The sequence below is a fragment of the Klebsiella sp. JN_Kp126 genome, from assembly GCF_033843325.1.
Taxonomy (GTDB): Bacteria; Pseudomonadota; Gammaproteobacteria; order Enterobacterales; family Enterobacteriaceae; genus Klebsiella; species Klebsiella michiganensis.
In genome coordinates, this window is record NZ_JAWXQV010000084.1 from 1 (window position 1) to 57,671 (window position 57,671).

General features: G+C 51.4%; 58 protein-coding genes and 4 pseudogenes (1 of these 62 running past the window's edge). 28 read left to right on the forward strand and 34 right to left on the reverse strand.

The annotated features are described in order from the left end of the window. Positions 1–125: 125 nt before the first annotated feature. The 12 genes from SIK97_RS20485 to pcoA all read right to left on the reverse strand — a co-directional run bounded on the left by SIK97_RS20485 (position 126) and on the right by pcoA (position 9,064). On the reverse strand, positions 126–608 hold the full coding sequence (locus tag SIK97_RS20485; RefSeq protein ID WP_004098919.1) for a GNAT family N-acetyltransferase: 483 nt from the start codon (positions 606–608) through the stop codon (positions 126–128). Continuing rightward, positions 596–862: a DUF1778 domain-containing protein gene (locus SIK97_RS20490; protein WP_004098921.1), complete on the reverse strand. Its 267-nt coding sequence runs from the start codon at positions 860–862 to the stop codon at positions 596–598. Before SIK97_RS20490 ends, SIK97_RS20485 begins: the two co-directional genes overlap by 13 nt. A gap of 175 nt (positions 863–1,037) precedes the next feature. After that, positions 1,038–1,292 carry a hypothetical protein gene (locus SIK97_RS20495; protein WP_004118702.1) on the reverse strand — a complete coding sequence of 85 codons (255 nt, stop codon included), beginning with the start codon at positions 1,290–1,292 and terminating at the stop codon, positions 1,038–1,040. A gap of 75 nt (positions 1,293–1,367) precedes the next feature. Beyond that, positions 1,368–1,625: a hypothetical protein gene (locus tag SIK97_RS20500; protein ID WP_004098928.1), complete on the reverse strand. Its 258-nt coding sequence runs from the start codon at positions 1,623–1,625 to the stop codon at positions 1,368–1,370. A gap of 48 nt (positions 1,626–1,673) precedes the next feature. Then, positions 1,674–1,877 (reverse strand): HHA domain-containing protein, encoded by a 204-nt coding sequence (locus SIK97_RS20505; protein WP_004098931.1) that lies wholly within the window; start codon positions 1,875–1,877, stop codon positions 1,674–1,676. Positions 1,878–2,214: 337 nt separating this feature from the next. Beyond that, positions 2,215–2,649, reverse strand: coding sequence for a hypothetical protein (locus SIK97_RS20510; RefSeq protein WP_004098933.1), 435 nt, complete (start codon positions 2,647–2,649; stop codon positions 2,215–2,217). A 215-nt stretch (positions 2,650–2,864) separates the two neighbouring features. Beyond that, positions 2,865–4,265, reverse strand: a complete 1,401-nt coding sequence (gene pcoS, locus SIK97_RS20515; RefSeq protein ID WP_004098935.1) for a copper resistance membrane spanning protein PcoS — start codon at positions 4,263–4,265, stop codon at positions 2,865–2,867. Continuing rightward, complete coding sequence (gene pcoR / locus SIK97_RS20520; RefSeq protein ID WP_004098938.1) at positions 4,262–4,942, reverse strand: copper response regulator transcription factor PcoR; 681 nt, start codon at positions 4,940–4,942, stop codon at positions 4,262–4,264. The genes pcoS and pcoR overlap by 4 nt, the downstream gene beginning before the upstream one ends. A 54-nt stretch (positions 4,943–4,996) precedes the next feature. Further along, positions 4,997–5,875: a copper resistance inner membrane protein PcoD gene (gene pcoD, locus SIK97_RS20525; RefSeq protein ID WP_306440360.1), complete on the reverse strand. Its 879-nt coding sequence runs from the start codon at positions 5,873–5,875 to the stop codon at positions 4,997–4,999. A 55-nt stretch (positions 5,876–5,930) separates the two neighbouring features. After that, on the reverse strand, positions 5,931–6,311 hold the full coding sequence (pcoC, locus tag SIK97_RS20530) for a copper resistance system metallochaperone PcoC (RefSeq protein ID WP_000025662.1): 381 nt from the start codon (positions 6,309–6,311) through the stop codon (positions 5,931–5,933). 39 nt (positions 6,312–6,350) lie between these two features. Then, positions 6,351–7,241, reverse strand: a complete 891-nt coding sequence (gene pcoB, locus SIK97_RS20535) for a copper resistance outer membrane transporter PcoB (RefSeq protein WP_001378118.1) — start codon at positions 7,239–7,241, stop codon at positions 6,351–6,353. Positions 7,242–7,246: 5 nt separating this feature from the next. Further along, positions 7,247–9,064, reverse strand: coding sequence for a multicopper oxidase PcoA (gene pcoA / locus SIK97_RS20540; RefSeq protein WP_000925242.1), 1,818 nt, complete (start codon positions 9,062–9,064; stop codon positions 7,247–7,249). A gap of 233 nt (positions 9,065–9,297) precedes the next feature. Here pcoA and SIK97_RS20545 point away from each other — a divergent pair, with 233 nt between their 5' ends. Both SIK97_RS20545 and SIK97_RS20550 read left to right on the forward strand, forming a co-directional pair. Then, on the forward strand, positions 9,298–9,747 hold the full coding sequence (locus tag SIK97_RS20545) for a copper resistance protein (protein ID WP_001023257.1): 450 nt from the start codon (positions 9,298–9,300) through the stop codon (positions 9,745–9,747). Between the two features lie 288 nt (positions 9,748–10,035). Next, on the forward strand, positions 10,036–10,773 hold the full coding sequence (locus tag SIK97_RS20550; RefSeq protein WP_004118669.1) for a peptidoglycan DD-metalloendopeptidase family protein: 738 nt from the start codon (positions 10,036–10,038) through the stop codon (positions 10,771–10,773). 33 nt (positions 10,774–10,806) lie between these two features. Here SIK97_RS20550 and SIK97_RS20555 read toward each other — a convergent pair whose 3' ends face one another. From SIK97_RS20555 to silC, 7 genes are all read right to left on the reverse strand, one after another. Next, entirely contained in the window at positions 10,807–11,004 is a 198-nt protein-coding gene (locus SIK97_RS20555) for a DUF2933 domain-containing protein (protein ID WP_000843497.1), read from the reverse strand. 40 nt (positions 11,005–11,044) lie between these two features. After that, on the reverse strand, positions 11,045–13,492 hold the full coding sequence (gene silP / locus SIK97_RS20560; RefSeq protein ID WP_004098955.1) for an Ag(+)-translocating P-type ATPase SilP: 2,448 nt from the start codon (positions 13,490–13,492) through the stop codon (positions 11,045–11,047). Between the two features lie 126 nt (positions 13,493–13,618). Next, positions 13,619–14,059, reverse strand: a complete 441-nt coding sequence (locus SIK97_RS20565; RefSeq protein WP_000758228.1) for a DUF411 domain-containing protein — start codon at positions 14,057–14,059, stop codon at positions 13,619–13,621. Positions 14,060–14,145: 86 nt separating this feature from the next. Beyond that, positions 14,146–17,292, reverse strand: a complete 3,147-nt coding sequence (gene silA, locus SIK97_RS20570; RefSeq protein ID WP_004098958.1) for a Cu(+)/Ag(+) efflux RND transporter permease subunit SilA — start codon at positions 17,290–17,292, stop codon at positions 14,146–14,148. A 10-nt stretch (positions 17,293–17,302) separates the two neighbouring features. Then, the gene (gene silB, locus SIK97_RS20575) at positions 17,303–18,595 is read right to left on the reverse strand and encodes a Cu(+)/Ag(+) efflux RND transporter periplasmic adaptor subunit SilB (RefSeq protein WP_004098959.1); all 1,293 of its coding nucleotides are present in this window, start codon (positions 18,593–18,595) and stop codon (positions 17,303–17,305) included. Positions 18,596–18,708: 113 nt separating this feature from the next. Next, positions 18,709–19,062, reverse strand: a complete 354-nt coding sequence (gene cusF, locus SIK97_RS20580; protein WP_057173947.1) for a cation efflux system protein CusF — start codon at positions 19,060–19,062, stop codon at positions 18,709–18,711. A 28-nt stretch (positions 19,063–19,090) separates the two neighbouring features. Continuing rightward, positions 19,091–20,476: a Cu(+)/Ag(+) efflux RND transporter outer membrane channel SilC gene (gene silC / locus SIK97_RS20585; RefSeq protein ID WP_023292107.1), complete on the reverse strand. Its 1,386-nt coding sequence runs from the start codon at positions 20,474–20,476 to the stop codon at positions 19,091–19,093. A 189-nt stretch (positions 20,477–20,665) separates the two neighbouring features. Here silC and silR point away from each other — a divergent pair, with 189 nt between their 5' ends. The 4 genes from silR (at position 20,666) to SIK97_RS20605 (ending at position 23,990) form a co-directional block, all read left to right on the forward strand. After that, positions 20,666–21,346 (forward strand): copper/silver response regulator transcription factor SilR, encoded by a 681-nt coding sequence (gene silR, locus SIK97_RS20590; protein ID WP_000697969.1) that lies wholly within the window; start codon positions 20,666–20,668, stop codon positions 21,344–21,346. Next, the gene (gene silS, locus SIK97_RS20595; RefSeq protein WP_000555737.1) at positions 21,339–22,814 is read left to right on the forward strand and encodes a copper/silver sensor histidine kinase SilS; all 1,476 of its coding nucleotides are present in this window, start codon (positions 21,339–21,341) and stop codon (positions 22,812–22,814) included. Before silR ends, silS begins: the two co-directional genes overlap by 8 nt. A 250-nt stretch (positions 22,815–23,064) precedes the next feature. Further along, on the forward strand, positions 23,065–23,496 hold the full coding sequence (silE, locus tag SIK97_RS20600; protein ID WP_000790483.1) for a silver-binding protein SilE: 432 nt from the start codon (positions 23,065–23,067) through the stop codon (positions 23,494–23,496). Positions 23,497–23,639: 143 nt separating this feature from the next. Then, positions 23,640–23,990 carry a DUF305 domain-containing protein gene (locus SIK97_RS20605; RefSeq protein ID WP_057173948.1) on the forward strand — a complete coding sequence of 117 codons (351 nt, stop codon included), beginning with the start codon at positions 23,640–23,642 and terminating at the stop codon, positions 23,988–23,990. 387 nt (positions 23,991–24,377) lie between these two features. On the opposite strand, the gene SIK97_RS20610 is transcribed toward SIK97_RS20605, so the two are convergent. After that, a complete protein-coding gene (locus SIK97_RS20610; RefSeq protein ID WP_004098969.1) occupies positions 24,378–25,286 on the reverse strand; it encodes an HNH endonuclease in 909 nt (302 codons plus the stop codon). Positions 25,287–25,922: 636 nt separating this feature from the next. Here SIK97_RS20610 and SIK97_RS20615 point away from each other — a divergent pair. From SIK97_RS20615 to SIK97_RS20635, 5 genes are all read left to right on the forward strand, one after another. Continuing rightward, positions 25,923–26,897, forward strand: a complete 975-nt coding sequence (locus tag SIK97_RS20615; RefSeq protein WP_004098971.1) for a sensor domain-containing diguanylate cyclase — start codon at positions 25,923–25,925, stop codon at positions 26,895–26,897. Positions 26,898–27,487: 590 nt separating this feature from the next. Beyond that, positions 27,488–28,408, forward strand: coding sequence for a FitA-like ribbon-helix-helix domain-containing protein (locus tag SIK97_RS20620; protein ID WP_004206601.1), 921 nt, complete (start codon positions 27,488–27,490; stop codon positions 28,406–28,408). Continuing rightward, positions 28,405–29,214 (forward strand): hypothetical protein, encoded by an 810-nt coding sequence (locus tag SIK97_RS20625; RefSeq protein WP_004206600.1) that lies wholly within the window; start codon positions 28,405–28,407, stop codon positions 29,212–29,214. Before SIK97_RS20620 ends, SIK97_RS20625 begins: the two co-directional genes overlap by 4 nt. Next, positions 29,207–29,740 carry a hypothetical protein gene (locus SIK97_RS20630; RefSeq protein ID WP_057173949.1) on the forward strand — a complete coding sequence of 178 codons (534 nt, stop codon included), beginning with the start codon at positions 29,207–29,209 and terminating at the stop codon, positions 29,738–29,740. Before SIK97_RS20625 ends, SIK97_RS20630 begins: the two co-directional genes overlap by 8 nt. Before the next feature lie 220 nt (positions 29,741–29,960). Continuing rightward, positions 29,961–30,761, forward strand: a complete 801-nt coding sequence (locus tag SIK97_RS20635; RefSeq protein ID WP_049594000.1) for a site-specific integrase — start codon at positions 29,961–29,963, stop codon at positions 30,759–30,761. Positions 30,762–30,765: 4 nt separating this feature from the next. Here SIK97_RS20635 and SIK97_RS20640 read toward each other — a convergent pair whose 3' ends face one another. Then, positions 30,766–31,128, reverse strand: a complete 363-nt coding sequence (locus SIK97_RS20640; RefSeq protein WP_155961277.1) for a hypothetical protein — start codon at positions 31,126–31,128, stop codon at positions 30,766–30,768. Between the two features lie 93 nt (positions 31,129–31,221). Between SIK97_RS20640 and SIK97_RS20645 the strand changes: the two genes are divergently transcribed. Beyond that, entirely contained in the window at positions 31,222–31,356 is a 135-nt protein-coding gene (locus SIK97_RS20645) for a hypothetical protein (protein WP_260454499.1), read from the forward strand. A 71-nt stretch (positions 31,357–31,427) separates the two neighbouring features. Further along, positions 31,428–31,544, forward strand: a pseudogene (locus SIK97_RS20650) (transcriptional regulator); the annotation flags it as partial. A 67-nt stretch (positions 31,545–31,611) separates the two neighbouring features. Here the strand turns inward: SIK97_RS20650 and SIK97_RS20655 are convergent. From SIK97_RS20655 to SIK97_RS20675, 5 genes are read right to left on the reverse strand one after another with little or no spacing between them, the layout of a single operon-like run. Then, the gene (locus SIK97_RS20655) at positions 31,612–32,577 is read right to left on the reverse strand and encodes a DMT family transporter (RefSeq protein WP_004206596.1); all 966 of its coding nucleotides are present in this window, start codon (positions 32,575–32,577) and stop codon (positions 31,612–31,614) included. Further along, positions 32,574–33,392 (reverse strand): amino acid ABC transporter ATP-binding protein, encoded by an 819-nt coding sequence (locus SIK97_RS20660; RefSeq protein ID WP_004206594.1) that lies wholly within the window; start codon positions 33,390–33,392, stop codon positions 32,574–32,576. The genes SIK97_RS20655 and SIK97_RS20660 overlap by 4 nt, the downstream gene beginning before the upstream one ends. 4 nt (positions 33,393–33,396) lie before the next feature. Then, the gene (locus SIK97_RS20665; protein WP_004206593.1) at positions 33,397–34,059 is read right to left on the reverse strand and encodes an amino acid ABC transporter permease; all 663 of its coding nucleotides are present in this window, start codon (positions 34,057–34,059) and stop codon (positions 33,397–33,399) included. Continuing rightward, entirely contained in the window at positions 34,056–34,727 is a 672-nt protein-coding gene (locus tag SIK97_RS20670; protein ID WP_004206592.1) for an amino acid ABC transporter permease, read from the reverse strand. Before SIK97_RS20670 ends, SIK97_RS20665 begins: the two co-directional genes overlap by 4 nt. Before the next feature lie 23 nt (positions 34,728–34,750). After that, positions 34,751–35,599, reverse strand: a complete 849-nt coding sequence (locus tag SIK97_RS20675) for a transporter substrate-binding domain-containing protein (protein ID WP_004206591.1) — start codon at positions 35,597–35,599, stop codon at positions 34,751–34,753. Positions 35,600–35,754: 155 nt separating this feature from the next. On the opposite strand from SIK97_RS20675, the gene SIK97_RS20680 reads away from it, so the two are divergent. The 11 genes and pseudogenes from SIK97_RS20680 to SIK97_RS20740 all read left to right on the forward strand — a co-directional run. Continuing rightward, complete coding sequence (locus SIK97_RS20680) at positions 35,755–36,708, forward strand: LysR substrate-binding domain-containing protein (protein ID WP_004206590.1); 954 nt, start codon at positions 35,755–35,757, stop codon at positions 36,706–36,708. Between the two features lie 86 nt (positions 36,709–36,794). Then, a complete protein-coding gene (locus SIK97_RS20685; protein WP_004206589.1) occupies positions 36,795–38,012 on the forward strand; it encodes an aminopeptidase P family protein in 1,218 nt (405 codons plus the stop codon). Positions 38,013–38,645: 633 nt separating this feature from the next. After that, positions 38,646–39,167: an RNA polymerase sigma factor FecI gene (gene fecI / locus SIK97_RS20700; protein ID WP_004118235.1), complete on the forward strand. Its 522-nt coding sequence runs from the start codon at positions 38,646–38,648 to the stop codon at positions 39,165–39,167. Then, positions 39,164–40,117, forward strand: a complete 954-nt coding sequence (gene fecR / locus SIK97_RS20705; protein ID WP_057173950.1) for a ferric citrate uptake sigma factor regulator FecR — start codon at positions 39,164–39,166, stop codon at positions 40,115–40,117. Before fecI ends, fecR begins: the two co-directional genes overlap by 4 nt. An 86-nt stretch (positions 40,118–40,203) precedes the next feature. After that, positions 40,204–42,528, forward strand: a complete 2,325-nt coding sequence (gene fecA / locus SIK97_RS20710; protein ID WP_049593999.1) for a TonB-dependent Fe(3+) dicitrate receptor FecA — start codon at positions 40,204–40,206, stop codon at positions 42,526–42,528. A 44-nt stretch (positions 42,529–42,572) separates the two neighbouring features. Next, a complete protein-coding gene (gene fecB, locus SIK97_RS20715) occupies positions 42,573–43,475 on the forward strand; it encodes a Fe(3+) dicitrate ABC transporter substrate-binding protein FecB (protein ID WP_004118241.1) in 903 nt (300 codons plus the stop codon). Further along, positions 43,472–44,470 carry an iron-dicitrate ABC transporter permease FecC gene (gene fecC / locus SIK97_RS20720; protein ID WP_049593998.1) on the forward strand — a complete coding sequence of 333 codons (999 nt, stop codon included), beginning with the start codon at positions 43,472–43,474 and terminating at the stop codon, positions 44,468–44,470. Before fecB ends, fecC begins: the two co-directional genes overlap by 4 nt. After that, positions 44,467–45,423 carry a Fe(3+) dicitrate ABC transporter permease subunit FecD gene (gene fecD / locus SIK97_RS20725; protein WP_049593997.1) on the forward strand — a complete coding sequence of 319 codons (957 nt, stop codon included), beginning with the start codon at positions 44,467–44,469 and terminating at the stop codon, positions 45,421–45,423. The genes fecC and fecD overlap by 4 nt, the downstream gene beginning before the upstream one ends. Then, complete coding sequence (gene fecE, locus SIK97_RS20730) at positions 45,424–46,191, forward strand: Fe(3+) dicitrate ABC transporter ATP-binding protein FecE (protein ID WP_004152282.1); 768 nt, start codon at positions 45,424–45,426, stop codon at positions 46,189–46,191. 53 nt (positions 46,192–46,244) lie between these two features. Next, positions 46,245–46,583 (forward strand): IS66 family insertion sequence element accessory protein TnpB, encoded by a 339-nt coding sequence (gene tnpB, locus SIK97_RS20735; protein ID WP_032414410.1) that lies wholly within the window; start codon positions 46,245–46,247, stop codon positions 46,581–46,583. A gap of 49 nt (positions 46,584–46,632) precedes the next feature. Further along, positions 46,633–46,891 (forward strand): annotated as a pseudogene (locus tag SIK97_RS20740) (IS66 family transposase); the annotation flags it as partial. Between the two features lie 22 nt (positions 46,892–46,913). On the opposite strand, the gene SIK97_RS20745 reads toward SIK97_RS20740, so the two are convergent. The 4 genes from SIK97_RS20745 to SIK97_RS20760 form a co-directional block, all read right to left on the reverse strand. Then, positions 46,914–47,192, reverse strand: coding sequence for an EAL domain-containing protein (locus tag SIK97_RS20745; RefSeq protein ID WP_004118253.1), 279 nt, complete (start codon positions 47,190–47,192; stop codon positions 46,914–46,916). 113 nt (positions 47,193–47,305) lie between these two features. After that, complete coding sequence (gene arsC, locus SIK97_RS20750) at positions 47,306–47,731, reverse strand: glutaredoxin-dependent arsenate reductase (protein ID WP_049593996.1); 426 nt, start codon at positions 47,729–47,731, stop codon at positions 47,306–47,308. Positions 47,732–47,743: 12 nt separating this feature from the next. Further along, positions 47,744–49,033, reverse strand: coding sequence for an arsenic transporter (locus SIK97_RS20755; protein WP_032409266.1), 1,290 nt, complete (start codon positions 49,031–49,033; stop codon positions 47,744–47,746). 44 nt (positions 49,034–49,077) lie between these two features. After that, positions 49,078–49,398 carry a transcriptional regulator gene (locus SIK97_RS20760; protein ID WP_004206577.1) on the reverse strand — a complete coding sequence of 107 codons (321 nt, stop codon included), beginning with the start codon at positions 49,396–49,398 and terminating at the stop codon, positions 49,078–49,080. An 85-nt stretch (positions 49,399–49,483) separates the two neighbouring features. Between SIK97_RS20760 and arsH the strand changes: the two genes are divergently transcribed. After that, complete coding sequence (gene arsH, locus SIK97_RS20765; protein WP_016151343.1) at positions 49,484–50,182, forward strand: arsenical resistance protein ArsH; 699 nt, start codon at positions 49,484–49,486, stop codon at positions 50,180–50,182. Between the two features lie 128 nt (positions 50,183–50,310). Here the strand turns inward: arsH and SIK97_RS20770 are convergent, their stop codons facing one another. The 3 genes from SIK97_RS20770 to SIK97_RS20780 form a co-directional block, all read right to left on the reverse strand. Next, complete coding sequence (locus SIK97_RS20770; RefSeq protein WP_004206574.1) at positions 50,311–50,616, reverse strand: PadR family transcriptional regulator; 306 nt, start codon at positions 50,614–50,616, stop codon at positions 50,311–50,313. A gap of 10 nt (positions 50,617–50,626) precedes the next feature. Further along, positions 50,627–51,832, reverse strand: coding sequence for a chromate efflux transporter (chrA, locus tag SIK97_RS20775; protein WP_004206572.1), 1,206 nt, complete (start codon positions 51,830–51,832; stop codon positions 50,627–50,629). Between the two features lie 175 nt (positions 51,833–52,007). Continuing rightward, positions 52,008–52,586: a recombinase family protein gene (locus tag SIK97_RS20780; protein ID WP_004206571.1), complete on the reverse strand. Its 579-nt coding sequence runs from the start codon at positions 52,584–52,586 to the stop codon at positions 52,008–52,010. A gap of 158 nt (positions 52,587–52,744) precedes the next feature. Here SIK97_RS20780 and SIK97_RS20785 point away from each other — a divergent pair. Continuing rightward, positions 52,745–54,472: pseudogene (locus tag SIK97_RS20785) on the forward strand (Tn3 family transposase); the annotation flags it as partial. Between the two features lie 359 nt (positions 54,473–54,831). Here SIK97_RS20785 and SIK97_RS20790 read toward each other — a convergent pair. After that, positions 54,832–55,841 (reverse strand): annotated as a pseudogene (locus SIK97_RS20790) (zinc-binding alcohol dehydrogenase family protein). 352 nt (positions 55,842–56,193) lie between these two features. On the opposite strand from SIK97_RS20790, the gene lacI reads away from it, so the two are divergent. Together lacI and lacZ are read left to right on the forward strand one after the other, a co-directional pair. Beyond that, complete coding sequence (lacI, locus tag SIK97_RS20795; protein ID WP_004206569.1) at positions 56,194–57,276, forward strand: DNA-binding transcriptional repressor LacI; 1,083 nt, start codon at positions 56,194–56,196, stop codon at positions 57,274–57,276. 121 nt (positions 57,277–57,397) lie between these two features. Continuing rightward, positions 57,398–57,671 carry the 5' portion of a beta-galactosidase gene (gene lacZ, locus SIK97_RS20800; protein WP_057173951.1) on the forward strand. Its footprint extends 2,801 nt past the window's final position, so 274 of the gene's 3,075 nt are visible here — the first part of the coding sequence; its start codon is at positions 57,398–57,400; its stop codon lies beyond the right edge, outside the window.

The window sequence follows — 57,671 nt, forward strand, 5'->3', positions numbered from 1 at the left end:
AGTTTTTTATTATAAATTAAATTATGTATTTCCCTCAAACCCAGAATAGTTAAATTCAATAATAAACGAAATAAAAATCAATATGTTGAGGCAGTGGCCTGCTACTTTCCCACTCCAGCAACCAGTCATGGAAGCTTTAGAAACAGAGTCCTCTCATGAGTTTGTGATGCCTTAAATCCATGGTGAGCATAGAAACCTTTGGCTTCTTCAGTAAGCGCATGAACCATTATCGCACGAACGCCAATGTTCTCAGCTACGCGATAACACCGTAGAACTGCATCGTGGAGTAAATCGGCACCAACCCCTTTTCCGTGCAATGAGACATCTACCGCCAGGCGAGCGAGTATAATCACCGGTATAGGATCTGGCATGTTACGCCGAAGACTGCCTGTAGCTTCCGTATGGTTAACGCTACCGGTGGCCAAAGAGTAAAAACCAGCTACTTTCTTCGTACCCTTCTTGCAAACAACGAACGTTCGGGCAGCGCCAAGAGCTTGATTTTTTAAACCTCTCTGTTTTAGCCATTCATCGAGGACTGTCTCTCCACTGACGAACTCAGCCAGCTGATGAGCGCTGGATAACGGCTCGGGCGCGGTTATACGTCCCACTGAGGTTTCCTTGCCAGTAGTTTATTAATGGCGGAATCATCCTCGACTGGTGCATCGAGCATATCGATGAACTCTGCATACTGTTCGTCGTTAAAATTGAAAACACGGCGATCAAGGATCACATTCTCCGCAGCCTTGCAGGCAATCTCTAGGATAAAGTCGGTTCGCGATTTATGAAGGATCTCTGCAGCGGCATCGATGAGTGCTCTCTGAGACTCTTTAGCTCTTAGGTTGAGTTGAACATCTGATTTCATACACACCTCTCCTGTATAGCAATTGGTATACAAGAATAACACAACACGAACGTATAGCAAATGCTACACATCTCAAAGTGTCGATAATGCGTTTTATGTTAAATATCAGAAACTTAGCGTCAAATTACAGCTATTCTTCTGCAATGGCCTGCTCACTATCACTGCCAGCACGGCTTCAGTCGGGATAGATGGATTCTTTTCTGGCATTAATGCCATAAAGACAAACACGTTTTTTTTCAGGCAAATGGATACCCATCAGGCGAAGAATAAAACCGCGCCACCCCCGGTTAACCTGACGGTTATAGTCATACAGGTCTGCATTTTCTTTTTTAAGCTTTGACCATTCATGCATGAGTGTTAGTGCATCGAGCTCGGCGATGTGCTTCACTTCATCACCGATACGTACTGTGTTAATGCCTCTTCCCGTCATGATGATCCCCTCCGGCAATATCAGTTTCAGATTAACGCTGTTGTGATGATGATTTAACTACACACTAAAGGCAATCTAACGTTTAATCATACCCCTGATAATAAAGAACATCATGGTTAATGAAAACACAATCAGAAGCCAGCCAAAGGGTTTGGCATCAAAAACAGTAGTGATGCAATCATTAGTACAGGTAACCACCTTCGGGGTGACAATAGAAATTCCCCATCCAAGAATAACTACCATAGTGCCTGCTACTGCGGCTAAGAAAAAAGTGGTGAAGAATGCGCATCCGACTACCAGTAACAATCCAATCAGTTCAAATATCATATTCATGATTGCGCTCCAGGTGAGATAACTGCGAACAGACTGATGCTGGCTGTATTATTTAACATATTTCCAGACGCCTGCAGGTATTTTATCATAAAACTTCCCCATTGCCATTTCCGCCAGCCGGTGATCCACTGCGGCATTAAAGTGCTCAAGTTCGTCATCCGTCAGGGAATATTTATTTTTTTCTATTATCCTTTCCAGAGTTTCCTGTGATGTACAGCGGCGTAGTCGTAAAATCCATTCCTGTTTCGTCATTAATTTATATCCTGAGGTGTCCCGGTAATATCATTCTGGAAGATGCTTTTCTTTCAGTCGGTTATGAGTGAACCATTTTGCATATGTAATGTAAACCACAAAAGTTAAGAGTGCGGACAGACTATATAGATACGGCGCGGCATGAACCCTGGAGATGACTGGGGAACAGGATTCTCAAACAACATAAGTTAATTGTAAGGTCGGCATGACCAAAAAAGACATTGTGTATGGACTCTTTCATTATTATTCATTTCGCTTATAAAAAAAACGCTCCCGGACGGGAGCGTAAGCCAGTGACTTCGGCGTCAAATGAGGGTCTGACAAGTGGAGCTGCGGGTTAATTCTGGGTGATCTGGCTGCGATGCTTTTCCGCCTGTTGCTGATGAATAACGGAAGACTGACCATTATTCGCCTTCTCATGCACAACAGCGGCTTTCTCATGCTCGCTCATTTCGGAAAATGGCTTAGCAGTTTTTTGGGTGTTCTCAGGTTTGGCTTTCATCATTTTTTTATGCATTTCAGCCATGTCCTGATGGGCGGCAGTATTGCCGTTTTGCATCATTTCATGGGACATTGCGGCCTGATCGTGACCGCTCATATCCATCATTTTCATGCTCTCCCCCTGAACTGCACTTTTTTCAGCGGATGATTGCATCTGATGGGCAGGCGCCTGGGCATTATTTACCTGGTCATGCATGTTCATTGTCTCTGCAGCCCAGGCAGATGAAGCGACAGCCATCATGGCAATAAAGGATACAAGGATCTTTTTCATGGTTGGGTCTCCGGTGTTTTCATACCCGAACAATCAATGCTTATAACAGAGAAAGCATTTGATCTCAGGGCTGGTTGATCATCACGCCAGGAACCGGGCGATTGAATTATCACGCTGTCCTGATTTATGACTGATTATAAAAAACCGCCTCTGTTTATCACGTGACTGAATGATGACATTTTTGTCACCTTCCGGTTTTCTCCTGAATAACGTTATTAATCCATTAACAGACGCACACTGAACACAATTTCCCGCCCCTGCTGTTCTGCTGACAGCTCGCCGCCGTGAGCATGAATGATCGACCTTGTAATTGATAATCCCAGCCCCGCGCCTTCCGTGTTGTGGACCCTTGATGAGTCTGCGCGATAGAACCGGTCAAACAAACGTTCCAGATTAGCGGGAACCTGGCCGGACATCGTATTCGTAATCATCACGTTCACACAGTCACTGTCACGCTCAAGGTGTATCGCTGTACAGGTGTTATCGGGAGAATACTTGATTGCATTGGAAAGCAGGTTACTGAAAGCACGTCGCAGCATATCGCTGTCTCCGGCAACAACGCCCTCTCCTTCAACCGTGATTGTCTTTCCTGTTTCGTCTGCCAGAGGCTCGAACAGCTCACGTAATTCATTCAGTTCGGCTGCCAGATCCACATCATGTTTATCCAGCTGCAGCAGACCATGCTCTGAACGTGCCAGAAAGAGCATGTCACTGGTCATTCGTGACAACCTTTTCAGTTCTTCCAGATTAGCGAATAAAATTTCGCGGTAATGCGAAACATCCCTTTCCTTAGCCAGTGCAAACTGCGTCTGCATCATCAGATTACTGACTGGTGTGCGCAGCTCATGCGCGATGTCAGACGAGAAATCTGACAGTTTCCGGAATGACCCCTCCAGGCGATCGAACATATTATTGAACTCCTGCATGGTCTCAGAGATTTCCGGCGGAGCCAGATCGGGATTAAGACGCTGATCCAGGCTGTGTACGGTCATGGAGGAAGCCAGACTGGTCATTTCCCGTAACGGTTTCAGACCAATACGTGTGGTCAGCCAGCCCAGAAAAACAGAAATAAAGACCAGACCGATATTGAACCAGAACAGCCAGGTACTGAGCTTATCCATAAACAGGGTGTGATACCCAGTATCCGTGGCAACCGTAATGATGAAATGTTTGCTTTTACCCTGTTCCGGCGTCACGGCAACCCGCCGCGAGATACTGCGGTACACGGTGTTATTTTCTTCCGTCTGGATCATATAGTCGAGAATATCACCCGACTTATTAAGCAGGACCGCTGGAACAACAGAATTTTTGGCATAGAGTTCAACAATTTTTTCATTTTCCATGTTTTTTATAGAAATGAATAAACCATTGTGCCCTACCATCGCATCGTTTATTTTTTCTGATAATGACTTAATATCCGTTTTGTTCCGGAACGTCTCTGTTTTAAGAAACTCTTCGGTGAGCTGAAGTTTACCTGTCAGAAAATCGCGGTCCTGATTATCGAAATAGCCATTAAGGGTGCTAATCAGGATAAAACTTGATAACCACCATACCGTAAGCATCACTGCAGAAAAAATCAGGCTCAGGCGTGTGGTCAGGGAAATTTTGAACCTCACTCTTCTCTGATCTCCAGGACATATCCGGCACCGCGAACGGTATGGATCAGTTTTGGCTCAAAGTCATCATCAATTTTACTTCTCAGACGTCTCACGGCGACATCAATCACATTCGTATCACTGTCAAAATTCATGTTCCAGACCAGGGACGAGATAAGACTCCTGGGTAACACTTCTCCGGTGCGTTGCAGCAGCAACTCAAGCAGAACGTATTCTTTACCGGTGAGATGGATCTTCTTCCCCGAACGGATCACGGTCCGGCGCACCATATCAACGGTCAAATCGGCGATGGTGCAGACTGTTGCGGCCTGCGAGCGGGCGCGTCGCAGCAAGGTTCTTACACGTGCAACCAGCTCCGTAAAATCAAAGGGCTTAATCAGGTAGTCATCTGCGCCAAGCTCCAGTCCTTTCACTTTGTCCCGCACGTTGTCCTTTGCGGTTAAAAACAGGACCGGTTCTTCGTGCCCGGACTCCCTCAGTGCGCTGATGATTTGCCACCCGTCGAGGAAAGGCAGCATCACGTCCAGTATTATCAAATCATACTGTCCCTTCGACGCGGCCCCGAGACCATCGCGGCCATTATTAAAGAGATCGGCCTGATAGCCTTCCTCAACCAGTCCCTGCTGCAGGTAACGACCTGTTTTTTGTTCGTCTTCAACGATTAAAATACGCTGCATGGTCAACTCGCTGATATGAAAGTAAAAATCTCACGCATGAGCTTTGGCTGTCCCCTAGCTGACCTGAGACGGAGCAAGCATTCCGAGCCACGCTACGGCGCCCAGAATGATAATCGCAACAACGAATTCTGTCAGGATGCTGTTTCGCATCAGGGCAACGCTGCGATCATAATTCCCTTCCCTGACCATAACTTCAAGCCGGGGACCCAGGTGAAACCGGTTTGCTGCAGCCAGAAGAAGCATCAGAACAAACAGAGCCGTCTTGGCAAGCAATATCCTCCCCCAGGAACTGTTGAATAAGGGAGTTAAGTTACCCTCAGCAATATACAGATAGTTGACCAGCGCACTCAGGATCAGGGCTACAACAATCACCGTTCCTGCCGTGGCAAATTTTGCCAGGGAGTCAGATATCACAATGACGCTCTGTGCATTATGCTCGTTTCTGCGCATCAGCAGGATAGCAAATGCAACCAGAGCACCTGTCCAGGCACCTGCAGCGCCGAGATGGGTCAGATCGCTCAGTAAATGGAGATAGTAATGCAGACCGTCATGCATAACGGCGTGTCCTCCCCAGGCAAGTGTAGCCAGCGCCACGCCCCCACTCATCGTCATCAGCAGGCAGGACAATACTCTCTTATTAGTGTAAAGGAACAAAGCACCGAGTGTGGTAAACAGGGCACAGAGCCTGACAATCCAGCTAATACCCACATCAGTTTCTTCTATCACCATCTCGATAATATGGATGGATAATTCTCTGAGGTCAGTTACTCCACTCATGGCATTAGATACCAGGAGCATATTAATGCCAGTAAGAATGATGCCTGTAACAACAGCAAAGGTTATAAACGACCTTAAATTAGTCAGGTTATAGGTTTCATGTCTGACACCGCTTATTCCATATATCTGAAAAAATGGCAATCCAAATATTACCATCAAATCCAGATAAAGAAGAAAACGAATAACAATCATAATCAGGTCGTTCATAATATTACTTCACTGTAAAGGTGTAATTACCGGTAATAGGGTGCGTATCTGAAGAAACCGCGCGCCAGTCAACACGATAAGTGCCAGCGGGTAAAGGCTCTCGCGGAATAATGACCATCGATTTAGGGTCAGCGCCTGGCGCCACTTTTGCCGCGACCGGCATCGGAGAATGTGATGACATGCCTTTCATACCCGTCATCGTTAATTTTGCACCTGAGAATTTCACGGTCAGATTTTCCGAGAAATTAAGCTGAATCTTTTCCGGGGCCGCTACGGCTGAATCAGCCTGTGGCACAGAGCTTTTTAATTCCGGATGGGCCATAGCAGAGAAAGCAACGCCCATAACGAGGCCACCTGTAAGAATGGCTTTATTTAAAATCGACATTTTATTTACCTGTTTAGTTGAGTGTTTTATATCAGTGCGTTAAAACCAGATTCTGGCTCCCGCCAGGAATACTACCTGATGGTCTTTCTCACCTTCTCTTTTCGCCATATCGGATGTTTTCCCGTAAAGTTGATTCCAGGAAACGCCTATATAGGGTGCAAACTCACGGCGTATTTCATAGCGTAGCCGGAGCCCCAGCTCTGTGTCAGTCAGTCCCCTGCCGCGACCCCGCGATTCATCATCCTGACTGTAGAAATTCACCTCATAGGATGGCTGGAGTATGAGCCGGTTAGTCAGTAAAACGTCGTATTCTCCTCCCAGACGAAGGGCTGCTTTTCCGCCATTACTGACAAAACCCGTAATTTCAGACTCAAAATTATAGAGTGCCAGCCCCTGAAAACCGACAGCAGCCCAGGTCCGGGCAGAAGCAGGTCTGAAATCCTGCCTGACACCCGCAACCAAATCCCACCATGGGCCAACCGCATGTCCCCAGAGTAACTGCGCTTCAGCCGCCTCCGTTTCCCCATTGCTTCGTTCACCTTCACTCTTTAGCCAAATCCGATCTGTGTCGCCTCCAATCCAGCTGTTAACACTCCAGCTGAAATTGTTGGTGTTATCCGACCGTTGCCATTCCAGTTGATCCAGCAGAACCAGATAATTAATCGCACTGTCGTGAATCGCATGCCCCTGTAAATTGCCGAATGCAGCCTTCCGGTCGGCATCGGTAACAGGCGGAATTGGCGTTCTGCTCTCAGTTACAATGGGCTCCATTGACGTCATCTCAGTGAAATTCTCATCTGCTGGCATCTGCATGGCAGACATGTCGTGCCCGGCGTGGGGATCTGCAGAGACGGAGCCCGCCGCAATAGAAAGCTGTGAGGTAAACAAACCGGCGACCAGAACAGGTATGGCCTTCAAATTTCTCTTCATTCGCATCATTCCTCCACCCGGACTTCACGAAACATTCCCATTTCCATGTGATAGAGCAAATGGCAGTGATACGCCCAGCGGCCAAGCGCATCTGCTGTCACTCTGTAACTGCGTTTTGTACCAGGGGGAACATCTATTGTGTGTTTACGAACCATGAAATTACCGTTTTCATCTTCCAGATCGCTCCACATACCATGCAGGTGAATGGGGTGAGTCATCATGGTATCGTTGATCAGCGTGATCCTGAGCCGCTCACCGTATTTCAGCAGCACCGGTGCGGCATCTGAAAACTTGATTCCGTTAAATGACCAGGCAAACTTTTCCATGTGGCCGGTTAAATGCAGTTCTATGGTACGGCCAGGTTCACGTCCGTCAGGATCCTCAAAGCGGCTTTTCAAATCCGCGTACGTGAGAACCTTTCTTCCGTTATTTCGAAGACCAATACCCGGATCATTTAATTTCGGAGAGACGCTCATCGCCTGCATATCAACCAGTGGGTTATCCGTTTCTGACGCAGGATGACTTTGCATACCCGGCATTCCGGCCATCCGGGAATGATCCATACCGGCCATGCTGCTGTGATCCATGGGCGCGGAGGATGTCCCGCTATCCGGAAGGTCAGCACCGTCCATAGACATCATCTCTCCGCTGTTATCCATGCCTCCCATCTGGCTGTGGTCCATTCCTGCCATATCATGTCCCATTCCCCCCATACCCATATCTTCCATGGTCAACAGAGGACGGGGATCGAGGGGGGGAACGGCAGCACTTAACCCTTCTCTCGTGGCCAGTGTCCCTCGAGCGTAACCGGTCCTGTCCATGGATTGTGCGAAGATGGTATAGGCCTCACCCTGAGGCTCCACAATGACATCATAGGTTTCGGCAACGGCAATCCTGAATTCGTCAACGGTAACCGGGTTTACATACTGGCCATCTGCAGCCACGACCGTCATTTTCAGCCCGGGGATACGGATATCGAAATAGGTCATTGCCGAGCCGTTGATAAACCGTAAGCGTATCTTTTCACCGGGACGGAACAGTCCGGTCCAGTTTTTCAGCGGGGCCTGCCCGTTCATGAGATAGGTGTAGGTGTAGCCACTGACATCCGCGAGGTCAGTCGGATTCATTTTCATTTCAGCCCACATTTTCCGATCGGCAATGGTGGCTGACAGCCCCCTGGTATTCACGTCGCGGAAAAAAGAGCCAACGGTTGGTTTATTGAAATTGTAGTAATCCGACTGTTTTTTTAATTTTTTCAGCAGGCTGTGAGGATTTTCATCGGTCCAGTCAGACAACATGACCACATGCTCACGATCGTAAGCAAACGGTTCTGGCTCCCTGGCATCGATGATAATGGCACCGTATACCCCCTCCTGTTCCTGCAGACCGGAATGGCTGTGGTACCAGTAAGTCCCGTTCTGCTTAACCTTAAAGGTGTAAACGTAGGTATCATCAGGCTCTATGCCCATAAAACTCAGCCCCGGAACACCATCCATATTGGCCGGAAGAATAATGCCGTGCCAGTGAATGGACGTCTGTTCATTAAGACGGTTTTTGACCTTCAGGGTAATGGTGTCACCTTCTTTCCAGCGAAGAACGGGCCCCGGCAGGCCTCCATTGATTGTTTTGGCCTGACGCTCACTGCCCGTGATATTGACGGCCGTTTCACCAATGGTCAGGTCAAACTGAGTACCCTGCAGGGATGCGGCAACTGGCAGGCTCAGACTGGAACGCGCATTGAAACTCCATACGCCAAGACTTCCGGCTACGCCAGAGAGGGTTAACCCCTTCAGGAAAGTTCGTCGAGACGTTTTCAACAGCATGCGCATTCCCTTATTTAAAGTATGGTTACTGACAGAATTCGAGAACCGATTTAAATTAAATTACTGGTTCATCCACTTACAATGAAATGAATCTAGCACACCTTAAGAAACAAATTCATTACAATCGTGTAATGTACGTGGCTGTATTACATTTACGTCATCTTCCCCACAGGTTGATTTTTTTATATATGATCATAAGGACATCTTTTATGTACCTCAGAAGGTAATTACACATGAATATATTAATCACGACCACTGCGTTTACAGCTTTATTTTGTGGGGCAGCTTTTGCTCAGTCCAGTGATATTGCCCATGAAGCACATCGATTTGTTAATAATGCCTCAGCCGTCAGTCATGTGAACTCCTCGACGCATGAAAACTTACCGGACAGGGTTAATAAAAACAACACGCCCTCATTCTCTGAAATGAATGAACATGAAAGGGCCATTGTTGCTCATTCATTTATGAACAACAGCGCGTCCTATGCGCATCAGAAAATGATTGAGGAACATAAAAAAATGCTGTCCGGCAGTGATGCAAATTCAAAGACCTCGTCTTCTTCTTTTAACGAACTGAATGCCGGAGAAAAAGCCGCTCTCGTGCATGAGCAGGTCAATAATGCCGGTGCGGAAGCACATCAGACGCAGGCAAGAAAGCTTCGCGGGCTGTATTCGACCAGGTAACTGCAGGCGGGTTAGAGCTTAGCGTCAGGTGCGCAGCAGGGCTTTACTGACGGGTTACGTAGCAGGACATGAGCCCCATATTGCTCTGCCGTAACCTGTTTCAGTCCCGTTAATCATCACCGTCGGGCTGGTCATACAGTTCCCAGAGCTTCAGGAGCAAACGGGAAACAAGATATGTTACAAAAATGACGACCATCAACGGTGCTCCCGATTAACTGACAGATGACACGCCTCCTGAAAACCCCTAGCATACGCCGCAGTGTTCATGCTAACGGCGAATTCCAGTAAATGTATTCTACCGATGTCGTAAAAGAAAATGCCTACCTTTCAGCCACCCGCTCGGGGCTGGAATCGAACGAGATCGCTACTCTTCAGCGCTCCTTGCCTTCCCGGTTTAATCTGCGGCATTTGAAAAAAAATGAATCATTAAAACTCGTACTGCAAAAGAAAGCGGGAAAATCACGTGTCGTGGCCTATAAATTTACGTCCGGTTCATTTAATTACACGGCGTATCGTATATCAGATAAAAAGTTCTATAACCTTTCCGATACTTCCGGGAAAGGCAGTCTCGATTATCCGTTACCGGCCACAGCAAGACTCAGTTCGCCTTTCAATCCTGCAAGACTTAACCCGGTATCGGGAAAAGTGAGTCCCCATAATGGCATTGATTATTCCATGCCCATGAACACGAAAATAGTCAGCGTCATCGACGGAAAAATCACCCGGGCCGAATACAACAGCACCATGGGATATTTTGTTGAAGTAACAGGAAAAGCCGGTGTTAAAACTCGCTATCTCCACCTCAATAAAATACTCGTTACTAAAGGGGCCAGGGTTACCCGGGGAGACGCTATTGCGTTATCCGGTAACAGCGGACGTTCATCCGGTCCTCATCTGCATTACGAGCTGGTCATCAATAACAATCCTGTTAACTCACTGGCGTTCCGGGCAGCGGCACCCGCTGATAACAAACTTGAACAGCATGCCTTTGCGCATGCCAGAGACTACGAACGATACCTGGACTGATAACGGGGCCGCGACGCGGCCCCGTCTGCCGGATTAATTTTTTTTATCGTTTTCACTTCCTTGATGTTGATGATCTCCATGCCCTCCGTGGCCGTGGAAAAGATGCATTAGCGGGCAGACCAGCAATAACAGATATGGCCAGTAACCTGCCACATGTGACCAGTGTTCGCGCAGGAGGGCAAATGCCGCAATCGCGGCGACAGCAATAAGCGCATAGGTGGTACTTTTCATACCGGACTCCTTCTGTTAGTAACAGACCCTTCATTCAGGGTTATTTCCCGAGCCTGACACTTTTCAGACGCAACGCATTTGCAATGACGCTAACGGAGGAAAGGGCCATAGCCGCCGCCGCAATAACTGGCGACAGCAGTATTCCATACACAGGATAAAGCAGACCTGCAGCTACAGGCACCCCAAGAGCATTGTAGATAAACGCAAAAAACAGATTCTGCCGGATATTTTTCATGGTGATTTCTGACAGATGACGGGCCCTGTTGAGTATCATCAAATCGCCTTTGAGAAGGGTAACGCCAGCACTTTCTATTGCCACATCTGTACCCGTTCCCATGGCTATACCCACGTCAGCCGCTGCCAGCGCCGGGGCATCATTCACACCGTCTCCGGCCATCGCAACCACATGGCCAGACGCTTTCAGTCGGGTTATCACTGCTTTTTTGCCATCCGGCAGAATCCCGGCTTCAACCTCATCTATTCCCAGTTTCCGTGCGACTGCTTCAGCAGTAAGCTGGTTATCCCCGGTGAGCATAACAATGCGGATCCCCGCCTGACGCAAAGCTTTAAGCGCATCCGGCGTGGTTGCTTTCACGGGATCCGAGATAGCTATCAGGCCTGCAAGGTTCCCGTCTGTGGCCACATAGATAACGGTAGCGCCTTCCATCCGCAACGTATCCGCAACGGCCTTTTGATTATCAATAACGATACTGTTTTCCTGCATAGCCAGTTCATTACCAATAACAACCCGTTGACCTTCGACATCGCCTGAGACACCTTTCCCCGACGGGGCATTGAAATTACTGACGGCAGGTATCACGATCCCCTTTTCATGCGCGGCTCTGACAACAGCCATACCCAACGGATGCTGCGAACCTTTTTCCACTGCAGCTGTTACACGTAAAAGAGATATTTCCCCACCCGGACTGAGACTGATAATCCCTGTCACCGTAGGCGAACCTTCCGTGAGCGTGCCTGTTTTGTCGACAACCAGCGTGTCCACTTTTTCAAGACGCTCAAGGGCTTCGGCATTCTTGATTAACACCCCGGCCTGGGCGCCTTTGCCCACCCCCACCATTATCGACATCGGCGTGGCCAGTCCCAGCGCGCAGGGACAGGCAATAATCAGGACCGACACAGCCGCAATGAGACCGTGCGCCATCCTGGGCTCGGGCCCCCAGACAGACCAGATCAAGAAAGCAACAACCGCGATAAGTATCACCAGAGGAACAAACCAGCCTGAAACGCTGTCTGCCATTCTCTGGATGGGGGCACGCGAACGCTGTGCATCAGCGACCATCTGAACAATTCGTGAGAGCATCGTTTCATCACCGACTTTCTCTGCACGGATGATAAGACTACCTGTCTGATTAATCGTCCCCCCAATGACAGGGTCACCCTTCGTTTTGGTAACCGGCATAGACTCCCCGGTCACCATCGATTCATCAACGGTTGTTTTGCCTTCGATCACGATACCGTCGACCGGAATACTCTCTCCAGGTCTGATGCGGAGCTTATCGCCAGGCAGGACATCTTCCGCATTAATATCCGTTTCATGACCGTCATGATCCAGCCGTCTGGCGGTTTTGGGGGCAAGGTTCAGAAGCGCAGTAATGGCGCCTGAGGTTTGTTCCCGTGCCCGCAGCTCAAGAACCTGTCCCAGCAGAACAAGCACCGTAATAACTGCTGCGGCTTCAAAATAAACGGCCACCAGGCCATCCATGTTTCTGAACGATGCAGGAAACCAGGAGGGGAAGACGGTTGCAATGACGCTGTAAACCCAGGCTACGCCGGTCCCCATTGCAACAAGGGTAAACATATTCAGGGAGCGGTTACGTAACGACATTCCGGCCCGGGCGAAGAATGGCCAGCCACACCACAACACGACAGGGGAGGCCAGAAGCAACTGCAGCCATGTGTTGTACTGTGGCGGTACTGTATTCCTCAAGTCGGGAAACAGATGAGATCCCATTTCGAGTACCAGAACCGGAAACGCCAGCAACAACCCCAGCCAGAAGCGTCTTGTCATGTCGTGAAGTTCATCACTCGGCCCCGTGGATGCCGTAGCTACGAGCGGCTCCAGTGCCATTCCACAGACAGGACAGCTTCCGGGACCACTGCGGCGTATCTCCGGGTGCATCGGACATGTCCACACACCTTCAGAATTCTCTTTTTCCGCCTGGTTGTGAGGCTGTTTTATCTGATCAGGGCTGACTTCGTGATGATCGTGGTGATGGTGATGGGAATGTTCACTGGCATCTTCGGTAAGATAACGATCGGGATGGGCTTTAAATTTACTCTCACAGCTGGCGGAGCAGAAATAAAGTTGGTGGTCCTGGTATCGAATGCTGCTGTGCGCCCTGTCGGGCAGGATGGCCATCCCGCACACGGGATCTCTCACCTTATGCAATACGTGGCCCTCGTCCGGGGATAATGTCTGCTCAGAAGCAGTCTGGTTGTTGTGTTGCACTGCATTGTCATTTTTCACAGTAACTCTCCTTATGCATACCGAAGCATCTTCTGTCTTCAGGGTATGTCATGGATGCGATTACCACGAATATCGCCGGCACAGGAGTGCCTGCTACCGGCGTCCCGTTATCAGCCGTTCCGCTGACTATTCGATTCGCTGGAAGACTTTTTTACTTCCATCCGGTGAGAATGCGATAACATCGTAAGCCTCTTTTCGGGCTCCCATCTCCATTCCAGGACTTCCTGCTGGCATACCGGGGGTGGCGAGACCGTATATACCCGAACCAGACTGCATTGCCTTATGTATCGTTGTCGCAGGCACATGGCCTTCAATGATCAAATTACCGGCAACCGCGGTATGACAACTTCGTAGTCCTGCAGGAATAGCATGCTTTTCTTTCAGGGCTGACAGCGCCTGATCATTCATGACGTGAGTTCGTACTTCAAACCCGTCTTTTTCCATCGCTTTGCCCCACAGGGAACAACAGCCACAGTTTTCAGATTTGTACATATCAATCACTTTTTCACTCGCCATCGCGGGTAGTGAAAGGCCGAGAGCCAGCGCCATTAGAACCACTTTTTTCATACTCACCTCTGTATATTATCGATATAAACCCTGACGTCAGGGTGAATCAGTAAAGAAGGACACCCACAGGGGGTGCCCTTTCAGGTTCAGGACACGCTTTTTTTATGTCTGCGCAGCCAGATTAATTTGTAGGCGGCAGGAATAATGAACAGGGACAGCAGCGGAGCCGTGATCATCCCACCAATCATGGGTGCCGCGATACGGCTCATGACTTCTGAACCTGCACCGGTTCCCCAGAGTATTGGCAGCAGACCCGCAATGATCACCGCCACGGTCATGGCTTTCGGCCGGACACGCAGTACGGCACCATGATAGAGGGCTTCATCAAGGCCTTCCGGTGTGAACGTCTCTTTACGGGACAATTCCGGGTGCGCTTCAATGGCATGACGCAGATACATCAGCATGACCACGCCAAACTCTGCTGCCACCCCGGCCAGGGCGATAAACCCGGTTCCGGTCGCCACTGACATATGGAAGCCCTGCCAGTACAGGAACCATATCCCGCCAACCAGGGCAAACGGCAGGCTCATCAGAATAAGTAAGGCCTCATCAGCCCGGCGGAATGCCAGATATAACAGGATGAAGATGATCATCACCGTCATCGGTACCATCAGTTTTAATTTCTTATTGGCGTGCTCGAGTAATTCAAACTGTCCTGAGAATGCCACACTGGTCCCCGGTCTCAGTTTCACTTTCTCACTGATGGCCGTCTTAATATCGTTCACCACCGACACCATGTCCCTGCCGCGGGCATCAACATAAATCCAGCTGGCTGGCCGGGCATTTTCGGTTTTCAGCATGGTTGGTCCGGAAACGACCTTAATATCGGCAACATCGCCCAGCGTAATTTGCTGCTTCATTGGGGTCAGGATTGGCATCTCTCTCAACGCCTGCGGACTGTTACGGTAATCCTGCGGATAGCGAATGTTAATAGGGTACCGGGCCACGCCTTCAACCGTCTCACCCACCATAGCCCCACCGATTGCTGAAGAGACGAACAGCTGGACGTCGCCCACAGTCATCCCGTACCGGGAAGCTTTCTCCCGGTTGATATCGATATCGATGTAGCGCCCGCCCTCAAGTCGCTCAGCCAGGACAGACACCACGCCAGGCACGGTTTTGGCTACCGCCTCGATACTCTGCGCCGTCGCGTCGATATCGGACAGAACAGTCCCGGACACTTTGATACCTATCGGGCTTTTGATCCCGGTTGAGAGCATATCAATACGGTTACGGATAGGCGGCACCCAGAGGTTTGCCAGACCCGGTAAACGGACTGTCCTGTCGAGTTCATCAATAATCTTGTCAATTGTCATGCCGGGACGCCACTGATCCTCAGGTTTGAGCTGGATCGTGGTTTCCACCATTTCGAGCGGCGCGGAATCCGTTGCGGTCTCTGCTTTACCGGTCTTGCCAAATACAGAAGCCACTTCAGGAACGCTTTTGATTAACTTGTCTGTTGTCTGCAGGAGCGCTGCAGCTTCTGCCGGAGAGACGCCAGGCAAGGTCGACGGCATATACAGCAGATCGCCCTCGTTAATCTTCGGCAGAAATTCACCGCCCACCTGACTCAGTGGCCAGATAACCGTGAAAATGGACAAGGCCGCAACCAGCAGGGTTGTTTTTGGCCAGTGGAGGACCCGCAGCAGCAAAGGATGATACGCTTTGATCAGCACCCGGTTCAGGGGGTTACTTGTCTCGGCAGGAATTTTCCCCCGGATCCAGAATCCCATCAGAATAGGAATGACGATGATGGCCAGTGCGGCCGCTCCCGCCATGGAGTACGTTTTCGTGAATGCCAGCGGGCCAAACAGACGACCTTCCTGCCCTTCCAGGGTAAAGATAGGAATAAAGGACAGGGTGATGATCAGCAGGCTAATGAACAACGCGGGTCCCACTTCCACGGAGGCGTCGGTAATCACCTTCCAGCGGGTGGCGTTGTCAATCTGCTCACCCGGATGCTGATGATCCCACTCCTCAAGCCGTTTGTGCGCATTTTCAATCATCACAATGGCGGCATCCACCATCGCACCGACGGCAATCGCTATCCCTCCCAGCGACATGATATTGGCGTTCAGTCCCTGGAAGTGCATGACGATAAAGGCGATACACAGGCCAAGTGGCAGAGAAATAATCGCCACCAGGGCAGAACGGACATGCCAGAGGAACAGTGCGCAAACGACAGCAACAACGATAAACTCTTCAAGAAGCTTGTAACTGAGGTTATCAATCGCCCGGTCGATTAACTGGCTGCGATCGTAGGTGGTCACGATTTCAACGCCTTCCGGCAGGCTGGCCTTCAGCGTCTCCAGTTTATCCCTCACTGCCGTGATAACGTCGCGCGCATTTTTACCCGACCGCAGGATCACCACGCCGCCAGCGACTTCTCCCTGGCCGTTCAGCTCGGCAATACCACGCCTCATTTCGGGCCCGGTCTGCACGCGGGCAACATCCCGCAGATAAACCGGCACGCCGTTCTCACCTGTTTTCAGGACGATGTTATTAAAATCATCAATGCTCTGAAGATAACCGCTGGCACGGACCATATACTCCGCTTCGGCCATTTCAACGGATGAGCCACCGGCCTCCTGGTTAGACGATTCAAGTGCCTGTTTCACTTCGGGCAGGCTGATACCGTACTGGGACAGTTTTACCGGATTGACCTGAATCTGGTACTGTTTCACCACGCCGCCAACCGAAGCGACCTCAGCCACGTTCGGGATGGTTTTCAGCTCAAATTTCAGGAACCAGTCCTGCAGAGAGCGCAGTTCTGAAAGGTCGTGTTTTCCGTTGCGATCGACAAGGGCATATTCAAAAATCCAGCCCACACCCGTGGCATCAGGACCGATTTCAGAACTCACACCGGCAGGCAGTTTTCCCTGAACCTGATTCAGATATTCCAGCACGCGGGAACGGGCCCAGTACAGATCGGTGCCGTCTTCAAAAATGACATACACATACGAATCCCCGAACTGTGAAAAACCACGCACGGTTTTTGCGCCAGGTACGGACAGCATGGTGGTGGTAAGTGGATAGGTGACCTGGTTTTCTACAATCTGCGGGGCCTGGCCGGGATAGCTGGTTTTGATAATGACCTGTACATCTGACAGGTCAGGCAAGGCATCGACCGGCGTGTTAATAATCGTCCATGTACCCCAGATGCTGAGAAACAGGGCCCCCATCATGACCAGGAAACGGTTGGCGACAGAGCGCCGGATAATCCATTCAATCATCGTCGTCTCCTCAGTGCCCTGAATGCATATTTACAGGCTGGTCAGACATTGCTGGCATACTGCTTTCTGTTTTTTCAGGGTGGCGCATACGTTCCAGCGCGCCCGTAATATTGGCTTCGGAGTCAATGAGGAACAGGCCACTGACCACCACGGTATCGCCTTCATTCAGGCCGGAACCGATGCCGGACTGTTGCTGTGATTCATGCAGAACGTGGATCTGTTTCGGCACAAACTTGCCTTCATCATCAACAGTAATCACGCGCTGTTCTTTGCCGGTATCGATAACGGCCTGGCTTGGTATCAGCAGCATCTCCTGGCTCTTGGTATTCAGTTTCAGATAGGCATTCATGCCCGGCTTGAGAAACTCATCCTTATTAGAAACCTGGAGACGGACCTGAAGCGTACGGGTTGTCTGATCCACGCTGGGAAGAATGTTCCATTTTTCGACATGGAATGTTTTATCCGGATAAGCCGGTACCGAAATTTCAAACTGCGACGTATCTTTCAGCAGATATGCGATAGATTCTGGCACTGCAGCGCTGATCCAGACCGGGTCCATCCCCTGAATCTGAGCCACTACTTTATCTTTCGAAATATTCATGCCGGTGCGCAGGTCAAACGCAGTAATGACACCATCAATAGGTGCTTTAATGGTAAAACGGGTCTGGATTGTGCGGGTTGAACGCAGCCTTTGAATATCCTCTTCCGGCATACCAGCCAGACGAAGTCGCTCCAGAACCCCTTTTATCTGGGTTGACGTACCGCCTGTACCGGATAACAGCAGGAACTCACTTTGTGCCTCAACCCATTCAGGAATGGTGATATCGATAAGCGGAGTGCCTTTCTTCACATGATCGCCAATCGTCAGGGGATACACTTTTTCGACGAAACCGTCAGAGCGCGCCTGCACAATGACAAACTGATACTCGTTGTAACTGACATTAGCCGGGATTGTCTGGGAATAATTCAGCATTCCTCGCGTGACTTTTTGCGTTTTTAATCCCAGATTCTGAACCTGCGTTGGATCGATACGGATCCCGCCACTGCTTTTATCGCCACTTTCATCAGCATATTTCGGCACCAGGTCCATATCCATAAAGGGAGATTTTCCGGGTTTATCAAATTTGGTATCCGGTTTCATCGGGTCATACCAGAAAAGTACCTTTCGCTCCGGTGCCTTTTGTTCGGTTTGTACTGTTTTTTGTGATGAGTTTACATACTGCCAGGCAGTAACCGATATCAGCCCCCCTGCTATGAGGCTGCTGATAATTATTGCAGCATATTTTATCTTTAAAGAAGCCATACAATTTCTCGCTGAAAAATCAAAACACCTGGCATATGCGCCCGATCATTCATTCACAGTAATCCCTTAATGAATGTTCAGGCGCACTGGATGTATTCGCTCCGGACTGATAATCAGGATTGCGTAACGTTAATGCTTTTGAGTAAGGAGATATTGCCCTGCTGAATAAACGAGAAATCGACATGGTTGCCGGTTTTCAGGGCATTGATAGCGTCGTCTGCATTAACAAAAGTGAAGCGCATGGTCATTGCAGGCCAGCCCACAGCAGGGATTGCTTCGTGCGAAATGGTAATCTTTTTACTATTCATATCAATGTCTTTAACGACACCGGTGCCCTTGATAACCTGCTGTACCGAAGCATCACTGGCAGCATTCATATCGCCATGCTGATGTGTTTCAGCATGAAGACCGGCAGAAGACATGACAGAGAAGGCACCAAATAAAACGGCTTTAAGTGAATTACGCATTTTTAATTTCCTGATTAATTAAATAAATTTACTCTACCCAACCGCCACCCAGCGCGGTAAACAGATTAATTTCGTTAACCTGTCGGGAATAGGTAAGATCGAGAATGGTTTGCTGCGTAGCGAAGAGGGAACGTTCTGCATCCAGCACTTCGATGTAACTGACAGCACCACTTGCATATAATCCTCTGGCACGCTGGAGAGTTATCTGAAGTGAATCAAGATAACGCTGCTGTGACTCAAGTTGCTGGCTAAGGCTGTCGCGCAGCGCAAGCGTGTCGGAAACATCCTTAAAGGCTGACTGAATTTTTTGTTCGTAATTAACCACCGATTGTTGCTGGCGAATTTCAGCCAGCTTCAGATTGGCTTTATTCCTGCCAGCATTAAAAATAGGAATTTCAATTTTAGGGATAAAATTCCACATTCCACTTCCTGACGTAAACAGGCTTGACAGCTCCGTACTGCTTGCGGAAAGACCACTGGTCAGGGTAATGGAGGGGAAAAAGGCCGCTCGCGCTGCGCCAATATTGGCATCAGCCGCTTTCAGCTGATATTCCGCTTCCATAATATCCGGTCGCTGCAGCAAAATTTGTGACGACAGATTTGGTGGCAATTTTACTGGTGCGATCTCCCCGCCTTTCATCCCTTTTTCTGACGGAAGTGCGCGGTACGTTCCCAGCACCAGTTGCAGGGCATTGTTTGCCTGAGCCAGATCGCCTTCTCGTTTGGCTATTTCGGCGCGGGTACTTTCGATTTGTCCTCTCGCCTGTTCAAGTGCCAGAACGTTCGTACTCCCGGTCACGAGCTGTTGCTCAACGAAAGCATAGGACTGTTCATAATTTTTCAGCGTTTCCCGCGCAATACGGAGTTGTTCGTACGCCAGTTGCTGGCTGAAATAGCTCTGTGAAACGCTGGAGACCAGCAGGATGTGTACGGCCCGACGGGCTTCTTCGCTGGCAAAGTAGTTCTGGCGGTCAGCATCACTCATGTTCTTAAGTTTGCCGAAAAAATCGAGCTCATAGCTGAGCTCCAGACCCGCGTCGTACTCCTGTGTGGTCGGCTTGTCACCTTTCAGACCACCGTTGTATGTGATCCCGGATGAGGCATTCAGCTGGGGATAACGATCTGCATCCGTGACGTTGAACTGGGCCCGGGCCTCTTCAACCTTCAGGGCAGCCATTCTCAAATCACGGTTATTATTCAGGGCTTCACCGATCAGCCTGCTGACCTGGGGATCGACAAAAAAGTTTCGCCAGCCCGTATCCTGATAGCTGTTTACCGCAGGCGTCAGACTGTTTTTAGACAATGAAAACTGCTGGGGAACCGGAGCTGGCGGACGCTGATATTCAGGTGCCAGAGAAACACAACCAGCCAGGATGAATATGGTACTGATGCTGAGTAATTTTAATTTGAACATAACGCTTCTCGTACAGGCAGACCTGGTAAATGGTTCAAACGAAATCCAGAGTATTGATAGGGATACTTTACCGAACGCTCTCTGTTTGCCGGGTGACAGGATAATGACAATGTTGTCATTTTTGCTGTAATCCGTTGATAACGATCGTGGGAGCAATAAAATGACATTAGCAGCCAGCCGGGGAGCAAGATGAAAATATTGATCGTCGAAGACGAAATTAAAACAGGTGAATATCTCAGCAAAGGGCTTACAGAGGCAGGGTTCGTAGTGGATCACGCTGATAATGGTCTTACCGGATATCATCTCGCCATGACAGCCGAGTATGATTTAGTCATTCTGGATATCATGCTACCTGATGTGAACGGCTGGGATATCATCCGCATGCTGCGCACTGCCGGAAAGGGTATGCCGGTCTTACTGCTGACAGCCCTCGGCACGATCGAACACAGGGTCAAAGGACTGGAACTGGGTGCGGACGATTATCTGGTTAAACCCTTTGCGTTTGCCGAACTGCTCGCCCGGGTGAGAACCCTTCTGAGGCGGGGAAACACGATGATCACGGAAAGCCAGTTTAAGGTGGCTGACCTCTCGATTGATCTCGTATCCAGAAAAGTCAGTCGCGCCGGAAACCGCATTGTGCTCACCAGTAAAGAGTTCAGCCTGCTGGAATTCTTCATTCGCCATCAGGGAGAGGTTCTTCCCCGCTCCCTGATTGCCTCTCAGGTCTGGGACATGAATTTTGACAGCGACACTAATGCGATCGATGTCGCAGTAAAGCGACTCCGCGCTAAAATAGACAACGATTACGGGACAAAGCTGATCCAGACAGTCCGGGGTGTGGGCTACATGCTGGAGGTCCCGGATGCATAGCAAACCTTCCAGACGCCCTTTCTCACTCGCTCTGCGGCTGACCTTTTTTATCAGCCTGTCCACGATACTGGCTTTTATCGCCTTCACCTGGTTTATGCTGCATTCTGTTGAAAATCATTTTGCCGAGCAGGATGTCAGCGATCTTCAACAAATCAGCACCACACTGAACCGTATACTGCAGTCCCCGGTGGATCCGGATGATAAAAAAATAAGCAAAATAAAGGAATCAATTGCCAGCTACCGCAACGTTGCCCTTTTGCTCCTCAATCCCAGGGGTGAAGTGCTCTTTAGCTCAGCTCAGGGGGCGGCACTACGCCCGGCAGTGAATTCAGCAGATTTTAGCGAGCACAGCCGCGCACGGGATGTCTTTCTCTGGACGGTGGAGGATCCTGCGGGACCGATGGATACCGGGTCCGAAATGAAGATGGAAACATACAGGATTATCGCCTCCTCTGGTCAGGCGATATTTCAGGGCAAACAGCAGAACTATGTCATGCTGACTGGCCTATCCATTAATTTCCATCTCCATTACCTCGATGCGCTGAAAAAGAACCTGATTGCGATTGCCGTCGTGATAAGCCTGTTGATTGTTCTGATCATTCGAATCGCTGTCCGTCAGGGGCACCTGCCCCTTCGTAATGTCAGCAATGCCATTAAAAACATCACCTCCGAGAATCTTGATGCGCGACTGGAACCGACACGCGTTCCCATTGAGCTGGAGCAACTGGTTATCTCGTTCAATCATATGATTGGAAAGATTGAGGATGTCTTTACCCGCCAGGCCAATTTCTCTGCCGATATCGCGCATGAGATCAGAACGCCCATCACCAATCTGGTGACGCAGACTGAAATCGCACTGAGTCAGGATCGAACACAGAGGGAACTTGAGGATGTCCTCTATTCCAGTCTTGAAGAGTATAACCGGATGACCAAAATGGTCAGCGATATGCTGTTCCTGGCACAGGCAGATAATAATCAGCTGATACCTGACAGGGTCATGTTTGACCTCAGAGCGGAAGTCATGAAAGTCTTCGAGTTTTTCGAAGCCTGGGCCGAAGAACGCAATATCACGCTCAAATTTAACGGGATGCCCTGCCTGGTTGAGGGAGATCCACAAATGTTCAGAAGGGCGATCAATAATCTGTTATCCAATGCCCTGCGTTATACCCCGGAGGGACAGGCAATCACCGTCTCAATAAGAGAGCAGGAGAGCTTTTTTGACCTTGTGATTGAAAATCCGGGGAAACCGATCCCTGAAGAACATTTATCAAGGCTGTTTGACCGTTTTTATCGGGTGGATCCATCCAGACAACGAAAAGGAGAAGGCAGCGGCATCGGCCTTGCGATTGTGAAGTCAATCGTGGAAGCACATCACGGAAGAGTGCAGGTGGAATCAGACGTACGCTCCACGCGTTTTATCTTATCCGTGCCCAGACTGGAGAAAATGATCCCGGAAACCCAATGCTGAAAATAAAGATGTAAATGACAAAGATGTCATTAGCCTGTCATGCAGCAAACAGAAGCCATTCGATATAATTAGTGCAACTTATCAGGAAGGCTGGATTGCTTCATCAATACCCGGCGTCAGAGTACGCCAGGAAATGAATATCCAGCCCTCTTCCGGAGAAATAAACGCTGCCGAACTTGTTTCAGTTATGGAACTGAAAACACCGGTTGTACTTCCCCGGACATCACTAATTCAGAAATGGAGAGTTATCATGAAAAATATCGTATTAGCATCTTTGCTGGGCTTTGGTTTAATTTCATCGGCCTGGGCCACTGAAACCGTGAATATCCATGATCGCGTCAACAATGCACAGGCTCCTGCTCACCAGATGCAGTCTGCTGCGGCTCCTGTCGGGATCCAGGGGACTGCTCCTCGTATGACCGGTATGGACCAGCATGAACAGGCCATTATTGCTCATGAGACCATGACGAACGGCTCGGCGGATGCGCACCAGAAAATGGTGGAAAGTCATCAGAAGATGATGGGAAATAACACGGTATCCACGACCGTCCCGTCAACGTCTTACGCGGCGATGAATGAGCATGAAAGAGCAGCGGTTGCCCATGAATTCATGAATAACGGGCAATCCGGCCCACATCAGGCCATGGCCGAAGCGCACCGCCGCATGATCAATGCAGGCTGAATGCGACGGTAGTATCCGTGCTGTTACCTTTTCCCTGATAGATTTTCCTGAAACAACGTTGCTACATTTTTGCCCCCCGTCAGGGGGCTTTTTTGTCTGACTCAGCTACACTTAACCGGTACCTGTCTGAAAGGAATTATTATATGAAAATCAAAAACACCCTTTTTGTAATATTAATGTTATCCCTGCCAGCCATTTCTGCTGAACATTCGGAAATGAAAATGTCAGATATGCACTCATCGGCATCATCACAGGAATATATGGCTGGCATGAAAAATATGCATGAAAAAATGATGGACGCCGTTAATGAATCCAATCCCGATAAGGCCTTTGCAAAAGGTATGATCGCACACCATGAAGGGGCAATCGCAATGGCTGAGACCGAGCTCAAATACGGAAAAGATCCCGAAATGAGAAAGCTTGCGCAGGACATCATTAAAGCTCAAAAAGGTGAAATTGAGCAGATGAATAAATGGCTTGACAGTCATAAATAATGAACACTGGAGTGTTGTCTTGCGCACCCTCTTAGGGTACCCCCGGACACGAAAATATATAGCACTTAACTAATTAAAAACCCGAATAATTTCGGGTTTTTAATGTAACTTTCTTTTCTGAACGGAAATAATAGTCATACAATTTAATTTTCTTGTAATTACTCCTACTTTTAATCAGGTACTGGACGATGGATAACGACTCCCGCCTGAGAGGGAAAATCCGTCTGGTTACCTGGCGCTATACTTAACCGATTGATCGACATGCCATGCTGGTTAAATATTAAAATCCTCCCCCATAAATCTGAACCACATGACAGGATTGATAGTCAGGCAGTATTTCACATTCATTGCTAAAAAAATAAAAATAAGCATGCATCTTCTCGAAGATTAATTATCTTCCATCTTGTAAAAAAGAATCAAATCCTCTAATAATATCTCGATTCCCGCTTTTTTTAATACATCTTTCCGCTCGGCATATATTTTCCTCAACATATCTTCAAACCCCTTGCCAAGATGAATTTGTTTATGGCAGTTGCAACATAGTGATATGATATTCTCTTCCACATCCAGTGAATTCTCAAAATAGTCTTGCTTTGACATCGGGACAATGTGATGAGGTTCTGTGTAATTTAGAGGAGAGTTTCGCCTTCTGAACGTTGGATGGTCGCAATTAATTTCACATTTATAATCAGCTTTGTTAAGCGCATTTTTTGAAACAGATTTACTTCTTGGGTATGAGAGTCCATTTTTGACTTCTATTGCAGCTTTCTTAGGTTTCGCTTTTTCGCTATACTCAAATGTCTGAGTAACGTCAAAGTGATTACTTTCTTCTAGAGCAGTGATCAAATCATTATCTGAGTAAAAATCAATGCTTGAGCTTTCGTTCGTACTAAAAAAATCTAGTTCTTTTATTGCCTGAACAAGTTCTTCACGGATAGTCCATAAATTTCGCTTTGGGTTTCCTTTAATTTCTCTACTTTTCATGACTGTAATGAATTTTGTCCCGGAAGCAATCTTTCCGACTCCTTTAACCTCGAATCGGCCAAGCTGCTTCTGAACTCTTCCACCCAACCCATTGATTACACCATTAGCACTCATACTGTGCAGGTCGTACTTCTTGCCGATATCGAAACATGTACAGGAATGGTCTGGCTCAATGAACCATTTTTTTAACGCTGCAATACTTTTGTCATCAAAAACTTTTTTATCCCTTAATAAAATCTTCCATTCTTCAACGCTAATATCTATATCACAGACGTATTCACCATCAATTACTTCACATATTTTTTCAATCATGTCCATAACTCTCTTGTAACACAGGCTTTGTAATAATGTAAAATCCGTTACACGGCGTTGTATGTAATGTCATTGTCTCTTGGACTCCTACAGTCCAAAACAACTTTGTGTTTTGTTGTCCAAAAACTTTTTGTTGCCGTGAGTTCTCACTGAGATAAATCTCGCCTTGAGCGTATCACATCTGCAGACTTCCTCTCAACCTTATGGACTTAACCCGGTCATTCTTCACGACAAAGAAAGTACGGCATTTTACATGACGAAGAGACGGTCTCAGCTTCACATGACCGGATAACGTTTTTAATGTACTTCATTATTACGGCACGGGTGTTCAACGAGTATTTTTAAATATTAATCATTTTGTTTAACGGGTGGATACCTACAAATTTTAACATTTACTAATCAAGATAGCAGTTATACGTACTTTCCCGGCAAAAATCCTGAGGTTTACAGATTCCCTCACCGTAACAGACCCGGTCATTCCCCTGGTCCTCCGGAGAGTCTGGTACGAGTGATAAACGTGAATTCCTGTACCTGAAGTTCAGCCGCTGGCAGATAAGTCGTGAACTATAATTACACTCAGTCAGATCCAAACACCTTTTCATCTGCATATATACTTTGTACATACCAGGAGATTACATGCAGGCACCCGGTATACCGGAGAATGAAGAACAGAGGCTGAAGTCCCTGTATATTACCGGCCTTCTTGATACCCGTGACGATGAGCGTTTTGAACGCCTGACGCGGCTGGCCCGCAAAGCCTTTCAGGTCCCGGTGGCTCTGATAAGCCTGCTGGATCGCGAGCGCCAGTGGCTCCTCGCCTGCCAGGGCGTCGGCGTGCGCGAAACTCCACGTGATATTTCGTTCTGCGGGCACGCCATTCTGCAGGAAGGGCCTTTTATCATTCACGATGCGGCTGCCGATGCGCGATTTCACGATAATCCCCTGGTTACCGGTGAGCCACACATCCGGTTCTACGCCGGCCAGCCGGTGAGCCTGCCGGACGGCACGGTGGCCGGCACGCTGTGCCTGATCCACACCGTTCCCCGCGCCTTCACGGATGAGGACATTGCGTCCCTCCGGGACCTGGCCTGTATCGTGGAGGACGAATTCGAGGCCATCAGCATGGCCATGACGGACAGCCTGACGGGCATTCCCAACCGGCGCGGGTTTTACCGCGCCGGCGAAAAACTCTTCCGCGCAATGAACCGGCAGGATGCGTCGTTCAGCCTCATCTATTTCGATCTGGACAGGTTCAAACCGGTTAACGATCTCTGGGGACACGCTGAGGGTGACGAGGTGCTGAAGATCTTTGCCGGCTTTTTACATCAGCACCTCGAACCGGGCGAAATAGCAGGCCGCCTCGGCGGGGATGAGTTTGCCGCCCTGATCCGGCGAAACGGTAACACTCAGTCTTATCTGCACGCGCTGAGTGCCAGTCTCGATCATTACAATGACACCTCGGGCAAGCCCTACAACATCAATTATTCCTTTGGCGAACTGATCAATAACGCAGACCATTATACGACACTGGCGGAGATGATCGGTAAATGTGACGAAGTGATGTACCTGAAGAAAAAAAGAAAGACCCTGTCGCGGAAAACAGAAACGTGACGCTATCCTTCCCGGCTGATCCCCTGACCCTGGGTTCAGCAGGACGACAGGATTAATATATTTAACCTCATGACATATAAATCCATTTATATTTGCTCATGGTGCAATAATTCCCTTATCGCAATAATCACCCTTTTTTTATGAATATGCTGCAATAATCCTTCTTCAGTTCTCCTCAGATCCGAAAATTGTTAGTTCCGGATCTCTGCGAACCCCACCGGCGCACAGCGGCCCGGCAACACAAGCACAAGATGTAGTGGTGTTTTCAGATGACAGTGACGCTATATGTTGTATTCCGCACCCTATTCGTGACCTGCTGCTCAACGGCCGATATTGCCGCTTTGCTTTTTCCCAGACAGTGGCAGACTTCCGGAAAGTTGTTATACGCAAAAAAATCGGATCTGCCGGAAACGGCCATCCGGTAATTTAGCCGCGTGACTGTTTTATGCCTTGTCATGTGCTGATTTCTTCCTTTGTGTACAAAATGAATCATAATGTATACATTTATTGTTATAGCGGTAAATCAGGTTTCATGTTTACTTCAAAGACCATTTACCAGCCCTGAATACGTTTTGCATAAGGAAGGAGTCATGGCGAAGATCCAGGCCAGAAATGTTGACGATGCGCTGTTTGCACGCATTGAGCAGTCAGCGATGAAAAATGAACGCTCGATGGAGGGGGAGATCCGCCTGGCACTTGCCGCGACTTATCCGCCTCCCGAGCAGATTGCCCGCCGGCTTTCTCTACGGGAATCCTGGCTGAAGGAAACCGGACAACGGTTTCTCACCCTGCTGGAAAAACTTCAGGCGGACAATTATTTCCAGGAGTACTCCCGTGACAACCGGACCGGGGTGCCGGAGCTGGTCCGGGCTGCTCGTCTCCTGCAAGTCTCTCCGGGGCTGCTTATGGATATCAGCGAGGGACGTCAGGAGCTGTCTGTCGCACTGGCAGAGACCATCGCCGTGCGCTTTGATGCCAGTGCCGACTGGTTGCTGACAGGCTGTGGCAGACCTTTCCCGGTTCGCTCTCTCGGCGATAACTACCACGACTTCTTCCTGCCGCAGGAGGACATGACAGGCTGGCGCTTTGATCTGATGCGGATCTGCGGCGGGCGCCATGATGCCACCCTGCTGTGTCTGCGTCAGTCACCGGACGGCCATTTTTCCCTGGGGGCTGTCAGTGCCGAGTTTGTACTGGGGGACGGCATGGGCGGAACCGGAAGAGGTAAACTGCAGGACTTCCTCATTTTTATCAAAACATCGTGTTCATCACTGCGTCTCGACGCCTATGAGTTTGAGGATGGTGAGGGACTGGAAAGCGGCTGGGACGCCGCCGGGCAACATCATCCGGTCTGGTTCCAGCGCCTCATACGCCGTTCCCCATCTCGCTGGCTAATCGATATGCTCCGTGGTGAAAGCCCGGCCTGGATGACCGATTTCGGTTATGAGCTGAAAGAAATCGCGGCCATTCCGTTTCCCGGAACCGTGCCAGACAAAGGAGAAACGGTTTGACCAATGTACAGGCAGATATTCAGGTTGATGCCGGGAACAATGCCTGGCTGCTGACGCTTCCTGAGGTCCGCATCGAAGGGGAGTTATTTGAGGAGTGTACTGTCGTCGCCCTCCGGACTCTGAAAGATTCCTGGTACCACCCTGACGGGGAGAATTATTCCGGTCCCCGTACGCTGGCCGGCCGCGAATGTCAGATAAGTCTTTTCTGGAATGGCGGAGGATGGGGGAAGGAGCAGACGTTTGTTGCCCGCTATACGTCAGATCTCTGGGATCGCACCCCGGAACTGGATCTCACTGGACCGGATTTCATACTGGAAAAGGTAATAAAGGGACGAGGTGTTGGCTCATGGGTAATGCAGCAGCTTATCTGCTGGGCAAGAACTCTGCCGGCAGAGACTCCAGTCAAGAGTATATGGATTTCCCCTAACGATGAAGTAAATCCGGAAAACATGACAAGGCGGGACAGCCTGTGGCACGGAGTTGGTTTTCGTTTCCGGGAAGGTGGGCGACAGTCTCTGCCATTGCGTGTGAGTGACCTTCAGCTGCCTAAAGGTCGTCACTCGCCCCTGACGGCCGTCCCTGTACACAAGGGGGTGGGCGAGCTGGTCTGTGTCAGAAATGAGCAAAACCGGGAGCTTAAGAGACTGAAAGAGATTAGGTTACACCAGGCAGAACGTATTAAGTTTCTGACAGAACGACAGTGGGATGTGCTGCTGATTAAAGGCGTTTCTGCGGTTATCCTGTCACCCATCTGGATACCTTGCTGGTTATTCGAGAGATTATCAGGACGAAATAAACATGGTTGAAGGCTTTTCTGAATGGTTGCCGGTGATCTCAACTCTGGCGGGTGGGGTACTGGCCTTCGGCGCTGCACTTGTGGTGAATAAGGTAAATCATCGTTATGCACTTGAGCGTGAAGCCCGGGCTGCTGCAGAGCGGCAACGCCATGAGATGAAAGTTGCCCAGGATAAGCTTGAAAGGGAACGATATTTTATTTCCACTGAGCTTATTTTTCAGCTTGAACGCTTTGGGGAGGACTGCGTAGCGGCTGCCTGGGATTATGGTGAAAAGGAGGATGAAAGCGGCATCGCTTCGGCTGACAGCGATATACCCTCTATCAGTTTCTCAGCTATTACGGGGGACTGGAGGGCTCTTCCGCCACCCCTTATGTTCCGTATTCGTGAACTGGACGTACAACTGGCAGAATCGCGTAACGCCCTCAGTATCGAGCGTGAAAATGATGCAGAACCTTATTTGACCGAGTTTTTTTCTGGCGTCGTCGTTATGCAACCAGACTGGGAATTAAGGCTTTTCTGTTGGCGGCAAAACTAAGAAAACTTAACGGTATGCCTGAAATGAAAGGTACCAGAAGTCACTGGTTTGCACCACGAAACTTGTGGAAGCAGTACTGCGAACAAAGAGAAATCCTTCGTCACCGTAATCAAAGTGGGCTAGTGCTTGCCGTATGCATAATTGCGAAAATACATGAAAAAAATGAGAAGGACATGACTTAGCATTTTGTCCTTGCTCCACCGATAGAGAATAAAGACTTATGACGGGCCTCATTAACCAGCCTCAACATTATTCAGCACCACATTTGCCGGTGTCCATCGATTACCCTGCCGCCCTCGCCCTGCGCCAGATGGCACTAATTCAGGATGAGCTACCTAAATACCTGCTGGCGCCGGAAGTCAGCGCCCTGCTCCATTATGTGCCCGATTTGCACCGCAAGATGCTGCTGGCAACCCTCTGGAACACCGGCGCGCGTATCAACGAGGCGCTGGCGCTGACCCGGGGGGATTTTTCGCTGGCGCCGCCGTATCCGTTCGTACAGCTGGCCACGCTCAAGCAGCGCACCGAGAAAGCGGCCAGGACGGCAGGTCGTGCCCCCGCAGGCAGTCAGATCCATCGTCTGGTTCCGCTTTCCGATCACCACTACGTCAGCCAGCTGCAGATGATGGTGGCCACCCTGAAAATTCCGCTGGAAAGACGTAACAAGCGCTCCGGCAGAATGGAGAAGGCTCGTATCTGGGAGATAACAGACCGTACCGTCCGCACCTGGCTTAGTGAAGCGGTGGAAGCCGCAGCGGCCGACGGGGTGAAGTTCTCAGTCCCGGTGACCCCCCATACGTTCCGTCACTCCTACGCGATGCACATGCTGTACGCCGGCATACCACTGAAGGTTTTGCAGAGCCTGATTGGCCACAAATCAATCAGCTCGACGGAGGTCTATACGAAGGTGTTTGCGCTCGATGTCGCGGCGCGCCATCGTGTGCAGTTCGCCATGCCAGAAGCCGATGCGGTAGCGCTGATGAAACAACCCACGGGAATATCTGCGGCAGCGGGCCAGTAATGGGTTAAGTGATAACAGGTGTCTGGAAATATAGGGGCAAATCCACCTGTTCTGCGATGTCGCCGGTCGTGATGAACAGACGATTGAAGCCTTCTGGGCCAGTATCGCGCGTTTCTGGGGAGCCTGGTATCGTCGGCAGGATTATTATCAGCAGATCAACCAGCTGCGCGAAGTCATGGGCAAGGCGCCGGCGAATGGTCTCAGCGAGGCGCATGCGGTGGGCGTTTACAGCCGGGTCGCAGTGTTTCAGGATGAAAGCGGCCAGAAAGGACACAGTCAGGTGCTGCTGACCCTTCGCACAGAGAATACGCAGGCGCTGCCGGCAGGCGAGTTCGATCAGTTTGAGTTGCCGTTCTGTAATGGTCACATTCTGGTGCCTGATCCGGGCTATGGCGCCCCCGTTGTTTTTCTCAACAATGTACTCGGCCTGGGGTTCCGCTTCCGGGAAGGAACCTGCTCCATGCACTGCTACACTGTGGAGGACGCCCGGCTCGGGGCTACCCAGACACTGACGGAAGTGGCGGAAGCGCTCGTCAGTAATGTTGATGCTCCCCTGCGGGCCTACGCTGCAACCATCCCGGTAAATCAGAGGTAGTTTCTGTAAAGGCCACGACCGTGTGGTCTTTCACTGCATGTGCAGCAACTGGATACCGGGGCTGGCTGTGAATTTTCTTGACGGCTGAGGCGTTTGAGACACTGGTCCGGGAATTCACCACGAAATGTGAAGAGGGTTCTTTGGACGGGGCCCTGACCGGACTTCGCTGTCTGTACGGAGAGCGCTGAATGATTTGTTAAGTGAATTTGTGCAGTATACATTCTGTACATGTACGCGAATCTGATTAAGCCATCATCAGCTACCCTTGACTTCCGGACTATTACCTGCGTAGCCGCGACGGCTGAGCTGATGGTAATGTACCGTGACCAGAACCCCGCCCAGCAACAGTAAAATGGCGGCAGTTTCCTGCAGATCCGGAATGCGCTGTGAATAGATAAAACCATATAGCAGCGCGAAAAGGGTTTCAAAAACCACCATCTGCCCTGTCAGTGATACCGGAAGACGCCGGGAACAGAGATTCCACGCCAGATATCCCAGCCATGAGGAGACCACGGCTAACATCATGTTCGTTATCCAAAAGAGCGTTTGAGTGTGTTCCGGTAACGACAAGTCAACTGCAGAAAACCTGAATATACTGGCGACGAGCCACAGCAGTACCGAAATACATCCCGTACACAGGCCTATCAGGAGCGACCACTGGTTGCTGTTGTAAGGGAGGTTTTTCAGACAGCGGGAGTTCTCGACAGCGTAACGGCTCCAGCACAGTAATGCAGCGAAGGCACAAAGCATCCCCAGCATCTGCCGTTTTCCTTCTGTAACTTGGTGCGAGGATGTTTGTAGCGCATGCAGATTAATCAGCACCACTCCGGCAATGATAGCCGCCATCGGCAGCAATAATTGCCTGAAGGGCGGCGCATGCTGGTCCCTGCGACCAAGCACCGGAACCATCACCGGAATTAAACCTATCACTAACGATGTCGCGGCAATACCGACCTGCTTTACGGCCACCGCGACGAGCAGAAAATAGAGGACATTGCTCATCAGCGAAAGACGGATCAGCGTCAGCAGATCGCGATGATGCCAGACGCGGGCAATGTTGCGCCATTGAGGTATAAGTAATATTGCCGCCAGTATTCCATAGGTAGCAAAGCGACCGCAGGTTAACAGCAGTGGTGAGATCTCGGGTAGCAGTACCGGTGGCAGGAAGATGAATCCCCAGCATGCGCCAGCCAGGGCGCCAAATATAATCCCCAGCTTCATGCTGACTCCTGAAATGCCGTTTCAGGTAATCTCGTCCCCGACTGACGCTCACTCCACGACGACAAAAAATACTGCAGCCGCGGGCTTTTCGGCCGATGGAACAGTTGCGCCGGCGGTCCCTGCTCTTCAATGCAGCCATCGGCAAGAAACAGCACACGATCGGAGACTTTTGCGGCAAACCCCATCTCATGGGTCACAATCATCATGGTCATACCATCATCGGCAAGATTTCGGATGACCTTTAGCACCTCCCCGACCAGCTCCGGATCAAGCGCTGAAGTCGGTTCATCGAACAACATAATGGCGGGTTTCATGGTCAATGCCCGGGCGATGGCAACGCGCTGCTGCTGACCACCGGATAGCATCGCGGGCCAGCTATCGGCTTTGTCTGCCAGACCAACCCGCGCCAGCTGCTTTTTCGCTTCGGCGTAGGCTGCTTCACGGGAGACCTTTTTAACCCGTCGCAACGGCGTGGCTACGTTATCGAGTACCGTCATATGCGGCCACAGATTAAACTGCTGAAAGACCATACAGACGTCGCGTAATGCCTTACGGTTTTCCTTGTCGCTTAAACGCCGGCGTTTTTCGCCGCTGAGTGGTTCATAGCCGACGCACTCGCCATTCACCACAATGCTGCCGGAGCTGTAATCCTCCAAAAAGTTAATGCAGCGTAACAGCGTGGATTTACCCGACCCTGAGCCGCCAATCACGCAAATGACTTCTCCGGGAGTAATGCTGACATTGATGCCACGTAAAACATGGTTTTCGCCATAATATTTATTGAGGCTGTTAATCTCAATAGCATAATCACGCATACTATTAACCTCGGCTTAATTGAGAATAAGAATAATGACGCTCTATTTTATTACCCAAACGGGAGATACCGATCGCGATTCCCCAATAGACAATGGCCATTAAGGAGTAGATTTCAACCATCGCATAGGTCTGGTTGGCAATGGCCATGGCGGTATTGGTGAGTTCACCAACCGTAATAATCGACAGCACCGACGACTCTTTTACCAGAATAACGCTCTGACCAATCAGTGGCTGGATAATTCTCGCGAACATTTGCGGCCAGACAATGAAAGTAAATATTTGCCACGGACTTAAACCAAGGTCTGCCGCCGCTTCGCTTTGTCCGCCAGAGACAGCATTGCGACCTGCACGGAATATTTCCGAAAAATAAGCGGAACCATAACAGCCCAGGCACAGTACTCCGACCTGTTGGGCCTCGAGGTTAATACCAATATAGGGCCCACCATAAAAGACTAAAAATAGCTGTACCAGTAACGGCGTGCCGCGAAAAACATTAATCCATGTATGGTATATCACATTAAGTAGCGCTGGTTTTTGTCTTTCGAGGAGAAAAAAACACAGACCGATCGCCAGCCCCAGCAGGATACCGCCGAGGCTCATTTTTAGGGTCATTAAAATACCGGCGGCGATGGCATCTTTATAGGTAAAAAGTATCTCAACATTCATTTTGCTAATACCCTTTTAGCCGAAGATGAGCGGTTTTTCTCTAACCTGACGCCAGCGATACTCAGCCCCCATGAGGTCAGGAAATAAAGGAGCCCACATGCCGTATAAAACTCCAGCGGCCGATAGGTGGTTGAGGCCAACGTTTGCGTCACTCTCATCAACTCATGGACCGCCACCACCGAGACCAGTGCCGAATTTTTGATAATATCAATGGTTTCATTAATCAATGCCGGCATCATGGTACGCAACACCTGCGGCATCTGAATATAAAACAGGGTTTGCGCCGCTGAAAAGCCAAAATCTCGTGCTGCCTCCAGCTGGCCTTTGGGTAACATGTTAAAACCGGCCCGAAGAATCTCCCCCTGAAAGGCCGCGGTATTTAATGAGAGGGCAACAACCGCCGCCAGCAATGGCGAAAGCGTGATCCCCACGGCCGGCAAAGCATAAAATATTAATATCAACTGGACCAGTAACGGCGTGCCACGGTAAAAACTGACATAGATTTTGCAAAAACAGCGCACGAGACGCTGCGGAGAATTTAACCCCAGACAAATTAACCAACCGAGGATCAATCCTGTGAAAATTGCGCTCAGTGATACAGCCAGAGTACTGAGCACGCCGATTAATAGCTGAGGGAAATAGGGAAACACCACCGAAATATCAAACATATTGCCCTCCAGTATCCATCAAATTAGTTTGCCGGGGTTGGAACTTGCTCTGGAACGGCCATAGAAAAACCCAGCCATTTGGTTTGTAGCTGCGCCAGTTTTCCCGATTTATTCAACTGCACAATGCCGTCGCTGACAAATTTGACCAGTGAGGCGCTATCCGCATCTTTTCTTCCGGCCCATGCATACCAGGTGGCCGGGCCAAACGGCGGGCGTACAATTTCAAACGTATCACCACGTGTTTTCACCAACGGCGCGAGGTTCGGCAGCGATTGCACAACCGCGTCAACACGATGTGCCGCCAATGCCGCGTAAGCTTCGTTATAATCAATAAAGGCTTTTATTTCTTTAACGCCGTGACCGGTGGTGGGTTTAAGTACCGATGCTTCATACTCTTTTAGCACAGCAATCTGCGGCGCCCCGGCCTGACTGGCGACAATCATGCCCTGGAGATCTTTGGCGCTGTTAATACGGCTATCCCCTTTGCGTTTCAGAATGGCTACGCTGGCGTCAGAAAAGGGAGCGGTAAAGGCGAATTTAGCTTCTCGATCGCGGGTGATGGTTAAAGAGGTTGCCACAAAGTCGAATCGTTTGCTTTCCAGTCCGGGTAAAATCCCCTGAAATGGAATATCCAGCTGAACCACTTTCACCCCGGGTAATCCCTTCATGACTTCCGTGAGAATATCTTTTCCCAGACCGACTATTTTGCCATCTTCAAGCATTTCAAAAGGGGCATAGCGCGCTTCTGTGGCAATCACTATTTCTTTTTTTTGCTTAATATCATCCAGCAAATCAGCCTGGGCAGTGGGTATCATTAATGGTGAAAGTTGTATGACAGACATTGACAGTAACAGCCACAGTTTATTTTTCATGAGATTTCTCCGCGAATTTGAATGACGCTGATAATATTTATTCATTCTCTTAGCGGCGACAAACGGTGGTTTCTAACTGATAACTATTAGCACGGCTAATGGTGCCTTTGGCATGAATAGTGCTTATTGCAGGTTATTTAGCAACAGAGAAACCGATGATGCAACCTAAACCAGGTTTGCCGTCCCTGGACGGTTTGCGCTACTTTGATGCCGCGGCGCGTAATCTTAGTTTTACCCGTGCCGCGCAGGAACTTTTTCTTACTCAGAGTGCGGTAAGCCAGAAAATTCAATTACTTGAACAACATCTTGGCTATCTTGTCTTTCACCGGACTCCCGCAGGGTTACGCTTAACCCCGCAGGGTGAACAGCTGTTTATCGGGGTGCGTCAGGCATTTTCCATCCTTGAAACCACGCTGCACCAAACCGGTGAAGAAACTCTTGAGGGCACCATAAAGATTCGGGTTATGCCGTCCTTTGCAACCAAATGGCTGCTTCCCCGATTACATCAGTTTTATGAGCACTACCCTGTCAGTCTGGAAATTGATGCCGATATGACACCCGCCAATTTTAAATCTGACGCAGTCGATATCGCCATTACTCCTTTTTGGGTTGACGATAAAAATTTAATTCAACGACACCTGTTCAATGATGTGATCTATCCTGTGATCAGCCCGGATTTGATGAAAAACCGACCTCTGAAAAATTACAGCGATCTCTGCGGTTTACGCTTACTACATGATTCCATGCCGCAAAATGCCTATAGCACCCACTGGCGATCTTATTTTGCCCGCCTCGGGCTCTATGACCTGGATGTTGAGGCTGGAACCGGCTTTTCCCGTGCCGACCTCGTGCTCCAGGCCGCCTGCGCCGGACAAGGGATCGCCTTAAGTCGTCACTCTTTGTGTGCAACGGAGGTTCGCAATGGCGCACTGATACGCCCTTTTACAGATATCGTCGAAGACGGACAGGTGTGGTTAACCTGTCCGCGTAATAATGAGAAACGGCCACGCGTTCAGGCGTTGATCAACTGGCTGACGGAGGAAACCGCGCGTCATATTGCAGAACGCAAGCAAATCCTCAGTGAATATACACTGCATAAGGCCAGCTAATGACGACAAATTAATAATCTCCGTTTGTCGCAAGATATCGTTTTCCAGATGATGACAACACGCCATTATCAACAACGGAGTTTATCATGAGCATGCCAGATATTATTGAATTAGCTAATGGACAAAAAGTAAAAGGAACGTTCAGCACCCATGAAATGCAGCGCCGACTGTCAGGATTACGCGCCATCATGGAGGCAGATAGCATTGATGCAGTTATTTTAACCTCGGTTCATAATATTAATTATTACGGCGATTTTTTATATTGTAGCTTTGGACGCCAGTATGCCCTGGTGGTGACGCCGAGCCAGTCATTTTTAATTACCACCAATATCGATGGCGGCCAGGGATGGCGTCGTAGCTACGGTGCAAATATCGTTTACACGGACTGGCAGCGTGATAACTATTACCGGGCAGTGCGCAAAGTGGTTCCTGATGATAGCCGGCGGATTGCCCTTGAAGGCGACCATGTGACGATCGAACAGCGTGCTAAATTTTGTCATTACTTAACCCAGACAGAGTTTGTTGATATTGCCCCGGCGACGATGCGTATGCGCATGATTAAGTCTGCCGAAGAGATCGCGCTTATTAAATTTGGTGCCCAGGTCGCCGACCTCGGGGGTGCGGCATGTATCGAGGCGATTGCCGAAAATGTTCCCGAGTATGAAATCGCACTGGCGGCCACGTCAGCGATGACCCGGGAAATCGCGAAACGCCTGCCGCATGTTGAATTGCGTGATACCTGGACGTGGTTTCAGTCTGGCTTGAATACTGATGGAGCACACCATCCGGTGACATCCCGTCGTCTCAAGGCAGGCGATATTTTATCGCTGAACTGTTTTCCAATGATTGCCGGCTACTATACCGCGCTGGAACGAACACTGTTCTTCGGTCAGCCCAGCGATGAGCAACTACGTTGCTGGGAGATCAACTGCGAAGTGCACCGCCGTGGGCAGGAGTTAATCCGTCCAGGCACACGTTGTTGCGACATTGCCGCCTCGCTTAATGAAATTTATCGCGAGCATGGTCTTCTGCAGTACCGGACCTTTGGTTATGGTCATTCGTTCGGCGTACTGAGTCACTATTATGGTCGTGAAGCCGGTTTAGAATTGCGCGAGGATATTGAGACCGTTTTGGCACCAGGAATGGTTGTCTCGATGGAGCCGATGATCATGCTGCCGGAGAGCATGCCGGGGCACGGTGGTTACCGCGAACACGATATCCTGGTCGTAACCGAAATGGCAGCAGAGAACATAACTCATTTCCCCTATGGTCCTGAGCATAATATTATTGCAGCTAATATATAAGCATGCCGAATGACTCCTGTGCTGCGCCTTGATAAGAAAATAATGAGCAGCAGATGGCATCGCACCGTCTCTGTTCGGCTGCATCCGGCTGGCAGACCGTGCCGGAGCATCACGCCCCGCTCTGGCAGCAGGTCAGTCAGGTGGAACCCGAAATCTGATTTATTCAACAAAGCCGCACCAAATCATCACTCGAAGATATTCAGGCATGGTACATCCGCGGCAAGCCCCTAATTTGTACTGAGGGGCAAAGTGAAAAAAGTTACTTTTTGTTGAAACGACAGTTAGCAATAACCCCCGCTTGCGGGGGCCATACCCACCAGGAGCAAACGCAGAAAGCCCGAGATACTTCTGCTGTACCGGGGGCTGGCGACATTTCAGGCAACACTCATAGTTGACATCCTCCCCGCCCTAAAGGGCGGGGAGGATGTCAATAATAGCAGACCACATCATGATGTCATTCTGACCGACAGATGCCAGAAGCATAGGATCCATCCCATTTTATACCTACCTTATAACACTTAGAAAAACAACATTTTAAAAATGTTTATTGGAAACAATTTTATTTCCAATTGTAATGATAACCATTCTCATATTAATATGGCTACGTGATAATTAACTTTTGATGCACTCCGCATGTCTGACCGTGCCACTACCACAGCTTCCTTAACGTTCGAGTCGCTTTATGGCACCCATCACGGCTGGTTGAAAAGTTGGCTGACGCGCAAACTCCAGTCTGCCTTTGATGCAGATGACATTGCCCAGGACACTTTTTTGCGGGTAATGAGCAGCGAAACGCTCTCGACGATCCGCGATCCTCGCTCTTTCCTGTGCACTATCGCCAAACGCGTGATGGTGGACCTGTTTCGCCGAAACGCGCTGGAAAAAGCGTATCTGGAGATGCTGGCGCTTATGCCGGAGGGGGTAGCGCCTTCACCTGAGGAACGCGAAAGCCAGCTCGAGACCCTACAACTCGTCGACAGCATGCTGGACGGGCTAAACGGAAAAACACGTGAAGCGTTTCTGCTTTCGCAACTGGATGGCCTGACATACAGCGAGATTGCGCACAAACTCGGTGTTTCCGTCAGCTCCGTGAAAAAATACGTGGCGAAAGCCGTCGAGCACTGCCTGCTGTTTCGTCTGGAGCATGGGTTATGAATCCTTCGTTAACCGATTCCCGCCGTCAGGCGCTGCGTTCAGCTTCCCACTGGTATGCCGTGCTAAGCGGCGAGCGCGTCAGCCCACAACAGGAAGCGCGCTGGCAACAGTGGTATGAACAGGATCAGGATAACCAGTGGGCCTGGCAGCAGGTTGAAAACCTGCGCAACCAGCTTGGCGGTGTGCCTGGCGACGTTGCCAGCCGGGCGCTGCACGATACCCGCCTCACCCGCCGTCACGTGATGAAAGGATTACTGCTGTTGCTCGGCGCTGGCGGAGGCTGGCAACTCTGGCAGTCGGAAACCGGCGAAGGTCTGCGGGCAGATTACCGCACCGCCAAAGGCGCAGTCAGCCGTCAGCAACTGGAAGATGGCTCCCTGCTCACGCTGAATACCCAAAGCGCGGCGGATGTGCGTTTTGATGCGCATCAGCGCACCGTCCGGCTCTGGTACGGTGAAATCGCCATTACTACCGCGAAAGATGCGCAGCAACGCCCCTTCCGCGTCCTGACCCGTCAGGGCCAACTCACCGCTTTAGGGACAGAATTTACCGTCCGCCAGCAGGATAATTTCACGCAGCTTGACGTGCAGCAGCACGCCGTGGAAGTGCTTCTCGCCAGTGCCCCCGCGCAAAAACGCATCGTGAACGCTGGTGAAAGCCTGCAGTTCAGCGCCTCTGAGTTTGGCGCAGTGAAACCGCTGGATGACGAGAGTACAAGCTGGACGAAGGGCATCCTGAGCTTCAGCGATAAACCGCTGGGTGAGGTGATAGCCACGCTAAGCCGTTACCGCAACGGCGTGCTGCGCTGCGATCCCGCCGTTGCCGGGCTGCGCCTGAGCGGGATGTTCCCGCTGAAAAATACCGATGCGATCCTGAACGTTATCGCTCAAACGCTTCCCGTTAAAATTCAGTCTATTACGCGGTACTGGATAAACATTTCACCGCTGTAAGAAAAATAATTCTCATTTCGATTGTCCTTTTTACCCTTCTCGTTCGACTCATAGCTGAACACAACAAAAATGATGATGGAGAAGGTATGACGCCGTTACGCGTTTTTCGTAAAACAACACCTTTGGTTAACGCCATTCGCCTGAGCCTGCTGCCGCTGGCCGGTCTCTCGTTTTCCGCTTTTGCTGCACAGGTTGATATCACACCGGGATCGCTCGACAAAGCGCTCAATCAGTATGCCGCACACAGCGGAATTACCCTCTCGGTTGACGCCAGCCTGACGCGCGGCAAGCAGAGCAACGGCCTGCACGGAGATTACGACGTCGAGAGCGGCCTGCAACAGCTGCTGGACGGCAGCGGACTGCAGGTAAAACCGCTGGGAAATAACAGCTGGACGCTGGAGACCGCGCCCGCGCCAAAAGAAGATGCCCTGACCGTGGTCGGCGACTGGCTGGGCGATGCGCGTGAAAACGACGTATTTGAACATGCTGGCGCGCGTGACGTGATCCGCCGTGAGGATTTCGCCAAAACCGGCGCAACCACCATGCGTGAGGTGCTTAACCGCATCCCTGGCGTCAGCGCGCCGGAAAACAACGGCACCGGCAGCCACGACCTGGCGATGAACTTTGGCATCCGGGGCCTGAACCCACGCCTCGCCAGCCGCTCGACCGTCCTGATGGACGGCATCCCCGTCCCCTTTGCCCCTTACGGTCAGCCGCAGCTTTCCCTGGCTCCCGTTTCGCTCGGCAACATGGATGCCATTGACGTGGTGCGCGGTGGTGGTGCGGTGCGTTACGGACCGCAGAGCGTGGGCGGCGTGGTGAACTTTGTTACCCGCGCCATTCCGCAGGACTTTGGTATCGAGGCGGGGGTGGAAGGTCAGCTCAGCCCAACCTCTTCACAAAACAACCCGAAAGAGACCCACAACCTGATGGTGGGCGGCACAGCGGACAACGGTTTTGGCACCGCGCTGCTCTACTCCGGCACGCGCGGCAGTGACTGGCGCGAGCACAGCGCCACCCGCATCGACGACCTGATGCTGAAAAGCAAATATGCGCCGAATGAGGTGCACACCTTCAACAGCCTGCTGCAATATTACGATGGTGAAGCCGACATGCCCGGCGGCCTGTCCCGCGCGGATTACGACGCCGATCGCTGGCAATCCACCCGCCCGTATGACCGCTTCTGGGGCCGTCGCAAGCTGGCGAGCCTGGGCTACCAGTTCCAGCCGGACAGCCAGCATAAATTCAACATTCAGGGGTTCTACACCCAAACCCTGCGCAGCGGCTACCTGGAGCAAGGCAAACGCATCACCCTCTCGCCGCGTAACTACTGGGTGCGCGGTATTGAGCCACGCTACAGCCAGAGCTTTATGATCGGCCCTTCCGCGCACGAAGTGGGCGTGGGCTATCGCTATGTGAATGAATCAACGCATGAAATGCGTTACTACACCGCCACCAGCAGCGGGCAGTTGCCGTCCGGCTCAAGCCCTTACGACCGCGACACGCGTTCCGGCACCGAGGCGCACGCCTGGTATCTGGATGACAAAATCGACATCGGCAACTGGACCATCACGCCGGGTATGCGTTTCGAACATATCGAGTCATACCAGAACAACGCCATCAAAGGCACGCACGAAGAGGTGAGCTATAACGCACCGCTTCCGGCGTTGAACGTGCTCTATCACCTGACTGATAGCTGGAATCTTTATGCAAACACTGAAGGCTCGTTCGGCACCGTACAGTACAGCCAGATTGGCAAGGCTGTGCAAAGCGGCAATGTGGAACCGGAAAAAGCGCGAACCTGGGAACTCGGTACCCGCTACGACGACGGCGCGCTGACGGCGGAAACGGGGCTGTTCCTAATTAACTTTAACAATCAGTACGACTCCAACCAGACCAACGACACCGTCACTGCACGTGGCAAAACGCGCCATACCGGGCTGGAAACGCAGGCACGTTACGACCTGGGTACGCTAACGCCAACGCTTGATAACGTTTCCGTCTACGCCAGCTATGCGTATGTGAACGCGGAAATCCGCGAGAAAGGCGACACCTATGGCATTCAGGTGCCATTCTCCCCGAAACATAAAGGCACGCTGGGCGTGGACTACAAGCCGGGCAACTGGACGTTCAATCTGAACAGCGATTTCCAGTCCAGCCAGTTTGCGGATAACGCCAATACGGTGAAAGAGAGCGCCGACGGCAGTACCGGCCGCATTCCCGGCTTCATGCTCTGGGGCGCACGCGTGGCGTATGACTTTGGCCCGCAGATGGCAGATCTGAACCTGGCGTTCGGTGTGAAAAACATCTTCGACCAGGACTACTTCATCCGCTCTTATGACGACAACAACAAAGGCATCTACGCAGGCCAGCCGCGCACGCTGTATATGCAGGGGTCGTTGAAGTTCTGATGTGTTAACGCCCGGCTTGCCGGGCTTTTAGCTGGAATGTGACTATGTTGGCATTTATCCGTTTTCTTTTTGCAGGCCTGCTGCTGGTGATCGGCCACGCCTTTGCCGCCACGGTTCAGGACGAACACGGCACGTTTACACTCGATAAAACGCCACAACGGATTGTGGTGCTGGAACTCTCGTTCGCCGATGCGCTGGCCGCCGTGGACGTCAGCCCGATCGGTATTGCCGACGATAACGATGCAAAACGCATCCTGCCCGAAGTGCGTGCGCACCTGAAACCGTGGCAGTCCGTCGGAACGCGCGCGCAGCCGAGCCTGGAAGCCATTGCTGCCCTGAAACCAGACCTGATCATTGCCGACAGCAGTCGCCATGCGGGGATTTACACCGCCTTGCAGCAAATCGCGCCGGTACTGCTGCTTAAGTCCCGCAACGAAACCTACGCTGAAAATTTGCACTCAGCGGCTATCATCGGCGAAGTGGTAGGTAAAAAACGAGAGATGCAGGCGCGTCTGGAACAACATAAAGAGAAGATGGCGCAGTGGGCCAGCCAGCTTCCCACAGGGACACGCGTGGCCTTTGGCACATCACGCGAACAGCTATTCAACCTGCATACCCAGGAGACCTGGACCGGCAGCGTGCTGGCTTCTCTGGGGCTGAACGTTCCCGCTGCGATGGCGGGCGCGTCCATGCCGTCCATCGGCCTGGAGCAACTGCTGGCGGTCAATCCTGCCTGGCTGCTGGTTGCCCACTATCGCGAAGAGAGCATTGTTAAACGCTGGCAACAAGATCCGCTCTGGCAGATATTAACCGCCGCGCAGAAGCAGCAGGTTGCTTCAGTCGACAGTAACGCCTGGGCGCGGATGCGCGGTATTTTTGCCGCAGAGCGTATTGCCGCTGACACGGTAAAAATCTTCCACCATCAGCCGCTTACCGATGTGAAATGACCGCGCTAAAACACCCGGTGCTGCTGTGGGGGCTTCCCGTTGCAGTACTTATTATTATTTTCTGGCTGAGTCTGTTTTGCTACTCGGCCATTCCTGTTTCCGGAGCAGACGCAATCCGCGCCCTGCTGCCTGGACACACGCCAACGCTACCAGAAGCGCTGGTGCAAAACCTTCGTTTGCCGCGAAGCCTGGTCGCCGTTCTGATCGGCGCAAGCCTGGCGCTCGCGGGCACGCTGCTGCAAACCCTGACCCACAACCCAATGGCCTCTCCTTCACTGCTCGGCATTAACAGCGGCGCGGCGCTGGCTATGGCGCTTACCAGCGCGCTGAGTCCGACGCCGGTTGCAGGCTATTCCCTGTCGTTCATCGCGGCATGCGGGGGCGGCGTGAGCTGGCTGCTGGTCATGACCGCAGGAGGCGGGTTTCGTCATACCCAGGACAGAAACAAACTGATCCTCGCGGGTATCGCGCTGTCGGCCTTTTGTATGGCCCTGACCCGCATCACCCTACTGCTGGCCGAAGATCATGCTTACGGCATCTTTTACTGGCTGGCAGGCGGAGTGTCCCACGCCCACTGGCAGGATGTCTGGCAGCTCTTGCCGGTGGTGGTCACTGCAGTCCCTGCCGTGTTGCTGCTGGCGAATCAACTGAACCTGCTCAACGTCAGCGACAGTACCGCCCATACGCTGGGAGTGAACCTGCCGAGACTACGTTTGATCATCAATATGTTAGTGCTGCTTCTGGTTGGCGCGTGCGTCAGTGTGGCAGGTCCGGTGGCGTTTATCGGCCTGCTGGTGCCACATCTGGCGCGCTTCTGGGCAGGCTTCGATCAGCGCAACGTACTGCCGGTGAGCATGCTGCTGGGGGCCACGCTGATGCTGATGGCAGATGTACTCGCACGCGCGCTGGCCTTCCCCGGCGATCTGCCCGCAGGCGCAGTGCTGGCGCTGATTGGCAGTCCTTGCTTTGTCTGGCTGGTGAGGAGGCGAGGATGAAAATTGCGCTGGTCATTTTCATCACCCTTGCCCTGGCAGGCTGTGCGCTGTTATCACTCCATATGGGGGTGATCCCCGTGCCGTGGCGCGCGCTGCTGACCGACTGGCAGGACGGACGCGAGCATTATTATGTATTGATGGAGTACCGACTGCCGCGCTTGCTGCTGGCACTGTTTGTCGGTGCAGCCCTCGCCGTGGCGGGCGTGCTGGTACAGGGGATTGTGCGTAACCCGCTAGCATCACCGGATATTCTCGGCATTAACCATGCCGCCAGCCTTGCCTCTGTGGGAGCACTGCTTCTTATGCCATCACTATCCGTGATGGTGTTGCCGCTGCTGGCCTTTGCGGGCGGTATGGCGGGGTTGATCTTGCTGAAGATGCTGGCAAAGACCCACCAGCCGATGAAGCTGGCGCTCACCGGCGTGGCGCTTTCCGCCTGCTGGGCGAGCCTGACGGATTACCTGATGCTCCTGCACCCGCAGGATGTAAACAGTGCCCTGCTGTGGCTGACGGGTAGCTTATGGGGGCGCGACTGGCACTTTGTGAAGATTGCCGTGCCGTTGCTCATTCTGTTTTTGCCGCTGAGCCTGCGCTTTTGTCGCGATCTCGACCTGCTGGCGCTGGGCGATGCACGAGCAGCCACGCTCGGCGTGTCGGTTCAGCGCACCCGGTTCCAGGGGCTGATGCTGGCTGTCGCGATGACAGCAACCGGCGTGGCCGTCTGTGGCCCGATAAGTTTTATTGGTCTCGTCGTGCCGCACATGGTGCGCAGGATCGCCGGCGGGCGTCACCGCTGGCTGATGCCCGTTTCGGCCCTGACGGGCGCGTTGTTGCTGGTCATTGCCGATCTGCTGGCACGAATCATTCATCCGCCGCTGGAGCTTCCGGCAGGCGTGCTGACCGCCATTATCGGCGCACCGTGGTTTGTCTGGCTGCTTGTGAAAATGCGATAAATGAGATTACGTACTGAAAATCTGACCGTCAGCTATGGCGCACAAACCGTGCTGGATGGACTTTCTCTCGCCCTGCCTGCTGGAAAAATCACGGCCCTGCTCGGCCCTAACGGTTGCGGGAAATCGACGCTGTTGAACTGTTTTTCTCGCCTGTTAACACCAGACTCTGGCGAGATATTGCTTGATGAAAAACCCATAGCCGGTTTTTCCGCCCGCCAGCTGGCTCGCCGCCTGGCTTTACTGCCGCAACACCATTTATCCCCCGAGGGGATCACTGTACGGGAACTGGTTTCCTACGGCCGCAGCCCGTGGCTGTCGTTGTGGGGGCGACTCTCCGCGGAAGACAACGAGCGGGTCAACGTGGCAATGAGTCAGACCCGGACGCGCAATCTGGCTGACCGCAGGTTAACCCAGCTTTCCGGCGGCCAGCGCCAGCGTGCGTTTCTGGCGATGGTGCTGGCACAGGATACCCCACTCATTCTTCTTGATGAGCCTACGACCTACCTCGATATCAATCATCAGGTTGAACTGATGCGCCTGATGGTTGAACTCAAAAGGCAGGGGAAAACCGTAGTGACGGTACTCCACGATCTGAATCAGGCCAGCCGCTATTGCGATCATCTGGTGGTACTGGCAAGCGGTCGCGTGATGGCGCAAGGTGCTCCGGAAGCAGTGATGAAACCAGAGCTTCTAAAGACGGTGTTCAGCGTAGAAGCGGAAATCCATCCCGAACCGGTATCTGGCAGACCCATGTGTGTGGTGAAGTAGTCTGGCGAAGTCATAAGGATCATCACAGGACAGATAAAGGAAGTGATAACCACCTGCCAACAGGCACCAAAATCTGGCTGGTTGCCGGTATCACCGACATGCGCAACGGCTTCAATGGTCTCGCCGCAAAGGTGCAGACGATGCTGAAAGATGACCCGATGTCCGGCCATGTCTTCATCTTCCGGGGCCGCAGCGGCAGTAAGGTCAAACTGCTGTGGTCCACCGGCGACGGGCTGTGCCTGCTGACCAACCGGCTGGAACGCGGCCGCTTCGCCTGGCCCTCTGCCCGCGATGGCAAAGTGTTCCTGACCCCGGCGCAGCTGGCAATGCTTCTGGAAGGCATCGACTGGCGGCAGCCTAAAAGACTGCTTACGTCCCTGACCATGTTGTAGGCCTCTTTATCCTGGTTGTCGTTGAATAAGCCTGGTAAAATGCGGGCTTATGAACAACACCTCCCCCTGACGACATCCTTCTGCTGAAACAGCGCCTGTCCGAACAGGAAGCGCTGAACCGCGCCCTGCTGGAAAAGCAGGCCGACCGGGAGCGCGAAATAGACCATCTGCAGGCGCAGCTGGATAAGCTTCGCCGGATGAACTTCGGCAGTCGTTCTGAATAAATCTCCCGCCGCATCGCGCAGATAGAAGCCGACCTGAACCGGCTTCAGACAGAAAGCGATACGCTGACGGGTCGGGTTGCCGATACGGGCCGGGCCCCGTATCGTTTTAACCCTGAATATTCATCGCAGATATTGTTTCGGGTTTTCCGGTATACCAGCCCTGAACTAGGTAACCGAGGCCAAGAGAACGGACGAATTCAAACTGTCCTGGCGTTTCCACCCCTACAAACACCAGTGGTTTGCCAGTACCACGTAACCCTTTCACCACAGAAACAAGTAGCGCTCGCTTCACCGGGTCATCAATATTGGCAATAAAAATACGGTCTATTTTTATCTCATCGAAATCCAGTACCGTCAGCCATTCAATATGGGGGCCGCTTGGCAAACGGAAAATATCCTACGTTAAGCCTGTTTCTTTAGCTGGCATTACAAAAAGCGAGCGTCTGCATGGTACAGACAGACACCCGAATACGATAAAAATGAGACGAAAAAAACAGGTTACTTAACCCGCTTCCCCGTTTCGTCAATGACCTTTTCGCCGTCCTCTTTGGTAAACGCTCCTTTCTGACCTTCAGGTAGAATATCCAGCACTATTTCTGAAGGGCGGCAAAGACGAGTGCCAAGCGGCGTAACGACTACCGGCCGATTAATCAGGATCGGATGTTGAAGCATAAAATCAATCAACTGCTCATCACTGAATTTCTCTTCATCAAGGCCCAGGTGTTCATAAGGCTCAACATTCTTACGCAGCAATGCACGCACCGTAATTCCCATATCTGAAATAAGTTTAATCAGCTTATCACGGGTCGGTGGCGTATCGAGATAATAAATAATGGTCGGTTCGTTACCGCTGTTACGGATCATCTCCAGCGTGTTGCGTGAAGTGCCGCAGGCCGGGTTGTGATAGATGGTAATGTTGCTCATATCTTTATCTCATTACAAAGTGATGGAAAGCCGCAACGCCAGCGCGGCCAGAGTGACAAACAGCACGGGCAGAGTCATGATAATGCCCGTGCGGAAGTAATAACCCCAGGTGATCGTTATATTTTTCTGGGCAAGCACATGCAGCCAAAGCAGGGTTGCCAGACTGCCAATCGGGGTGATTTTCGGGCCTAAATCGCAGCCAATCACGTTGGCATAAATCATTGCCTCTTTGACGACGCCAGTCGCCGTACTCCCGTCAATCGACAGCGCGCCAATCAGCACCGTCGGCATATTGTTCATCACCGACGACAGGAACGCGGTCAGGAAGCCGGTGCCGAACGTTGCTGCCCATAACCCCTTTTCTGCCAGCAGGTTCAGTACACCAGACAGATACTCCGTGAGCCCGGCATTGCGCAGGCCATAGACCACCAGGTACATGCCCAGCGAAAAAATCACGATCTGCCATGGCGCACTGCGCAGGACTTTCCCTGTGTTGATGCCATGACCTCTTTTCGCCACGATAAACAGTACTGCTGCGCCAGCAGCTGCTATCGCGCTGACAGGGATCCCCAGCGGCTCCAGAACGAAGAAACCGACAAGCAGCAATAACAGGACAATCCAGCCCGCCCTGAACGTTGCCGCATCCTTTATCACACTGGCAGGCGTCTTCAGCAGCGAAACGTCATACGTTGCCGGAATATCCCTGCGGAAGAAGAGATGCAGCATGATCAGCGTGGCCGCAATCGCTGCCGCATCCACGGGGATCATAACGGAGGCGTACTGCGTAAAGCCCAGATCGAAGAAGTCCGCCGAGACGATATTCACCAGGTTAGAAACAATGAGTGGCAGGCTGGCCGTATCTGCAATAAATCCTGCAGCCATGACAAAGGCCAGTGTCGTGCCCTGGCTGAACCCCAGTGCGAGCAGCATCGCAATCACAATCGGCGTCAGGATCAGCGCGGCGCCATCATTGGCGAACAAAGCAGCAACAGCGGCACCGAGCAAGACTATCCAGGTGAACAGCAGGCGGCCACGTCCGTTACCCCAGCGGGAGACGTGCAGTGCGGCCCATTCAAAGAAGCCGGACTCATCGAGCAGCAGGCTGATGATGATGACCGCAATAAATGCCGCTGTCGCGTTCCAGACGATATTCCAGACAACGGGAATATCAGCGATATGGATGACACCGGTTCCCAGCGCCAGCACAGCCCCGATACTCGCGCTCCAACCAATACTCAGGCCTCTGGGTTGCCAGATCACCAGTACCAGCGTCAGTAAAAATATACTCCCTGCCAAAAGCATCTCAGACCCCATCATATATGATTTTGTAAATATGTTTTCCTGCCTCAGCAGGAGGTGCAGGCTGATTTGTCCAGCCATTCACGTACATCCTCGCGCAGACACTGCCAGGTCGTCGTGATTGTCTCTGCTGCCCACGCCGGAATATGGGGTGACAGACGATAGTGGATCCATTTGCCTTCCCGACGGTCAAGAACCAGATCAGCCTCGCGAAGGATAGCCATATGTCGCGAAATTTTGGGCTGCGATTCGGAGGTGGCAACGCAGATATCGCAGACGCACAATTCTCCGGACTCACGGAGAAGCATGACGATGGCTAGCCGTGTTTCATCCGACAGGATTTTGAAAAGCTGAACAGGTTGTAGCATTTTTCACTCCGTTCCCTTTAGAATACACATATGTTAGATCATATATATTAACTTTAAAATCACCTGTTCTCTCCGGAGGAGAAAAATGGAACAATTTCCAGCCCTGAATACTGACTGTTTTGATCAACATATTGCCGAACGTCTGCACCTGCAGGAGCCCCCACGGATTCTGATCCTGTATGGCTCAGTAAGGGAGCGCTCCTACAGTCGCTTTGCCGCGGAGGAAGCAGGTCGCCTGCTGACGGCGATGGGCGCGGAGGTGAAATTCTTTAACCCCTCCGGTTTACCCCTGCCGGATGATGCCCCGGATACGCACCCTAAAGTCTCCGAGCTACGCGGGCTGGTCAGATGGTGTGACGGGATGGTGTGGAGCTCGCCGGAACGGCACGGGGCTATGAGCGCGGTGATGAAGGCGCAGATCGACTGGATACCGTTGAGTGAAGGCGCGGTTCGTCCTTCGCAGGGCAAGACACTTGCAGTGATGCAGGTTTGCGGCGGTTCGCAGTCCTTCAATGCCGTGAACCAGATGCGCATTCTGGGCCGCTGGATGCGGATGTTCACAATTCCCAACCAGTCCTCGGTGGCGAAAGCCTGGCAGGAATTTGATGAGAACGGAAGGATGAAGCCGTCCTCATGGTACGACCGTATCGTAGATGTCGCAGAGGAGTTGTTTAAAATTACGTTGCTGCTCAGGGGACAAACCAGCTACCTTGCAGATCGCTACAGCGAACGAAAAGAGAGTCATCAGGAACTTTCGTACCGCGTCAATCAGGAAAAAATATAACGCCTTCTGATCGTATAAATACACACCATGAGCGTTTTCACAAAGTCTCCTTCTGCCAGGCAGCGGATAATCTTACATGTGTCTGTCGTTTTCAGAAGACGGCAGACCGGACTAAAACCATAGGCATATCATTTGCCTTCAACAAGTTCACCGAACAGCTCTTTCACCCTGTTTCTGGCGTCCGTTAGCGCTATGTGCCCTTGTCCGGTGATTTCATATACTCGCCGACTTCGTCGACCGGCCTGAACATGTCGTGAGGTGAGATACCCCTTCTTTTCCATACCGTGCAGCATCGGATACAGGGTACCCGGGCTGAGTTGATAACCGTGGTGTCGCAATTCCTCAATGATGCCCAGACCAAAGACGGGTTCTTTGGCTGCATGATGCAGGATGTGCAAACGGATCATCCCGCCGTAAAGATCTTTGTCGGTCACGCCCGGAACCTCACAGTGCTAAACTCAACAACCAACCCGCAACACCGCAACTCACTACGACCAGCCACGGCGGCAGTTTCCAGAACATCAGAGCGACCAGTGCCACAAGGGCAAGGCCGAAATCTTGCGGAGCGAGAACTGCGCTCGTCCATACTGGTTGATAGAGAGCTGCCAGCAGAAGGCCAACTACGGCTGCATTAATACCCTGCAACGCTGCTTGTGTACGGATATTGCGGCGCAGACTTTCCCAGAACGGCAATGCTCCCACAATCAGAAGGAAGGACGGTGCGAAAATTGCCAGCAGACAAACCAGACCACCCAGCCAGCCAGAAGGCACCTGGTTCATCGAAGCCCCGAGAAAGGCTGCAAAAGTGAACAACGGTCCAGGAACGGCCTGGGCAGCGCCGTAGCCAGCCAGGAATGTATCAGTGCTGACCCAGCCAGAAGGAACGACTTCAGTCTGCAGTAATGGCAGCACGACATGCCCGCCACCAAAAACCAGTGATCCGGTCCGGTAGAAAGTTTCTACCATTAACAGCGTCGGATTTGGGAATATCGCCGTCAGCAATGGTAACCCTGTCAGTAGCACAAAGAACAGCGTGAGCCAGAACAATCCGACGCGACGCCGTATTGAAACGGGCAGCGGATCATGTACCGTCGTCTGCTGAGGTTTGAACAGTAACATGCCAGTGACAGCCGCAGTGACGATTACTCCCACCTGTCCCCAGGCCGATGGCACAAGAAGCACAAAGCAGGTTGCCACTGCCATGACAGTAATACGCGGTATATCCGGGCAAAGATTTCGGGCCATGCCCCATACAGCTTGCGCGACCACCGCAACGGCTACCACTTTCAGCCCATGCAATACACCAGAGGGCATCACATCCCCGTAACTGGTCATCCCCAGCGCAAACAGGATCAGTGCAACTGCTGACGGTAGCGTGAAGCCGGCCCATGCTGCCAGCGCCCCGGTATAACCGGCCCGGGACAGCCCGAGCGCTATACCAACCTGACTGCTTGCTGGTCCCGGAAGGAACTGGCACAGAGCGACCAAATCTGCATAGCTGCGCTCGGTCAACCACTGCCGTCGCGTCACAAACTCATCGCGGAAGTAACCCAGATGGGCAATTGGGCCGCCGAAGGATGTCAGGCCAAGTCGGAAGAAAATCAGAAAGACAGCCCAGGGGCTGTGATCATTCCTGGCAGTATCGTTCATGGTCAGATCCTGATTGCTGGTTTTAGTGGCTATTATAATCGAATTTCGTTATCGAAATTCGATTATAATAGCCACTGCTCCCTGTGGATAGAATGATGTTTCATGCTTTCCAGATGTTTACTTCAAGAACAGTTTCAACTGCCTGGCCAGTTATGGGCTTTATTCACATTCAGTATTATTGCTGTCCTGCTTTTACCCGGAGTATGGTTTGCCGGGTGGTATTAAATTCTCTGGCAACCGCACTGATACTGGCCCCGGAATTAAGGCGCTCTGACACTATTTTTTTTTGCTCCTCGCTCAAGATGGGCGGACGACCGAAGCGTTTCCCGGCTGATCTTGCCCGAGAAATCCCTGAATGTGTGCGTTCAATCAGCAGATCCCTCTCAAACTCAGCCACAGCTGAAATCACCTGCATAGTCATTTTTCCGGCCGGGCTGGTTAAATCCACACCTCCGAGAGCGAGACAATGAACACGGATATCTAAAGTAGCCAGTTGTTCAACTGTTTTTCGGATATCCATCGCATTACGGCCGAGTCGGTCAAGTTTGGTGACAATCAATACGTCACCGCTTTCCATTCGATCAAGCAACCGGATGAACCCTGGTCTTTCGCTGGCAGCAACCGAACCACTTATATGTTCCTCAATCAGCCGCTGGGGTCTGATGGCAAAACCCGCCGCTTCAATTTCATGGCGCTGATTTTCTGTATTCTGTTCCAGAGTGGAGACCCGACAGTAGGCAAAAACTCGTGACATAGGAAACTTTCCGTACGCAAAGGGTGTCCGAATTATAACGTATGTACGAAACAAATTTCGCTGACTTTCGGACATATTGTTTGCGAGGCGTACGAAACCGACCGGTTTCGGTCAGTGCGAATGATAACTTTAATGAACTATGTGCAGGGGAAGCATTTATGCCACGGAGACAAATACTCAGTAGTGAAGAAAAAGAACGCTTGTTGATTGTGCCAGATGATGACGTATTTCTGACGCGCAGGTGCTTTCTGAGTGAACATGACCTCGCGCTCATTAATAAACACCGCAGGCCAGCTAACCGTCTGGGCTTTGCAGTTTTACTCTGTTATTTGCGAGGACTAGGGTTTCCTCCCGACAAAAGTATTTCACCTCACGACTGTGTTGTCTTCAGGCTGGCGGCTCATTTGAAAGTCCAGTCTGATTTGTGGGCCGAGTATGCATCAAGAGAGGTCACCCGCTGGGAACATCTGGCTGAACTCTACCGCTACCTGGAATTATCCCCTTTTAACCGGGCGCTGCAAAAAACCTGTATTCGCCACCTTTATCCCCACGCCATGCGGACAGACAGAGGTTTTTTACTTGCGGAGGAAATGCTCTCCTGGCTCCACAATAATAAGGTTATTTTCCCCTCTGTTGAAGTGATCGAACGAACCCTGGCCGAAGCAACAACACTTGCCGACAGGGCGGTTTTTTCTGCGCTTACCGCGCAGCTTGAACCAGGGCATAAAGCGGCACTGGACCGTCTGTTGGTATCTGAGGGTGAGCAACCTTCACGGCTGGCCTGGCTGCTCCAGCCTCCGGGAAAAATTAATGGTAAAAATGTCCTGCAACATATCGACCGGTTAAATGCGATTGAGTCGCTGGCACTCCCTGACGGCATTGCACTTTCCGTTCACCAGAACCGACTCCTGAAACTCGCACGCGAAGGCAGGAAAATGAGTAGCCGGGATCTGGCAAGATTCACGGATGTTCGCCGTTATGCCTCGCTGGTTTGTATCATATCGGAGGCCAGATCCACCCTGACTGACGAAGTTATTGATCTGCACGAGCGTATTCTGAGTAGTCTGTTCAGCAGGGCAAAACGTACTCAGGGCGAGCGGCTCCAGCAAACGGGAAAGCTGATTCAGAGTAAACTGAAGCAATACGTTACCGTCGGACAGGCATTACTTAACGCCAGAGAGTCCGGGGAAGATCCCTGGGCCGCAATAGAAGACGTCCTTCCCTGGCAGGAATTCATCAACAGCGTGGAAGAGACGCGGTTCCTGTCACGTAAGGACAACTTCGACCCGTTGCATCTGATCACAGAAAAATACAGTACGCTGCGTAAATACGCCCCCCGGATGCTGTCCGTGTTGCAGTTCAGGGCTGCACCCGCCGCAATGCAGCTCAGTGACGCATTGGATACCGTCAGAGATATGTATAGAAAACAACTCCGAAAAGTACCGCCTTCCGCGCCAATCGGGTTCATCCCGGAAAGCTGGAGAAAGGTTGTGATCACCCCCACCGGCATTGACCGAAAATATTACGAATTTTGCGTGCTGAATGAACTGAAGGGAGCCTTACGTTCAGGTGACACCTGGGTAAAGGGGTCACGCCGCTACAGGAATTTCGATGATTATCTGATCCCGTCAGACGATTTTGAAAAATCACTCCGGGATAACCAGTTACCCCTTGCTGTTCCGGCCGATTGCCATGAATACATCAAGAGCCGTTTGACGCTTCTTGCATCGCGTCTGGAAGAAGTTAACGCGATGGCGCTGGCCGGTGATTTACCCGATGTTGATATATCGGATAAAGGCGTGAAAATTACCCCGCTGGATAACAGTGTCCCTTCAGCAGCATCCCCTTTTGGCGATCTGGTTTATGGCATGCTCCCTCACCCTAAAAGGGGGCCGCTTGGAAAACGGAAAATATCCTACGTTAAGCCTGTTTTTTGAGCTGGCATGGCGGGCAGCTATGAGCGAAGTATAGTCATTCGCCCTATCTCTTTTGTCGCACTTTCAACAAGGGGGTCGCTTGGAAAGCGGAACGAGGTCAGTCTCCGCCCGGACTGCTCAGCTCTTTAAACAGCAAAAGAGAGGCATCTTATGAGAAGGGATTGTTCAGTATGTCAGGGCAGACTGCTTTTTCATCCGCAGGTACTGAGGGTAAATGCTCAATTCCGGTACGATTCTTACTCTATAGCCAGACAGAATTCAGCATTGTGCTGAACCCGAATCTTTTTTTACTCTGACAGGCCTGTTCATCAGAACCCTGAAAAAACAATTTTCCCGTTCACATTTTTATTTTCCATGTCCTCATGAGCCCGGCGAAGTGCTTTAGCATTCAGCCTGCCATACTCTGCCAGCAACGGAGGTTTGAGCTTACCGGAATCCAGCATGCATGAGAGTTTGTTAAGAATATAATGCTGTTTAGACATGTCCGCAGTAGCATGCATGGGGCGGGTAAACATTGCCTCCCAGTGAACAGAAACGCTCTTAAATTTGATCAAACGCAGATCCAGTGGTTCAGGGTCGTCGATGAGTCCGATACGGCCTTGTGGGGCAATAATTTCGGCCATATTTTCCCAGGCAGATGGCGTGGTGTACGTTGAGAAAATCCGGGTAATGGGAGGGAGTCCAGCAAGGCTGGCAACCTGTGGCGCAAGCGCAGATGAATGATCCAGGACATAATGCGCACCAAACCCGCGAACCGCTCTGACACTCTCCTGCCGGGAGGCAGTCCCGATGATGTTCACCCGACTCAGAGTGCGGGCAAGCTGTATAGCCATACAAGGGACTCCGCCCGCACCGCCAAGCATCAACAGGGTCTGATCAGCATCTCCGTTCACTGACAACTGCAGACGATCAAATAACATTTCCCAGGCTGTCAGACCGGTCAGAGGAACCGACGCTGCAGCTTCAAAACTTAGTGCTGCCGGCTTTATCCCCGTAATGCGTTCGTCAACCAGCTGAAACTCTGCGTTGGCTCCCTGGCGATCGAGCACACCGGCATAGAAAACGTGGTCACCTGGCCTGAACAGCGTCACATCTGGTCCGGTTGCTTCAACAACACCGGAAGCGTCGTATCCCATAACTACCGGATTGCCTGCAGAGGGACTGATGTTTCGCCGGCTTTTCAGGTCCCGTGGGTTAACCGCGACCGCCCTGACTCTGATCAAAAGATCACGCCCCTTGGGCATGGATGGGTGGGGAAGCGACAAATCTTCAATAACGGATGTACTTTCCCGGGTTGCCAGAAACCAACGGCTTTCATTCTGTCTCCTTAAAAAGGTCAGTCACCAGATAAATAAATGTAAAAGTGTGCGGAACGCGATACCCGCCAGTGCCCCCGGCAGTGCAAATCGAAAAATACGCGGAAAGCGGGCGCTGGGTAATGCTGTCAACCTGTTGATGACTATTTTAATCTGTAGTCATTCAATCCTTGTAACATCAGGATGATCCTGGTGTCAGTGAAAATACGAAATCAACACGTTGGTATCATTACCCACCTGTGAACTGACGTCGGCATTTTGAATCTCACTTCGGCGTGCCCCCTCCGAATGGCGCAAAACATTTCGTGGTATGGCATGATAGCACCCGAAGAGAGTCAATTCAGGGTGGTAAATGTGAAACCAGTAACGCTATACGATGTCGCAGAGTATGCCGGTGTCTCTTATCAGACCGTTTCCCGCGTGGTGAACCAGGCCAGCCACGTCTCTGCGAAAACGCGGGAAAAGGTGGAAGCGGCGATGGCGCAGCTGAACTACATTCCCAACCGCGTGGCACAACAACTGGCGGGGAAACAGTCGTTGCTGATTGGCGTTGCTACCTCCAGTCTGGCCCTGCACGCGCCGTCGCAAATTGTCGCGGCGATTAAATCTCGCGCCGATCAACTGGGTGCCAGCGTGGTGGTGTCGATGGTAGAACGAAGCGGCGTCGAAGCCTGTAAAGCGGCGGTGCACAATCTTCTCGCGCAACGCGTCAGTGGGCTGATCATTAACTATCCGCTGGATGACCAGGATGCCATTGCTGTGGAAGCTGCCTGCGCTAATGTTCCGGCGTTATTTCTTGATGTCTCTGACCAGACTCCCATCAACAGTATTATTTTCTCCCATGAAGACGGTACGCGACTGGGCGTGGAGCATCTGGTCGCATTGGGTCACCAGCAAATCGCGCTGTTAGCGGGCCCATTAAGTTCTGTCTCGGCGCGTCTGCGTCTGGCGGGCTGGCATAAATATCTCACTCGCAATCAAATTCATCCGATAGCGGAACGGGAAGGCGACTGGAGTGCCATGTCCGGTTTTCAACAAACCATGCAAATGCTAAATGAGGGCATCGTTCCCACTGCGATGCTGGTTGCCAACGATCAGATGGCGCTGGGCGCAATGCGCGCCATTACCGAGTCCGGGTTGCGCGTTGGTGCGGATATCTCGGTAGTGGGATACGACGATACCGAAGACAGCTCGTGTTATATCCCGCCGTTAACCACCATCAAACAGGATTTTCGCCTGCTGGGGCAAACCAGCGTGGACCGCTTGCTGAAACTCTCTCAGGGCCAGGCGGTGAAGAGCAATCAGCTGTTGCCCGTCTCACTGGTGAAAAGAAAAACCACCCTACCGCCCAATACGCAAACCACCTCTCCCCGCACGTTGGCAGATTCCTTAATGCAGCTGGCACGACAAGTTTCCCGACTTGAAAGCGGGCAGTGAGCGCAACGCAATTAATGTGAGTCAGCTCACTCATTAGGCACCCCAGGCTTTACACTCTATGTGTCCGGCTCGTATGTTATGCGAAAATGTGAGCGGATAACAATTCACGCAGGATACAACTATGACAATGATTACGGATTCACTGGCCGTCGTATTACAACGTCGTGACTGGGAAAACCCTGGCGTTACCCAACTTAATCGCCTTGCGGCACATCCCCCTTTCGCCAGCTGGCGTAATAGCGAAGAGGCTCGCACCGATCGCCCTTCCCAAGAGTCGCGCAGCCTGAATGGTGAATGGCGCTTTGCCTGGTTTCCGGCACCAGAAGCGGTACCAGAAAGCTGGCTGGAGCGCGATCTTCCTGACGCCGATACTGTCATCGTCCCCTCAAACTGGC

Coding starts and splice junctions, on each gene's coding strand:
- SIK97_RS20555 (WP_000843497.1), bottom strand. CDS start 11,004: ATGAAAAGTACCACCTATGCGCTTATTGCTGTCGCCGCGATTGCGGCA.
- SIK97_RS20565 (WP_000758228.1), bottom strand. CDS start 14,059: ATGAAAAAAGTGGTTCTAATGGCGCTGGCTCTCGGCCTTTCACTACCC.
- cusF (WP_057173947.1), bottom strand. CDS start 19,062: ATGCGTAATTCACTTAAAGCCGTTTTATTTGGTGCCTTCTCTGTCATG.
- SIK97_RS20510 (WP_004098933.1), bottom strand. CDS start 2,649: ATGAAAAAGATCCTTGTATCCTTTATTGCCATGATGGCTGTCGCTTCA.
- SIK97_RS20545 (WP_001023257.1), top strand. CDS start 9,298: ATGAATATATTAATCACGACCACTGCGTTTACAGCTTTATTTTGTGGG.
- pcoD (WP_306440360.1), bottom strand. CDS start 5,875: ATGGTAATATTTGGATTGCCATTTTTTCAGATATATGGAATAAGCGGT.
- SIK97_RS20630 (WP_057173949.1), top strand. CDS start 29,207: ATGGTTGAAGGCTTTTCTGAATGGTTGCCGGTGATCTCAACTCTGGCG.
- SIK97_RS20680 (WP_004206590.1), top strand. CDS start 35,755: ATGATGCAACCTAAACCAGGTTTGCCGTCCCTGGACGGTTTGCGCTAC.
- chrA (WP_004206572.1), bottom strand. CDS start 51,832: ATGAACGATACTGCCAGGAATGATCACAGCCCCTGGGCTGTCTTTCTG.
- fecI (WP_004118235.1), top strand. CDS start 38,646: ATGTCTGACCGTGCCACTACCACAGCTTCCTTAACGTTCGAGTCGCTT.
- fecC (WP_049593998.1), top strand. CDS start 43,472: ATGACCGCGCTAAAACACCCGGTGCTGCTGTGGGGGCTTCCCGTTGCA.
- SIK97_RS20685 (WP_004206589.1), top strand. CDS start 36,795: ATGAGCATGCCAGATATTATTGAATTAGCTAATGGACAAAAAGTAAAA.
- SIK97_RS20495 (WP_004118702.1), bottom strand. CDS start 1,292: ATGACGGGAAGAGGCATTAACACAGTACGTATCGGTGATGAAGTGAAG.
- SIK97_RS20645 (WP_260454499.1), top strand. CDS start 31,222: ATGCACTGCTACACTGTGGAGGACGCCCGGCTCGGGGCTACCCAGACA.
- SIK97_RS20620 (WP_004206601.1), top strand. CDS start 27,488: ATGGCGAAGATCCAGGCCAGAAATGTTGACGATGCGCTGTTTGCACGC.
- silE (WP_000790483.1), top strand. CDS start 23,065: ATGAAAAATATCGTATTAGCATCTTTGCTGGGCTTTGGTTTAATTTCA.
- pcoR (WP_004098938.1), bottom strand. CDS start 4,942: ATGCAGCGTATTTTAATCGTTGAAGACGAACAAAAAACAGGTCGTTAC.
- SIK97_RS20670 (WP_004206592.1), bottom strand. CDS start 34,727: ATGTTTGATATTTCGGTGGTGTTTCCCTATTTCCCTCAGCTATTAATC.
- SIK97_RS20615 (WP_004098971.1), top strand. CDS start 25,923: ATGCAGGCACCCGGTATACCGGAGAATGAAGAACAGAGGCTGAAGTCC.
- fecB (WP_004118241.1), top strand. CDS start 42,573: ATGTTGGCATTTATCCGTTTTCTTTTTGCAGGCCTGCTGCTGGTGATC.
- silS (WP_000555737.1), top strand. CDS start 21,339: ATGCATAGCAAACCTTCCAGACGCCCTTTCTCACTCGCTCTGCGGCTG.
- SIK97_RS20490 (WP_004098921.1), bottom strand. CDS start 862: ATGAAATCAGATGTTCAACTCAACCTAAGAGCTAAAGAGTCTCAGAGA.
- SIK97_RS20780 (WP_004206571.1), bottom strand. CDS start 52,586: ATGTCACGAGTTTTTGCCTACTGTCGGGTCTCCACTCTGGAACAGAAT.
- SIK97_RS20655 (WP_004206596.1), bottom strand. CDS start 32,577: ATGAAGCTGGGGATTATATTTGGCGCCCTGGCTGGCGCATGCTGGGGA.
- arsC (WP_049593996.1), bottom strand. CDS start 47,731: ATGAGCAACATTACCATCTATCACAACCCGGCCTGCGGCACTTCACGC.
- SIK97_RS20760 (WP_004206577.1), bottom strand. CDS start 49,398: ATGCTACAACCTGTTCAGCTTTTCAAAATCCTGTCGGATGAAACACGG.
- SIK97_RS20675 (WP_004206591.1), bottom strand. CDS start 35,599: ATGAAAAATAAACTGTGGCTGTTACTGTCAATGTCTGTCATACAACTT.
- SIK97_RS20610 (WP_004098969.1), bottom strand. CDS start 25,286: ATGATTGAAAAAATATGTGAAGTAATTGATGGTGAATACGTCTGTGAT.
- SIK97_RS20755 (WP_032409266.1), bottom strand. CDS start 49,033: ATGCTTTTGGCAGGGAGTATATTTTTACTGACGCTGGTACTGGTGATC.
- pcoC (WP_000025662.1), bottom strand. CDS start 6,311: ATGTCGATTTTAAATAAAGCCATTCTTACAGGTGGCCTCGTTATGGGC.
- SIK97_RS20500 (WP_004098928.1), bottom strand. CDS start 1,625: ATGAATATGATATTTGAACTGATTGGATTGTTACTGGTAGTCGGATGC.
- silC (WP_023292107.1), bottom strand. CDS start 20,476: ATGTTCAAATTAAAATTACTCAGCATCAGTACCATATTCATCCTGGCT.
- SIK97_RS20665 (WP_004206593.1), bottom strand. CDS start 34,059: ATGAATGTTGAGATACTTTTTACCTATAAAGATGCCATCGCCGCCGGT.
- fecE (WP_004152282.1), top strand. CDS start 45,424: ATGAGATTACGTACTGAAAATCTGACCGTCAGCTATGGCGCACAAACC.
- SIK97_RS20550 (WP_004118669.1), top strand. CDS start 10,036: ATGTATTCTACCGATGTCGTAAAAGAAAATGCCTACCTTTCAGCCACC.
- silA (WP_004098958.1), bottom strand. CDS start 17,292: ATGATTGAATGGATTATCCGGCGCTCTGTCGCCAACCGTTTCCTGGTC.
- pcoA (WP_000925242.1), bottom strand. CDS start 9,064: ATGCTGTTGAAAACGTCTCGACGAACTTTCCTGAAGGGGTTAACCCTC.
- silR (WP_000697969.1), top strand. CDS start 20,666: ATGAAAATATTGATCGTCGAAGACGAAATTAAAACAGGTGAATATCTC.
- SIK97_RS20505 (WP_004098931.1), bottom strand. CDS start 1,877: ATGACGAAACAGGAATGGATTTTACGACTACGCCGCTGTACATCACAG.
- fecR (WP_057173950.1), top strand. CDS start 39,164: ATGAATCCTTCGTTAACCGATTCCCGCCGTCAGGCGCTGCGTTCAGCT.
- pcoB (WP_001378118.1), bottom strand. CDS start 7,241: ATGAAGAGAAATTTGAAGGCCATACCTGTTCTGGTCGCCGGTTTGTTT.
- arsH (WP_016151343.1), top strand. CDS start 49,484: ATGGAACAATTTCCAGCCCTGAATACTGACTGTTTTGATCAACATATT.
- SIK97_RS20605 (WP_057173948.1), top strand. CDS start 23,640: ATGAAAATCAAAAACACCCTTTTTGTAATATTAATGTTATCCCTGCCA.
- SIK97_RS20635 (WP_049594000.1), top strand. CDS start 29,961: ATGACGGGCCTCATTAACCAGCCTCAACATTATTCAGCACCACATTTG.
- SIK97_RS20660 (WP_004206594.1), bottom strand. CDS start 33,392: ATGCGTGATTATGCTATTGAGATTAACAGCCTCAATAAATATTATGGC.
- silB (WP_004098959.1), bottom strand. CDS start 18,595: ATGGCTTCTTTAAAGATAAAATATGCTGCAATAATTATCAGCAGCCTC.
- fecD (WP_049593997.1), top strand. CDS start 44,467: ATGAAAATTGCGCTGGTCATTTTCATCACCCTTGCCCTGGCAGGCTGT.
- fecA (WP_049593999.1), top strand. CDS start 40,204: ATGACGCCGTTACGCGTTTTTCGTAAAACAACACCTTTGGTTAACGCC.